Raw genomic sequence first — 57,671 nt, 5'->3', positions numbered from 1 at the left:
TTTCTGCTCAATTATTGTATTAAAACCAGCATCTTTAGCCATAAAATAGTATCCGTCTAAAGAATAATACCAATCTTCATATACCCTTGCCTCTTTTTGGATCATACTTTTTAGTTTTCTTTCGTTTTCTTCTTGCCTAGTTGCGGCTTCAATATCATTTAAAGAAACATTAAGTGGATTATTTCTGAACTTGTCAACCAAATGAATTTTATCGACTTCAGTCTTTTGTTCTTCATTATTCGGATTAGGAGTTGCATTTTCATTTTGGGAGAGTAAATGAAAATTATACCTATTAATTCCAAATAAAGTTTTTGAGGTATGACCGTAATGAAATTTTCTATAAGGGCGCTCCTCATCTGGTTTAAAGATTTTTGGAAAAAACACAGTGGTTTCACATAATCTGTTTCTAAACCTATTGGTTACTTGTATTGTATCAATTGCACTGATATGACTATATTTATTTCCTAAATCGATGACCACTCCGTACTTCTGAGTTGAGGTTTTACCAGCTTTTATGTCCTCTTCTGTTAATCCATCTTTATTAATATTGATCCCATTAATGAAATAGTCAGTGGTTAAAACAACATCATAATCTCCAAATTTACCGGATAAAATATTTTGAGTACACGCTCCTGTAGATCCTGAATAGAATAATCCAACGTTAATTTCTTTACCTATATTAGTATTGATATCTTGATGAAATTTATCCATTTTTTCCTTATTATTCAGGATGATAACCACCTTTCTATTCTGATTGATATATTCAGAAATCTGCTTCATTACTGCATTCTTTCTCTTTTTGTATTCTTTAGTATCCAAATGTGTTAGACGAATAGTTGGAGACTTTGCATACTGCTTTTTAACTACAATCTTTTGAAATAAGTTTTCTATCCCATAGTCTTTCATTATTTTAGGAATTACCAATGTTTCTACATTAGGAGTCCCACTCATGAAAATTATCTTAATTTTTGCATCAGGATTCTTAACAGCAAATTCAATTAAACGATAAATTAAACGAGTAAATGCTTCGGTACGAAAAGAAATTTCACTAGTTATAACTTGAGACTCGTCAACATAAGCATAATCAAATGTTGTAAGTTCTTCGTCAGTAAGATTTGTGGCTTGGTTATAGGTTGTACTCACTAAAAGATCGGAATCAGATGGTAAATCAAACCCAAGTATACTCTTTTCGTATTCTATTGTTTTAGAAGTTTTATTGCTTGACCTAAAAGAAAGGACTGTATCATTGATCCCTGAATTAACATGAATCTGTCTTCTTTTACTTCCATTGTCAAAATCCTCTTTTGCAAACTGATCGTTAATTGATTTGTACGGAGAGAATAATATTGTTCTCTTGTTAATGCCCCATTTTGAATGTGTTGCAATTGTATTTTTACCTGTCGGTTGTGTTCAGTAAGAGTCGTGAATTCTTACCCGGAAAGGTACATACCCTCCAGCTTATGGCTTTCCCATAATGCTCGGACTACATCATAAACTGGTCTAGTTTACCTCCGCTTCCACCCACTTGGGTGTACTCCCGTAATGAATACATCGATTTTTAATCGAGATTCGGGATAGTCTCTGAACTTTCAATCATGCAAATATTATTTTATGTACCAGTTGCGCATCAGTATATGTTGATATATAATAGGATGCGCTAATTGTCAAGTGGTACATCATTTTTACATGAAAACTTAGCTGCTGATTGCCCAATCCTAAACTTTTTCAAACGTTCAAGCTTATCCTCACGGATTACTTTGTAGTATTTAGGCTCTAAGGGGTTTCCAGCAATTCAAAGGTTTTATTACCTAAGGATCCCTCCTTAGGACGGCACAGGAAGTACCGCATTGTGATTTTAAAGAAAAGATCGTTTTATCGGAATATTTTTTTTGATATAAATCCTCCATGACATCTTTATCTAGATATTCATTAGGGCCTAAAACTACATCAGGCTCCGTTTCTTCAAGATCTTTGATTAAAGGGAGTCTTATTTTTTTATCCTCAAGATGCTCTTTAATTTTGTTTAAGAAGTTCGATAAGTCTGCCTTTTCTGAATCTACTTCATTTAAATCTAAATTGTATTTGTAGTTTTCATAGTATTCATTGATTAGCTTGAAATCAGTAACATTTTTTGAGGTAAACGCAAAGTTATCTGATACATAATCCTTTACACTTCCTAATTCAAAAACTAATTTATAGAATGAAGCAGGGGTAAGATCGTTTCTTTTACCTTCATCATAATGAGAATCATCCCTGTTAGCCCATCGATAATCACCATGATTTTCATCTAATTTGTTAGACCCAACAGGAATTAATTTTTTTAACTCCTCTATAGCTATATTACCAAAAACTCCGAAAAGCACCCAGCTTTGCTTATTTAATACCTCATAACTCGTAAAGGTATCCTTTAACCAGTTTTTTACTCTAGCATCTTTTTTAGACAATTCAACTATAAAATCTATGGTCTTTTGAAATTTGTCCAATTCAAAATTAATATCAAAATTTTTAGACTTATTTCTCTGGTATAAATGATAAGCATCTTCTTTGGAAGCGATGCCATTTTCCTGCATGACTTTTTTTACTTCAGCTTCGTCATTTTTAATCTTTTGCTCCAGTTCTTTTCTTTTGTGCTCTTTTTCTTCCTCTACAATTTTTGAATATTCAGAAAATATCTTTGGATCATATTTAAAATTCGTCGCTTTATTAGATATAAAAGGAAGTAACGTTAAACGTTGAGGATCATTAGTAGCAGTATCAATATTATCAGCAATTTCTGGAAATTTATAGGCCAATTCCTTCCGAGCTCCTTCATACCAAGTCTTATGTTTAGCCATCAATTCTTTTCTCTCTTCACTGGCGAAATCATTTATAAAATCGACATTAGAAGTATCTACCTGGCAAAATAATTTAAATCCATTTCCACTTGGTGAAACGAAAGCCATATATGGCTTTACATTTTTGGTTCCTTTCCAAACTTTATTCATCCAATCGATAGTTGTCTTTTCATCTCCAATTTTATCAAAATCAAAAACAAACCTTCCTGTATGTTTGAACTCCATTTTCTCTTTATCTCTCGTGTCGGCATCTAAAGACATCATGACAAAAGGCAAGAAGGATTTTACGATTGTTCCATCACCCCCTGCAGCATCTAATAATTTCTTTATAGTTCCTTTTGGATCTGTCATTTCTTCTATAAGAATTGACTCAGTTATTTCCTCTGCTAAATTATCATCATTTTTACCAAAGGACCTCATGCTGGATTGCCATTTAAAATGAAACCCAAGGTAATCCATAAGGAAATACTTAAGTTTATAACCTAATTCCTTGTGTGATTCTTTAAATTCTTGTTGATGATTGTTAATAAAGTCTGAACAGAAATTTAAAACATTTTTGTTTTTTTCTCTATCTCTTTTCTTGTAATTCTCAGCTAACAGTTCTAGCAGTTTTTGTTCTTTCTGAGGCATTTTTTTATACAGAACTCCTGCCGCTAGGAATTTGTAAATCGATTCGTTAATCGTGTGTGTTGCAAAATAATAGTAGTTCATGCTAATTTAATCTATTTAATGCATTAATAAACTTCTAATGTGTACCAGTTGCGCATTGGTATTTGTTGTTATATAATAGGATGCGCTAATTGTCAAGTGGTACACTCAAAATAGTATACATAAGGTCTTGAGATTTAACTCGCTGTTTGAGTTTTTTTAGATAGAAAAATTTTAATCTGGAGTAAATTTCAAATTCATAAAAGAAGCCCATGAAGTAATACACAAATACAGCAAACCAAGACTCCATCAAAAAAAGCAAGCATCATTTGTTTTGATGATTTAGGCACAGAAAGCAATCTAAAATACTTTTGTTCAAGCTTTTTTGAATCAAATAAACACTTATACTTATAGGGGGTGGTAAACGTGGTAAAGCTGGTAAAACTCAACAATATCAAGGGATACAGCGATTATTTCAGTGGTAAAGAGTTGGTAAACGTGGTAAGCATTTTTTAAGCTGCCTCTTTAGAATTAATCATTAAACACGTGGCTAAGTCGTTATGATACTTTTACACATCCCGAGCAAAGTCGAAGAACAAAAACACATCTCACAACAAATCTATCTGCCTCAGAAATAGAACAATTTTATGGCAACAGAATCAGGAGTCGTTTAAGAGAACCTTTTAATTTAATAGCGTTTCCAAATCATACAAAAGACAAGCGAAAATAAAACGATACTATCAAAAAAAAACAAGCAAAAGTAAAACCTATAAAACTAAAAAAGGCATTCATAAAAAATCACTACCCTTAATTTACTAATTCTGTAAAGCTATTTCAGGACGCCACATAATGAACTTTTATAATATTCCTATATTTCATAATTGAATGTAATAAACTTTTTCTATCCAAAAGTCATGGAATGCCTGCTATTTTTCTTTAATTAGTTCTATTGCTTTTTCTGCTAGTCTTTTGCCTAAAATATCATATCCAATTTTAGTCATGTGAATATCGTTTATTACCTCTTTGCCATTATAATCTGCGCCTGTATTTAAATCTTGTTGTAATTGTTTATGAACTCCAAGCGAACTTTCTTCGTAAAATTCAGAAAATTTCATTCGGGCATCTCTTTCGCCTTGCATCCAAATAAATGTAATGGTTGTAATTTTTTTATCTTTAATTCAATGGTTTACTTTTTTTAAGTAATAGTTGGTATAATTCTCCATTGTTTTTAGTAGAATTTCCTTCTACATCTTTCCAATTTTTATAGCATTGACTAATAGGCTGACTACCTTTTGCCTCTTTCACATCAATAATATGCTGTTTACCAAATTTAGCTTTTACAGGTGGAATAAATGATGTATTTAGATCTAATCTTGCCATATTAGACTGACCAGAAAGTATGAACAAATGTTTTTCTTGTTGTGAGCTGCAAGAAATTGAAAAAAAAGGATAAAATAATTGCACTAAGTTGTTTCATATTTATTTAATTTTTAAAAATAGACAAATCCCAGTGAGGAAACAATTCTAAAAAAGGAATATCGTTTTCAAATTGAACAGGTAACCAAACATAGCGTCCATCAATAGGGTTTTTTGGGCGCCAACGATCTGCTGCAAAAATAAAAGCATCTTTTTTTCCAATAACAGGAATTACATAGGTGCTTTGAGACCAGAATGTAGTTGCCATTTCTTCTTTAGTGCCTCTACAAGGATTTCCTAAAAAAGTCCAATTACCCATTAATTTGTCTGCAATAGCTAATTTCCCCGGATTAGGATTCCAGCCTGTTAAACCAGATGTAAACATAAAATACTTTCCTTTTCGTTTAAAAATAGCGGGCGCTTCATTTCTTTGTCCTGGAAATATCCTTATATAATCATTAGTAAGAGATAAATAATCATCAGTTAATTTAGATATTAATAAGGTTTGGTTTTCTTCGGATGCTGTTATATGATAGGCTGTTTCGTCATCATCAACAAATAAAGTCATGTCTCTAGACATTTGTCCGTTTTCAAAATCACGCTTAAATAATTGACCTAATTTTGCTTGTTCTATGCGTATTTGTTTGGTAAGTTTTTGATTTTCGTTAATTGGTAAAATCGAATCAAAATCTTTTTGTAATAAATTTATTGGTAATTGATTTGCATGAATTCTAAAACTATTTATATATTCGAAGGGACCAGTAATATTATCTGACACTGCAACACCTGTTAAGGCTGCTTTATAAGCTTGATCTTTTAATTCATGATGAAACCACATCACAAATTTATTTGTTTTTTTATTATAAATAACCTTTGGTCGCTCAACTATAGAGCCTATTTGTAATTTAGAAGATGTGTTTTTTATCATCTGTAAAGCAACACCCTCGTTTTTCCAGTTATATAAATCTTTAGAACTGTAGATACGAACACCAACCATAGCCTTGTTGCCTTTTTCGCCAGAAATTTTATGCTCTCCATACCAATAATAGGTTTTATTGTAAATTAAAAAACCACCTCCATGTGCGTTTATGTGAACCTTATTATTGTCTAACCACTTTTCTGCAGTTTTAAATTTAGTATACGGTTTAGTAGTGCTACAATTATAAAAAAGCAAACTAAAAATTAAGAGGAGAATATATTTATACATTTATTATTTTTTAGTAATTATTTTATTCATCTCTTTTTGCAAGCGTGTTTTAATTTTTTGGTATGTTTTAATCTCTGCTAAATTATACCATTCGTAAGTATCAGTTTGATCATTGTATAATTCTTCTTGACCATTGCTATATCTTATGTACCTCCAGTTTTTAGTTCTATAAGAAAAATTCTGCTTTTCTGTCGGAATTTTAATCCCGTAGTTACCTACAACCGTTAAAGCACCATTCGGACCTTTCCATTCAAGCGCTTTGTTTATTAAGAATGGTTTCAAAGAAAATCCGCCTAAATTTCCAGCTTTTTCATTCTTTTTATGATTTCCTTTTAGATCGCATAAATCCACTAATGTTGGATATAGATCAATCAACGAAACAGGCTGCGTAATCTTTGTCCCTGCTTTCGTAGTCTGTGTTTTGATAATCATCGGGATGCGAACGCTTTCTTCCCAAGGAGAGTTTTTAAATAGGTAGTTTTTTTCACCCATTTGCCAGCCATGATCGCTGGTAAATACCACAATAGTATTGTTTTTAAAGGCACTCTTGTTCAATCCGTCCAACAACTCCCCAACTTGAGCGTCCATAAAGGCAATACAGGCCAAATAGGCTTGTAAAAAACTTTTGAGCGCCAATTCCCTGTCTCCATGATAAGAAGCCAATAACGATTTATAATACCGAATGCCTTTATTATTGTCTTGATCATTGGCATCAAAGTTGGTTTTGTAAAAGGTGTCTTCTTCATCATTCGCTAACCACTTATCAAGCTCAATCTCATCCAAAGGAAATAGGTCAAAGTATTTGTCAGGTGCATGCAAAGGAGTGTGTGGTCTTACATACCCTACTCCCATAAAAAAGGGTTGTTGGTTGGGGCGCTTTTCGAGTTCTTTTAATTTTTTCAATGCCCATTGGGTGTGTAATTCGTCTTGCATTAAATCTCTATCAGCATCACTTTCGTATCTCATTGGATCATCAGACCATCCATACACCAAACCTTTGTCACCTCTTTTTCCTGAAGAGGTTCCCACATCTGATAAGCGTCCAAACGAACCATCTACTTGACCGATTTCACTAAAAGGAGCAGGTACAGTTGGCATCGCTTTTTTGGTAGTGCCATCAAAATAAAACGGACCGTAGTTGTTTTTCAACGCCAATCCCCACTCATCCCAATCTTCCTGAATGTTTCCGTGGGTGATTTTTCCGGTTCCTAAAGTAACATAGCCGTTTTCTTTAAAATATCGTACGAGTGTTTTGTTGTGCATCAATACCGGTTGCTTTTTCAAATCCGTCCAACCATAATCCTTGGATACATGCGGATACACGCCAGTAATCATACTATTTCTAGAAGGCGAACACACAGGTACGTTGGTTTGTGCATTTACAAACTGCACTCCTTGGGCTGCAAGGCGATCAATATTGGGTGTTTTTGCCTGCGGATGTCCGCCAAATACTCCCTGATAATCGTTTAAATCATCTACGATAATAAAAAGCACATTGGGTTTTGTGGCATCTTGCGCTAGCCCAATGGTGCTCATAAAATTGACAATAAAAAAGATAACAACAGTGAGTTTAGTCATTTTTAATAGGTGAAATGGTATAACCAAAAGTTCTGTTTACTGCTTTTACTTGATATTCATTATGAGGCATAGCACTCCAACTGTTATCGCCACCAATTCCCATTTGTATGGCATCAATATTAATGTTTACAAAGTCTCTTTTTACGATATCTGTAGTGTGTCGTTGCATTTTTTTCTCACCGGCATCAAAATCGTTATTGTATTGATGATGCGCGCTAAAACTAAAATAGTCTGATGCTGTAATTTGAATGCCATCGCCTTCATCATTGGTAAAAGTCACCCAACGATTTTCGGTTTTATAACCATTTTCTTGTGGCCTGATGTATGGAAAATACAATTCTGTAACACTTGCTTTGTAGTTTCCAACCAAAGCTGCTGTTTTTCGATCTTGGTAGTTCTCAAAAGGACCTCTTCCAAACCATTGAACAGAATCAAATTCATTGTTGATAATGAAATTTGTACCAAATCTTGGCAACATTGGCAATGTTTGATTTTGAGTATCAAGAGTGGTTGTAACCACAATTTGACCACCTTTTGTAAAACGATATTCTACATCAACTGTTGCATTTTTTACAGCTTCCAATTGATATTTTACACTTACAAGTACCTCTTCATTATTGGTTTGATGTGTTACAGAAACCAAGGATTGACTTTCGGTTGCTTTTTTCCATGCACCTAGTTTTTGAGGCATTTTAAATCCAAAATCATTGTCTGTTGAAGCTCGCCAAAAGTTTGGCGTAATTCCCTTAACCAACATATTTCCTTTGCCATAATCAAGTGAAGATAAAATACCTGATTTTTTATCAAAGCTAGCTGTAACTTGTTTGTTAGAAATTGTAAGAATATTCTCGTTTTCAGAGGCAATCACTGCTGATTTTTCTTTTGATATTGGTGTAAAAACACCCTTTTGCAATTCAAATTGTTCGTATGCTACAATATGTCCTTGCGGAACTAATGCCTGTTTTTCCTTGGTTTTTGCATAAATATTCAAATGATAATCACTTGTTTGATTGGTCAATGTAGGTAAAACAATTGCAATTGTTTTGGTTTGATACGATGCTATATCAATAGTATTGATGCTTCCTTTACTGATTTCCAATCCATTTTCTAACAACGTCCAAGAGAAATCAAATTCATTAAGATTCGTAAAATCATGCATGTTTTTAAGCTCGATTTTTCCTTGTTTTACGCCAGCATTTTTAAATTTGATGTTTTGGTATACTTTTTTTGTTTCGAACAAAGCTGGTTTTTCACCTCTATCAGGATTTACAATTCCGTTCAAACAAAAGTTATTATCATTTTGAATATCAAAACCGCCTAAATCTCCACCAAAAGCCCAAAATTCTTGTCCTTTGTCGTTTTTGGTTAAAATTCCTTGATCTACCCAATCCCAAATAAAACCTCCTTGCATGGTTGGATAGGCTTCAATGACATCCCAATAATCTTGAAAATTTCCAAGACTATTTCCCATAGCATGTGCATATTCACATTGAATCAAAGGTCGTTTTCCACCATTTTTTACATACTCAATCATTTTTTCAATTTTCCAATACATAGGTGCTTGAATATCTGTATTTTCATAACCAGTAGCGCCCTCATATTGGGTTGGTCTTGTAGGGTCATTTTTTTTCAACCAATCATAAGTTGTATAAAAATTTCCACCATTACCGGCTTCATTTCCAATCGACCAAGTAACAATACTAGCGTGGTTTTTATCGCGTTCAAACATTCTAATGGTTCTATCTAAATGAGCTGCTTTCCATGAAGGTAAATAGGCAGGATGCACTGATTGAAGTTTTAAATTTTTATCCAAACCTTGATTGGTTGCACCCATACCATGGGATTCGATATTTGCTTCATCCACCACATAAAAACCGTATTTATCAGCCAATCTGTAGAAAAACGGGTTTTTTGGATAATGACTACAACGAATTGCATTGATGTTGTTTTGTTTCATGATTTCCATGTCTTTAATGGTCAAAGCTTCCGAAATTACATGTCCTGTTTTATCATCATGATCATGTAAATTTACACCTTTAATCAAGACAGGTTTACCATTAACTAAGAATTGGGCATTTTTAATTTGGATGTTTCTAAACCCTATTTTTACTGAAGTTGATTCGCCATTTAAAGTCATCAATAATGTGTATAAATTTGGTTTTTCTGCATTCCAAGATTTGATATTAGGAAGTTTTTTTTCGAAAGAAATGGTATTGTTTCCAATGGCTAAATTCACTGTTTTTTCAGTTGAGAAAATTTCAGTTTCGCCATCTAAAATTTTGATACTTGCCGTTTTTTCTGTTTTTGAATTTGAAGTATTCTCTACATCAAGCGTTAAATTGAAAATTCCATCTTTAAAATCATTTTCTAAATCAGCAACTACAGAAAAATCTCTCAATCTAACCTTTTCTGTTGCGTAAACATAGACATCACGTTCTATTCCAGACAATCTCCAAAAATCTTGATCTTCCATATAACTAGCATCTGACCAACGTAAAACTTGCACTGCAATCGAGTTTTTTCCAGGTTTTGCTACTTTGTTAATATTAAATTCAGCAGCTGTTTTACTGCCTTCATTATAGCCTACAAATTCACCATTTACCCAAATATACATAGCACCACTTACTCCTGCAAAATGCAAATACAAGTCTTTTCCATCCCAGTTTGATGGAATTTCGAAATTGCGTTTATAGCTTCCGTTATTGTTCATTTCGTGAGGAATAAAAGGCGGATTTGCAGGGAAAACGTATTTGATATTGGTGTAAATTGGAATTCCATAGCCTTTCATTTCCCAATTGGAAGGCACCTCAATATTGTCCCATTTAGAAGAATCAAAATTCATGGAATGAAAATTGGTTGGACGTGCTTGAACACTATCTGCATAATAAAATTGCCAAGTACCATTCAATGATTTATAAAAAGGAGAATTTTCCCAACTTTCGTTTTGTAAAGCAGCAGTTTCAGTTTCAAATTTGTAAAAAGAAGCTGTTGGTTTTTCTCTGTTAAATTCAAAAATTTCCGGATTTTCCCATTCTGGATTTTCCCATTTGGGATTTTTGAAAACTTTGCTACTGATGGTTGGTTTTTCAATCAGTTTTTTTCCACACGAAAAAATGGTTGATAACATAATTAGGATTACTAAACGATATAATTTCATAATGAAAAAATTGTAATTATTAATTGATAAATTGATTTAATTGCAACCATTTTTCGCAATGACTTGTCCAAAAAGAACTAGTTCCGTCTTTGCCCAATCCAAAACCATGACTTCCTTTTTGATACAAATGCATTTCTGAAATCACGTTGTGTTTTTTGAGACCTAAAAAGTAATTGATGCTGTTTTCTACAGGCACACTTTTATCATCAATGGCATGCACCAAAAATGTTGTTGGGGTTTCAGCATTGATAAGTTTTTCTGTAGAGAATTGCTCAATAAATTCATCAGAAGCAAGTTTTCCCAATAAGTTGTTTCGAGAACCTTTGTGAGTAATGTCATTTGTCATGGAAATTACGGGGTAAATCAACAAAGAAAAATTGGGTTTTGCACTGATACTATCACTATTTTGATACACAACTTCGTTGTATTTTGTAGAAAGTGATGCCGCTAAATGACCTCCTGCAGAATAGCCAAGAATGCCAATTTTAGCTGGATTCAAATTCCATTTGGAAGCATTTCGTCTAATAAATCTTACGGATTCTTGTGCATCTTGCAAAGGCCCAACACTTTTGTTTTCCATGATAACATCACTAGGCAATCTATATTTCAACACAAAAGCAGTGATGCCCAAAGAATTAAACCATTCAGCCGTTTTATAACCTTCTTTGTTGATGGCAAGAAATTGATATCCACCACCAGGACAAATTACAACTGATGTTCGATTTGGGTTTTTAGGAACAAAAACGGTAAGAGTTGGATTGGAAACTTTTCCAACTCTATCCATTTTTTCATCATGAAATTCTTCATAATCAGTAGCCTTTATAGAATTAGGAACTCCTTTTTTCCAAAGTTCAATAACTTCGTTTTGCGCACTCAAATAGGTATTCATAAAAACAACTAGCATAAAAAGGACACCTTTTTTAAATTTATTTTTTGATATCATAGATTATTTATTTTCTGAATTTGTTGCGTCATTCCATTCGTCAGTTCTAAAAGACGATAGTGGTAAAAGGACATTGTCAAAAAGACTTGCCTGTACAAAATTTCGCCAAGCATATCTTACAGCCACTGGATTTGGAACTTTTTCACTAGAAACATGTACAAATTTTCTGTTCACAATTTTTCCCTCTGCAGGATAAAAAACTTTGTCTTCACCAGCAATTTCAAAATCTTTCAAAGAATCAAATGCATACAAACCCAAGTCAATATTTTTAAATGTAAGTTCAATTTGGTTGTTTTTAATTTCCAATGATTTATAGATTGGAGAAAGATATTTTACAGCCTTCATGCCATAGGTTTGGTTGAGTGCGTTCATCAACAATCGGTCTGCCACTTCTTTTTTCTTGGGTGGATGAATGGAAGTTGCATCGCCCAAATCTAATGTAATCGCAATGCCTGAATTGGGAATTAACTCCAAACAGTCCAATTGTGCTTCTCGCATAAAAGCAGAATTTTTCGAAATTTCAAATTGATGGTTTCCTCCATAGTTGAAAGGCGCAATTTGCGTGTAATAAAAAGGAAAATCCCCTTGATTCCATCTTCCTCTCCAATCTTTAACCATAGCAGGAAATAATTTTTTATACTCTTCAGGTTTGCCACGATTATTTTCTCCTTGATACCACAAAACACCTTTTATAGTATAAGAAATAATGGGATGAATCATGGCATTAAACAAGACTGTGGGAATGATATTCGGCTTATTAGAAATGTCCACTTTTTCCAAATCAACCGTTTGAAATTCACTCAAAGCTTCCTTACTCGTCCAAGCTTCTACAGAACTTCCGCCCCAAGACGTGTGAATCAATCCTACAGGAACATCTAAAATTTCTTGCAATTGTTGTCCGAAAAAATACGCAACCGCACTAAAATTGGCAGCTGTTTCAGGGGATACTATTTCCCAACCATTGGTTTTTTTCAATGCATCAAGTGCCTCTTTTGAAGCATTTCTTTCCACCGAAAACAACCGCAAATTAGGATTATTAGCATGCATAATGGCTTGAGCGGCTCCAAAGGTGGGTTGCCCATTAAATCCCTTTAAAGGCATTTCCATATTCGATTGCCCTGAGCACAACCAAACTTCTCCAAATAAAATATTTTTTAAAGTGATGTCAGAAGTTTTACTTTTTAAAGAAATTGTTTGTGGAACTTTAGAATTAGTCGTTGCTACTTCCACTTTCCATGTACCATCGTTATTTGCAATCACATGTATTTCTTCTCTTTTCCAAGAAGTTTTGATGGTTATTTTTTCAGACGGTGCAGCCCAACCCCAAATATTGATGGTGGTGTTTCGTTGCAAAACCATGTTTGATGAGACAATTTCAGGTAATTTTATTTGTGCGTTTACGGAAAATGTAAATAGTAAAATCAGAAGAGAAATTTTAGTTGTAATTTTCATTTTTAATATTTTTTATGGTTTATTATTTTTGGAAAAAAACTCTTGGGTCCACTCGCTTGCAAAACCCCATTGTTTGATAGTTCTCATTCTGAAATATACATCTTTTTCTTTACTAATATTAGGAATATTTAGTACTCCTTTCACTTTTGTAGTTAATTTATTAGTATAAACATTTGGTTCTGTCCCGTATTCAACTTCATATAAATAGTCATAAGGTGAAACACTATAATTTACAAAAACATCGTCTTCAACACGTTTTACATTCCAAATAATTGGAGGTAATTCGTTTTCATTAAATCTAATTATTTTAGTTTCAGAAGTATCACTTTCCCCAACATTGTTTATGGCAAAAAGCTGAAAATTGATAGGTGAATTGTCTTTCAATTTTGCATCTTCAATTTCAATAAAATCATTGATAGTTTTTTCAGAAGTATATATTGAATCTCCTTGTTTATATTTTATAAAATGCTCAGTTGTGCCTTTTTCTTTTTCGAACAATACCCTAAAAGCTTTTCCAGAAGTGTAAATTTTTTCAATTTTAGGTTGATTTGGCTTGTTAAAATAAACAGTTTCTTCCAAAACTTTATACCCTTGAGGATCAACAAAAACCACTTTCAAACCTTTAGAATTTTTATTTGAATCCCATTTTACAGGAATTGTGAACGCCAAATCTCCAGGATGTATGATTTTTATGGTTTTATTTCCTAGCATAACTTCATTAAAATTTTCATCAATCAAACTCCATTCAAGTTTAAAATTGCGCAAAACATTGGCTGGTAAATCTAGTTTATTTCTTGGTTGAACAGCAATGTTGGCTTTTCCGTTAATTTTATCAATGTCAGAAAACTTCAAATTTCTGATGGGCGCAAATTCTTTTTGTAAATCAAAAAAACCTCTTTTTTTATTTCTAAAAGTATTGACAACTCCCCAAGCACGGTTTTGAGAAGGGGGCGTTTTCCAACCTGAAACTCCATGATACGTGCTTCTGTAATCGTTAAATGTCCAAATAGATGCTCCCAAAACATAGTCTTTATCACGCATGCTATTCATCATTTTTTCGATTGGAATGACTCCTAAATTCAGATCTTCATCGTTTAAAACATTTCCAAATTCTGTTGCGAAAATTGGTTTTTTATGCAATTCCCAAGTTTTATTTACGCCATTTCCCCATCCACCATACAAATTAATGGTGGCTAAATCTGAATACACAATTGCATCATCAGGATTTTTATGAGCAGTATGTGAAGGATAAATTGCCAACCTGTTTGGATCCAATTTTTTTGACATTTCAACAGCACTTTTCATGTATTCTTTTACTTTGGGATTGTCAATTTCTTTTCCAATTTCATTACCCAAACTCCAACCAACCACAGATGGATGATTATAATGATATTCCACAATGCGTTGCAACCACTGTTTTGGCATAGGGTGATTTGGATCTACCCAAGCATCTTTTCCCCAAAGACCTACTTCTTCAATCACCAAAATACCTTTTTCATCCAAATAATCAAGATATTCTTTTGGTAAAGTCACGTGACTCAATCTTGACATTGTGGCTCCCAAACTTTTCATCAAATCTACATCTTCTTTGATGCGTTCAAAAGGCAACGTGTTTCCTGTAAAACGATCTTCAGGAACCAAATTAAATCCAACAGGACGAATACTTTCGCCATTTAATTTTAATTGCAAACCTTCGATTTCTAATTTTCTAATTCCAAATCGATCAGAAATGCTGTGAAGCACTTTGGTATTTTCAGAAATAGAAATGGTTGATTCATACAAATTTGGAAAATCAAAATGCCAAAGAGCGACTTGTGATTTTGATAAATTGTGCGTCCATTTCACTTCGTGTTTTAAGGTTTTTGCAGGAATTGTTGCTTCAAGTTGACCTTGTGCAACAATATTGTTTTCTCTTGTAATATTGATGTTGAAACGTATCTTTTTAGGTTCATTACTCACATTACTTGTTACGATTTTCAAGTGAACATTTGCAGTTCCTTTTTTCAAATCAGGAATGGCATCAATGTGTTGAAATTCGATTCTTGTAGTGGGCGTAATTTCAAGCCAAACTGGTCTGCGAATGCCTCCCCAACTCCAAAAAGCACCTTTTCTAAACACATTATTTGCTAAAACCGTAATTCTATTTTCTTGACCAAACTTTACAAAATTTGAAATATCAAAATGAAAAGGCAAATAGCCAAAATGATTTTCTCCTACAAATTTTCCATTTATCCAAACTTTTGAATCATTATAAACCGATTCAAAAACCAAACGAATTTGTTTATTTTCTGTTGATTTCTCCAACGTAAATGTTCTTGAATACCAAGCATCACCTGCATATTCTGCATATTCATTCACCAAATCCCAATTGCCAGGAACCTTCATTGTATCCCAAGAAGCTGTGTTTAAATTTTCGTTTTGCCAACCTGATTTTTCGCCTTGAGAATAAGGGTCAATTTTAAAAGCCCATGAACCGTTTAGAAATTCTTTTGGAGAGTTTTGAGAATATGCTATGTTCATAAAAACTAAAAACAGCATCCCAGTTAAAAAATGAATTTTAGTTGAAAGTTTTCGGAATTTGAAGAATTGATGTAACATAATTTTTGATTTTATCAATATTAAAACAATGAAATTTTAAACACAGAAACTGGAATATTTTGCTTGTTTCGTAAAAACCTGAAAGTTAACGATTTGGTTATAATATTATTATCAAAATTAATTTCATTGATAGCTTGATAATTATTTTCCACCTTTTTCAATAATTTTGCTTTGTCATCCTCAATAAAATAATTGCTTATGACAAATGGAATTGTCTCTTCAGGATGTCCCATCAAAGTGCTTTCAAGTGCATGATCATAATCACAATCAAAAAATAATTTTATTTTTTTAAACGAAATTTCTTCATTCCAAGAAAAATGAATACTAGGATTTTCATCCTCTTTTGACGCAATCCAAACATTGGTTTCGCCATTTGGATTTGGTCTTATTTCGCTGTTTGTTATATTTTCAGATTCAAAAACTGACAAAGATGGGCTTACTGAAAAAGCCAAATTTTTACCATTGGGTCTTCTTTCTGGAGTCCAAAACTCAAAACTATCAATTGCCACATCTTTTGGCGGTTCTTGTTTTCCATAATTTGAAACAGCTTTGTTAATTCGGTTTTGAACGGTCATAATTGCTGAACAACGTTCATTTGATAAACGAACTTTGATTGCTTCATTTTTCATCAAACAAACAAAAGCATATTGTTTTTGTTCTAAAATTGCTTCGGTGTTGAAGGTGATTTGATTCAACCCTTTGTTGAGGTGAAATTTTTCAAGATGCAATGTTTTTTCAGGAGTAAAATTTCGGTTTTCAGCAGCTATTCTGAACTGAACTTCAAGAATTGTATCTTCAAGAGCTTCTAATTCAAAATTAAAAGAATAGGATGTATTTGCTTCTAAAGGAAGTAATTGTGCTGTGCTAAACGTTAATATTTGCCAAGCATCACTATTGTTAAATCCGTTAAAAATCAAGTTTGACGAAGCTGAAATGGTTGCATTTTTAACTTTGTCAGAAGCATCAATCAAATTAATTCTAGGAATACTTTGTCCTTTTCTGTTCAACTCTAATTGCAACAATTTGATGTTTTCATTTGTTGAAACATCACGAGGTTTCCAATTATTTTTAAAACAAAGTGCAGCAGCTTCTCCAACAGCTTGTGCACCTAATGCACAAGTAAGCATCACTCTTGTTGAGCCAAAAGCCACGTGTGAAGCACTAATAATACGCCCTGCTAAAAATAGATTTTTGATGTCTTTTGAATAAAAACATCTGTAAGGAATTTGATATACACCTTTAGAATGCCATTGTGTGCAAGAACTATGCTTGCTATAAATACCATCTGCAGGATGCAAATCCATTGCCCAACCACCATGAGCAATGGCGTCATCATAATCACGTTGTTCTACAATATCTTTTTGAGAAAGCATGAAATCTCCTTCAAAACGACGACTTTCACGCTTTCCAGGAATCGTACCAACCCATTCTAAGGTTAAGTTTTTAGCTTCTGGATATTTTCCACTATTTTTAATGTAATCCCAAATTCCGTAAACAACTTTCCAGAGTTCGAATTTTATGTTTTCAGAATCGTGAATCGTATCTAATCTTCCACCATATTCAACCCACCACAATCTGCAACCATGATCACCCAATTGATAATTTTTGATTCTTGGCAATTCTTCAGCATTTTTTATAGCAAAAGAAGGGGCTGTGTAAGAAATTGGTTGATTCATTTCTTTGGTATAGAAATACAAAGAATGTCCTAAAAGATTTCCATAATCTTCAATATTAGGTGCAAAACCTTCGTCAAATTCGTTGCCTTCTTCAGCTCCCATTCTAAAAGAAGCACCTGCCATAAACCCAACAATTCCATCACCTGAAGCATCACAAAAAAGTGGCGCTTCAACGCTATAAGTTGTACTATTTTGACTACAAAAACCAACAATTCCTTTTATTTCAGCATCATTTTTTTTTGAAATTTCGTAAACAGCCGTGTTTAAAAGTAGAATTATGTTTTTCTCCTCATAAACCTTTTCCAATAAAACAGTATCAAAAATCAAAGGATTTCCTTCTTTGTTTCTTTTTAAATTATCTAATAATATTTCATTAATCAATCCACCTTCACGACTCCATCTGTTGTTGTTTCCCATGTGCGAAGTTGCTCCCAAACTCCAAAGTCTCACTTCGCTTGAAGCATTTCCTCCTAAAACAGGACGATCTTGCACCAAAACCACTTTGAGTCCAGAACGAGCTGCTGAAATAGCTGCACAAACACCAGATAAACCACCACCAACAATTACAAAATCAGACTGAATATCAATACGTTTGATGGTTCTTTGTTCTTTTACAAAATACTCTTGAATCATTTTTATACTTTTTTAAATTTTACGAATGGATGAATAAATAATGCAATTCCAATAATGACAGTACCAATTGAAATAATCAGACCTTTTGAACTTTCTGAGATGATTCCTAAACCAGCAATTAATGCACCTACTGCTATCAAAGTATTTCCTAAAACTTTCATGCCAAATACGTTTTGAGCAACATCTGATGTAGCAGAAAGATCTGGAGTTTCGTGATTTTTATAATTGATAAAATCTTGACTGAAATTGATTCCTTTGAATTTTGCATACAAATCGTACAAAGCCAAAAGAATAAATGGAGATAAGGTACCTAAAAGCATTTCATCTGCTCTTGAAAGTGTTGCAAAAAATTTGAATCCGATATTGATTGTCAAACTAATGATTGTAATAATCAAGATAGATTTCCCTGAATGTCTTTTTGAAAACAAGGCCCAAATTGGCGGACCATACAATGAACAACCTGTGACAGCTCCAATACTTAAAACTACGTTGACAATTCCTCCTACAGAAGGAACTAATAATGCAACAATGATAGTTCCAATACCAAATAATACTGTTGACAGTTTTGCTACATTCATGATTTCTTTCAAACTTGCTTTGGGTTTAAAAACCAAGTATAAATCATTTGTAATTACAGAAGCAGCTAAATTTAATGTAGTGTTTACGGAACTTGCAGTTGCAAAGACCATTCCACCTAACATCAATCCTAACATTCCTATTGGTAAAACTTGTTTACAAATAAGCATGTATGCGCCTTCACTTTCTAATCCTGATAAATCAGGATTGATAATTTTATAAATCATGGGTGGCAACATCCAAATAAATGGACTTACAAGATAAATCCACCCAAAAGTTAAGCCAACTTTCTTTGCATCTTTTGCGTTTTTTACACTTGTGTAACGTTGAACGTATGCCCAATTTCCTCCAATAAAAATCACATTATAGATTGCGAAAGCAAGTATAAACCACCAACTGTATTCTTCACTTGTGGCTTTCCAAGCATCAGCAGGAAGTGAAGTTAAAAAACCATCAATACCACCAACTTGTTCTAAAGCTAAAAACACGACTAATAAAACTGCTGCAGTAAGAATCACAAATTGCAAAACATCTGTAACAATTACAGCCCAAAGTCCACCAACAACAGTATATAAAAGAATTAATAATCCAATGATAACAACACAAGCGTTGATTGACCAACCTGTAGAAACGTTTACAATTTTTGCTACAGGATATAAAAATGCGCCTGTATATGCCAATGAAAGTAATAAAATAATGTAGGTATAAAACTTTTGCACTTTATCGCCCAAACGTTTTCTTACAAATTCTGCTGCTGTTAATACGTTGGTTTTTCGCCATTGGGGAGCAATGACAAATGCAACTATGAAACCACCAAAACACATTGCTAATTGAATAGTAATTGCAACCCAACCTAATTCATAAGCGATTGAACCCCAAACAACAAAAGTCCCCGCTGAAAAAAAACTCATATAAAGCGAAAGTCCGTTTATAGACCAAGGAACTGCGCCACCAGCTGCAAAATAGCTTTTCATATCTGAGCCACTTTTTCTAAAAGACAATCCTGCAATAACAATGAGCAGTGAGAATATTAAAATTACAATATAATCGGTTGTTGACATAAATTTTAATTTTGGTTAATTTAGTGAGTACTATTTTTTTAAATCCTATTTATACACTGATTCTGCAAGTGTAATTTCTAGTATTGTTGTTGCTGGATTTAATCCATAATCCACGCCACTAATTGTGATGGTTTTGTTTTTGTTTTTAATCCATTTCAGTTCTTTTCCATCAAAAAGATTGATTACTTTACTTACTTTCTTAGTTCCTAGAGATTGTGTTGTAAAAGAGTTTGTTTTAAAATCGCGATAATCTTTATAAATATGACAGTAAATTTTATTTTCTTTAAAAGTGAATCCATATTCGCCAAAAAGTGGTTGCCAAGGGCCACCTTTTGTCCCATAAACTGCGTTTCCAACTTTTGATAACCAATCACCTGTTTGAAGCAATACTTCTTGTTGATTTTGAGGAATCACACCTTCTCTATCTGGAGCTACATTCAACAATAAATTGATGTTTCTCACCACACAATTTGATAAATAAACAGCAACTTCTTCAAAAGAAAAAACGTCTCTATTAGGCCTGTAACCCCAACCACCTTTTTGCAAACTCACGCATTTTTCGCCATAATGCTCAAAGCGAATATCGCCTGAAGTAGCACTCACACCCTCTTCAGCATGTACATCTCCAATCCAACCAAAACGTTCATTGACAATCATTTCTGGTTGGTATTTGCGAACCAATCCCATAATTCCTAAAGGATTTCCTGTTTCATCTTTGGTGATATATTTTTCATTTACGGGCCATTCGTTTTTTGGGTTTTGATACCTACCTGAATCCCAAAAAGTGCGTTCCAATTCAGGATTGAAAGATTGCCCTAGCCAACCTCCGTCCCAAAACATATAATCTATTTTACCATACTCTTTTAAAATTGTGGTAACTTGTTCGTACACTTCTTCTTTCATATCACGCGCATCTTCTTTGTGCCAAGCAGCGGTTTTATAACCCCAAACATTGGGTTTTACATCTTTTCCAGTGACATCATAATAACCAGGATAACGCCAACTCATAGGCGAATAATACATCCCTAAATGAAGTCCAGAAGCTCTTGCAGCAGCTACATATTCCTTGATAAAATCTCTTCCTAAATCTTTTTTGCTAGACCAACTGAAAGGATATTTGCTGTCAAAAAGCGCATATCCATCATGATGCCTTGTAGTTAAAGCGATGTATTTCATGCCTGCTTTTTTGGCTAACTCAGTCCATTTTGATGCATCAAATTTGGCAGCAGTAAAACCCGTTTCAGGATTTTTGGCTCTTCGTTGGTAATATTCAAATCCCCAAGCTTCTTGATGTCTTACCCATTCAGCGCCTTCATCCATGGCTGCATAAACACCCCAATGAATAAACATGCCAAACTTGTCATTAAGAAACCATTCCATTTTTTCGTTGGGCAATTGCGCCACTCCATTTTCTTCTTTGATGATTCTTTTCGGAATTTTCACAAACTCTTGAATCGTTGGTTTTGGCGCTTCACCTAAAAAAGTTAAGGTAATTTGATCTGCAAATCCAAATCCATTTCCTGAAATATGACTTAATGAAACCAATAATTTATTGGTGCTGAAAGCTGTTTGAAATTCGATGCTTACTTTGGTATACTCAGTCAAGGCACTAGAAACCGATTTTGCAACACCACCAAAATCACTGACCATTAATTGTACTTCTTCTGCGCCTGAAGTTGTTTTTACATAAGCTGAAATTCGATATAAACTATTGGATTTTACCTTGGCTTCTTGAATGCAAAAGGCTCTTTCTGGTCCTATTTTAACGGCATATTTTCCTAAAAAAGACTCATTAGTGATAAGAGCACCTTTGGTTTTCCAATGTTTCCATCCTTCTAAATTGCCAGTTTCAAAATCTGCATTGATGATGAGGTTGGTTTCCTCTTTTTCAATGGTTGAATTTTGTGCATACACTGAGATTTGACACATTAAAAAATACAACGTAAAAAAATACATTTTAGATGATTGTTTAAAAATACGGATAAACCAATACGTTCTGTTCACAATGAATGTTTTTATTTTGTTTGGATTTTTATAGTTTGCCCTTGTAATCCTGCTGAATTCGCTTCAATAATAATTTCACCTTTTTCACCTTTTTTACTTTTAATGACTAATAGACAAAGTCCGTTAAATGCTTTTCGATAGTTTGCCTGAAAAGGTTCTGTGGAGGTTGCATCACCATTTCCAACAGCAGCAATGGTTGCTGGTCCTGTGATTTTAAAATTCACTAAATTATTTGCTAAAGGATGAAAATTCCCTTTTTCATCTTCGATTTTAACCGTTATAAAAGACAAATCTTCGCCATCTGTATTGATTTCATTTCTATCTGCATCCATTGAAATTTGAGCGGGTTTTGATGCTGTTTTGATTATTTTTCGGGCAACTTCTTTTCCTTGGTTGTAGCCAACAATTTCAATTTCTCCAGCTTCAAAAGGCACATTCCAACTCAATCTGTATGGAGAATCAAAATACTTTTCTTTTTTATTCCATCCAAAAAAATCAACGGGAATTCGGGTTTTGTCAACCCCTTTTTTCTTTTTTCCTAGCGATTTTCCGTTTACAAACAATTCTGCTTCTTCAGCATTGGTATAGCAAAACACAGGAATTTCTTTAATGCCAGAATTTTCCCAGTTCCAATGTGGCAAAATATGAATCATGGGTTTTTGTGTCCATTGACTTTGATATAAATAAAAACGATCTTTGGGGAATCCTGCCAAATCAACCGCTCCAAAATAAGAACTTCTTGAGGGCCAATCTTCTAACCAATTACCATGTGTTAAATTGTCTTTTCCTCCATAAGGTGTGGGTTCGCCCAAATAATCAAACCCTGTCCAAATAAATTCTCCAATTACATTCGGATTTTTGTCTTGCGCTTCAAATTCAATATCAGGTGGATATGCCCAAGGAGGACTGTTAAAATCGTAACTATTTACCTGTAATGAAGGGTGTTTATCGTATTTTTTTAATGGCAAATGATATACGCCTCTTGACGAAACTGTAGAAGCAGTTTCAGAACCATATACAATTATATTTGGGTTTTCTTTCATCACTTTTGCGTACATGCTTGGTTTGTAATTGGCTCCTACAATATCCAAAGGAGTTCCCAAACCATTTGTCAGCGCTTGTGTAAGTTGATTAAAACCAGCAGTTGCAGGTCTTGTTGAATCTTCTTCGTGGCAAATGGCAACCAATTTTTTCGATATCAAATGACCCTCTTTTGATTTTTGCTCACCCACTTCATTTCCAATACTCCACATGATCACAGAGGGATGATTTCGATCACGTTTGATCATATCTCGCAAATCGGTTTCATACCATTCATCCCAATATTTATTGTAATCATTTTCGGTTTTGGGAATTTTCCATCCATCAAATGCTTCAACTTGCAATAAAATTCCCATTTTATCACACAATTCCAATTGTTCTGGCGAAGGTGGATTGTGCGAAGTTCGAATGGCATTAATGCCCATTTCTTTCATGATTTGCAACTGTCTTTCTGTGGCTCTGTAATTTACAGCAGTTCCTAAAGGCCCTAAATCATGATGCAAACAAACTCCTTTTATTTTTTCTTTTCTTCCGTTTAAAAAGAAACCTTTGCGTGAAAATGAAATGGTTCTGATGCCAAAAGACGAGGTATATTGATCAATTTCTTGATCTTTTTCTAAGATTTTTGAAACCACTTTGTAAATATGAGGTGTTTCAAAATCCCATTTTTTAGGATTTGAAATCACACTTTTTTGGTTGATTTTAATACTCTTTGATTTTTTAAAATCAATTTTAGAGGATAGTATGGCAACTTGATTTCCGATTTCATCAAAAATAGTGGTTTCTAAAATCAAATTTTCAGAGGTATTTTTAGCTGAATTTTCAACAGTCGTTTCAATAGCGATAGTTGCTTTGTCATCAGAAATTGTGGGAGTTGTAATTTGAGTTCCCCAATGTTTTATGTGCAGTGGATTTTTAGTTTCTATCCAAACATTTCTATAAATTCCTGCTCCTGCATACCATCTTGATGACAAAACTTCAGGATTTACTTGTACTGCAATCACATTTTTCTTTTCAAAATCAATGTAAGGAGTAATGTCAATTTCAAACCCAATATATCCAAAAGGTCTATGATATACTTTTTTTCCATTGATAAAAATGGTTGAATTATTCATAATACCGTCAAATTCCAGCTTAATGATTTGTCCTTTTTTCGAAGCATCAATGGTAAAATGTTTGCGATACCAAGCCATTCCAAAAACAGGCAATCCTCCTGTTCTTAAATTGTATTCAGGTTTAAAAGGGCCTTCAATCGCCCAATCATGAGGCACTGACAATTTGCGCCAAGAGGCATCATCAAAATTAGTTTCAAAAGCAGTTAACGTATCTGTTTTGTGAAAAAGCCAATCTTCATTAAAAGAAACACGTTCTCTTGATTGCCCAAAAACACTGAAAAAATTCAATATTAAAATGCAAATGAATGATTGGAATATAAAGCGTTTATGTTTCATTTTTTCTCAAAATTAATCAACAGTAATATTACTTCCCCACCAATCTTTGTTGGGTGAAAAATTAGGCTGAAACATTTTAATTCTGTCATTTTCTAAATTTTTCAATCGAACTGTACGTGTATATTCTTCATATTTTTTGCGTTTTTCAGCATCAAATTTGGGGTCTATTTCTGGGTATTTTGCATTTACGGATGTCAACCAATTTTTTAATTGGTGGTATAAGTTTTTACTAATCTCTAGAAATTTAGCAGCTACATTTTTTTGCTCAAAAGGATCCGTTTCTAAATCATACAGTTCATTAGAATTGTCTTCATAATAATGAATCAATTTCCATTTTCCTTTTCTAATAATTGAAGAAGGATCACCACCTTGATTGCCATAATGTGGATAATGCCAATACAAAGGTCTTTCTGCTAAAGTTGCATTATTTTCAATAATTGGACGCAAACTCACCCCATCTTTGTGTTGATTTGGCAACAACTTACCATTGGCAAAATCTAATAAAGTCGGATAAAAATCAGCACCAGTAACAGGATACTCCTTTTCCTTTTTTGTTGCTGACAACCAAGGAATGTATATCAAATAAGGCTCTCTAATGCCTCCTTCATATTGATAGCCTTTGCCACCTTTAAAAGGCAAACTTGCTGTTGAAAAACTATCACCAGAAGAAACACCTCCATTATCGGAAGTAAAAACCACAATGGTGTTTTTGTCCAACCCATTTTCTTTCAAAGCTTTCATAACGATACCCACAGCATCATCCATACTTTCTACCAAACCTGCATAAATAGGATTGTCTTGCGTTACACGAATGGGCAAATTCTTTTCCATTGCAAAACCAGTCTCTTTGATTCCTTGCTTTTCAGCTTTGTTTCGGTATTTTTCCCATTTTTTTGGAGAGGTTTGAATTGGGCCATGAACCGCATAAAAAGATAAGAATGCGAAAAAAGGCGCGGAATCGTTTTTTTTCATAAAGTTGGCAGTTTCATTGGCCAATCTTGTGGTTAAGTTTTCGCCATCAGGACCATCTTTCATTTTTGGATTGTTGAATGGTGCAAAATAACCTCCTTTAGGACTGCCACTATCATAGCCACCAATATTAATGTCAAAACCATGGTCTTCAGGATAGGATCCTTCATCACCCAAATGCCATTTTCCGGCAAAAAAGGTGTTGTAACCATTGGCTTTTAAGGCTTCAGCAAGGGTAATATCTTCATTTGGTAAAGCCTCTACATAAGTAGCTGGCAATAGTTTGTCATGCCTGTTCTTAGAACGCCAATCTTCTCCAGTTTTTGCGCCAATCCAATCTGTAATTCCATGTCTGGCTGAAAATTTTCCTGTCATGATAGTAGCTCTTGACGGACTACAAACTCTACTACCAGCATAACCTTGGGTAAACACAAAACTTTGGTTGGCAAGAGAATCAATATGTGGAGTTTCGTGAAAAGTACTTCCAGTAAAACTCAAATCGTTGATCCCTAAATCATCTACCAAAATAAATAGAACATTTGGTTTTTGTGGAATGTTTACTGTTTTAGTAGTTGTTTTTTGCTCGGTATTTTTACAGGAGAAAAATACGATTAACATCAGTAAAAAGAGTTTATAATTCATTTTTTTAAAAATTAAAATAAGCTGATTTACTTCGTGCATTTTCTAAAATTTTAGTTAATTCTATTCGTTTTTCTTTAAATTCATCAGCAAGGTTTTTTGTTTCACTCGGATCTAATTTCAAGTTGAATAAATAATAAACACTTTCTTTTTTTACATGGTGTTTTACCAATTTCCAATCACCTTTTCTGATGGCTTGTCGTCCACCAAGTTCGTGAAATTCCCAATACAAATAGTTATGTTGTTTTTGTTGAATAGGCTTACCAAGTAAGGTTGGTAAAAATGAAATTCCATCTACATCATTTTTTGTTTCCTTAGAAACAATCTCAGAAAAAGTGGGGAAAACATCCCAAAAAGCTGAAATGTGATCTGTGGTGGTTCCTTCTGCAATGGCACCTTTCCATTTTGCAATCATTGGCACTCGAATTCCGCCTTCAAATAAGTCTCTTTTATAGCCTTTTAAGTTTCCATTACTATTAAAATAATTTGGGTCAGCTCCTCCTTCTTGATGTGGACCATTATCTGAAGTAAAAATAAAAATGGTGTTTTTTTCTAGCCCTAAGTCTTTAATTTTTTGAACAATTTCACCTACTTGATCATCCAAAAGAGTTATCATAGCTACAAATGCGGCATGAGCATATTGTTGTGATTCGTAATTTCCATCTCTATACTTTTCACCTTCATCCAAGCCTTTGTAGGCTTTTTCGGGTTCGAATTTTCCAATAAATTTTTCTAGATATTCTTTTGGTGCGGCTAATTCTGCATGCGGAATCACACTTGGATAGTATAAAAAGAAGGGTTTATTTTTGTTTTCATCTATAAAAGAAAGTGCTTTTTGATGGATTAAATTTGGGGCATATTGCTCCTTTTTTTTGCCTGAATTGCCTTCTAAAATAACTTTTTTATCATTTTCCCATAAATGATACGGATAATAATGATGTCCTAAACGTTGGCAATTATAACCATAAAAAGTATCAAAACCTTGGTTGATTGGGTCACCTTCAGATCCTGGAAAACCCAAGCCCCATTTACCAAAAGCTCCAGTGGCATAACCTTCTTCTTTTAAAAGTTCAGCAATTGTAAAAGTTTCATCTGGAATAGGAAATTGTCCTTCTGGTCGTACTTCTTTATTTCCTCTAATAAATGTGTGGCCTGTATGCAAACCAGTAAACAATGATGAGCGTGAAGGCGCACAAACTGATGAGCCAGAATAATGTTGGGTAAAAATCATTCCTTCTTTGGCAAGTTGATCAATATTGGGAGTTTTAAATCTGTTTTGACCAAAACAACTCAAATCACCATAACCCAAATCATCTGCTAAAATATAGATGATGTTTGGTTTTGAACTTGATGTTTTTGGTGCTTTGAAAAATGTATCTTTACTATCTGAAAAAGAAGTAAGAATTAAAAAAAGAGCGGAAAAAAATAGTAAAAAAGATTTTTTTTGTTGAAAAATGAAGATCCTAAAATCCTTTTTTTTTTCTTTCGATTGTGTCGATTCCATTTGCTATATTTAAATGATCTTTTTAATTGAAATGATTTTCATTTTAAAAACGTTATCCTTCAAATATACTTAAATATACTGGTCGACTTGTGGGACAAATGTGCTGTTTTATGGGTGCTATCTAGTCAATTTGTTTTTTTAATCGTTCAGTTACAAATACAATTAGTTTATTTGTTTAATTTAATTACTTTTATCTGTAAAATCCTTTTTTAATGATTATTCGTTTTTTTAGTGTATTTGTTTTTTTCCTTTCAATTAACTTGAATTCTCAAACTAGTGATGAGAATTATGTAATTGATTTTATCACTACAAAATCGGGATTATCTCATAACTATGTTTCATCATTAGTGAGTGATGATTTGAATATGAAATGGATTGGAACCGAAAACGGAATTACCAAATTTAATGGCTATGATTATGATTATATAAAACCTAATGATAAATACAAAGGTCTTTTAAACGAAAATATAGAAGTACTTTTTATTGATAAAGATGCTAATTTATGGATTGGAACTAAAAGTGGGGGGCTTTCCCATTTGGATATCAAAAAAAATAAAATTACCGATTATAATTATTTAATAGATAATGCGAACGAAGGTGATTTAAGAATTACAGCATTGTCTCAAGATGCCAATGGAAATATTTGGATTGGAACCTGGAAAAACGGAGTTTTTGTAATTGATGTTGAAAATGATGTTTTAATTGATCATTTTAACTATTACCAACCTGTTTATAGTATTACTAAAGATTTTAAAAACAACATGTGGTTTTGCAATGGGGTAAGGTTGCATATGTTTGATAGTCAAACTCAAAAAATTGCTAGTTTTCCTTTTAAATTTTCAATAACTAATATTTTATCAGATCCCAGTAGAAATAAAATTTGGATAGCTTCGGCAGGTGATGATACCAATTTATATAGTTATGACTATCTATCAAAAAAAATTGATTCTATAGAAACGGATGTTTCTAGCGGTTTTTCTAAAACTTTATCTTTAGATAAAGACAATAGAATTTGGATTGGAACTTGGCGAAAAGGAGTCTACAGAAGTAATTTGGACGTAAGTAAATTTCATAAAATAGAATTAGTTCCTGATGATTCTAAAAGGTTGAAAGGAAATTATACCACAATTTTAAGCATTCACAATGATAAAAATAATGTTACTTGGGTTTCTACAGCAGGTGGTGGAGTTGTAAAAATATTAAAAGGGAATGGGTTTAAAAATATTGATCAAAAAATTAGTAAAACCGATTTTAAAGAGTATTTAAACTGTACAAGTATTTATAAAAGCGATCAAAAAATATTTTTAGGAACACTTTTAAAAGGAGTTTATTTTGGGGATGATTTTTCAAATTTAAAGCATCTAAAAGATCTGGGAGATGTAAAAATAAACGCCTTGTATCAGTATGAAAACTCAATATATATAGGTACTTCAGAGGGTTTTGCAATCTTTAATTTGATAACCGAAAAAATTACTTTTTCTACTTCAAAAATTAAAAAAGTGACCTCTTTTTTAGTGGATGGCAACCAATTATTTATTGGAACTCAACAAAATGGGCTTGCAATTACCACTTTAAACGCTGTTGAAAACATTGACGACTATATTTTTTATGATGAAAGCCTTAAAAAAAATAAACTCGAAAGTAATCGAGTAACGACCATTGTAAAAGATAGTTCCAATGATATTTGGGTGAGCACTTATAACGGAATCCATTTATATGATAGAGAAAGTAAAGAATTTATTCACCAACGAAAATTTTTGAAAGAAAAACTGCCTTCAGTAATTATTAATTCTATGGCAATTAGAGATGGTAAAATATGGTTGGCAACTCCAAACGGATTGATAAAATTGAACAACAGGAGGGATGACATTAAAATAGATGAAATTCTTACAAAAAATGACGGATTAAATAGTGATTTTATCTGTTCAGTAACTTTTGATAATCAATCTAATTTATGGTTTAGTACGCATACTGAGATCGTAAAATACGACTATATTAAAAGAGCGATCTTAAGTTACGGAGATATTAATGGTGTAAAATCAACTTCATTTAACAATAATAGTTTTTACAATTTTAAAGGAGAAACTATTTTTTTTGGAGGAATAGATAATGTTACCTTTTTTAATCCGCAAGAAATTAAAGATTATGAAATTATACCTGAATTGATTTTTACCAATTTAAGAGTCAATAATCAAATAATTCGTTACCAAGAAGGAGATGCAATGCTTTCAAAAAACTTTAATTATGCAGATGCCATTAATTTAACATACGAGCAAAATTTCTTCTCAACACGATTTGTTGTGAATGATTTTTTAGGAAATTTAAATTTAAAATATCGTTATAAATTAGAAGGGTATCAAGAGCAATGGATTGATTTGCAAAACCGAAATGAAATTAATTTTGCAGGCTTATCCGCAGGTAATTATAAACTAGCAGTTAGCTCATCAAGAGACAATCAAAACTGGAGTAAACCAAAATATTTAACCATCAAGTTGTTTGGTTCTCCTTGGAAAAGCGCTTGGGCCATTAGTATTTATATTCTTATAATTACACTTATAATTGTGTATCTAGTTAGGTTAAATAATGCTAGAATCAAGTTTAAAAACGACTTTGAAATTGCGAAAATTGATAAGGAAAAAGAAGTTGAGTTAACAGAGGCAAAATTGATGTTTTTTACCAATATTTCACATGAATTTAGAACGCCCTTAACACTGATTGTAACCCCTTTAAAAGAATTGTTAGATAGTAATGATTTGCCTTCAAAAGTTTATAAAAGTTTAAATTATATAGATAAAAATACCAACAGATTACTAAACCTTATCAATCAATTATTAGATTTTAGAAAAGCAGATCATGGATTGTTGTCTTTAGATGTTTCCCATGGAAATTTTGTGCGTTTTTCAAACGAAGTTTTCTTGTATTTCAAACAATCAGCCAAATCAAAAAATATTCGTTATGATTTTAAAGCAAGCAAAGAAGTAATTCAGTTTCCTTTTGATCGAAATAAAATGGAAATTGTGTTATGTAATATCATTTCAAATGCACTAAAATATACAGATCAAGGCAATCGAATTCGTATTAAAGTTGATAGTGATGAAGAGTTTTGTATCATCAGTGTAAAAGACACAGGAATTGGAATGAAAGAAGCTGATTTAGACAAAATTTTCGATCGCTTTTTCCAGATAAAATCAGCAAACACTGCAAAAATGATTGGAAGTGGTATTGGATTGTCATTTTCAAAAAAGATAGTGGAATTGCATTTTGGAAGCATTTCAGTAACAAGCAAACTTAATGAAGGAACAGAATTTATTATAAAATTAGCTATGAATCCTAATTTGTACGAAGATTATATCAATCAAAACTTTATAACGACTGACAATATTAGTGGGTATACAAAAAGCACTACTTCCGAAGATTTTGATATCAATACATTAAAAATTGAACCCAAGAAGAATACCGTTCTTATTATTGATGATAACCCTGAAATTTTAAGTTATTTAAAAGATATTTTTTCTGAAGATTATAACGTAATTGAAGCAGAGGATGGTAATCTTGGTTTTAAAAAAGCGTCTGAAGAAATTCCTGATTTGATTATTAGTGATGTAATGATGCCTGAAAAAGACGGAATTACGATGTGTAAAGAATTAAAATCTCAAATAATAACTTCTCACATACCAATTATATTATTAACAGCACGAACTTCAACCGTTTTTGAAATAGAAGGATTAAAAACAGGTGCTAACGATTATGTAACAAAACCATTTGATGCAAAAGTAATCAAAGCAAGAGTGGAAAGTTTGTTGGATAATAGAGATAAATTAAGAGCGTTTTTGGTAAACAAAGTTCGTTTTGAACCAACAACTTCAGAAGTTGAATTGGATACTGGTACCGAAAATAAATTTATTACAAAAGCCATTCTTTTGGTAGAAAAAAATATTGATAATCATGAATTCGGGATTGATAATATGGTAGATGAATTAAACATGAGTAGATCTAGTTTATTTCGTAAAATTAAATCATTAACTGGTTTGTCCCTATCTGCCTTTATTCGATCTATTCGTTTAAAAAGAGCAGCACATTTAATTCTTACCTCTGAGTTAAATTTAAGTCAAATTTCATATGAAGTAGGCTTTAACGATTACAAGTATTTTAAAACTTCGTTTAAAAAACAATTTAAGTGTTTGCCCTCTAAATATGCAGAATTATATAAAACAGACGGATAAAACTCTACCTTAGGCTTATTTATCCCCATCATTTGGTCAATTTAACCTAGTTGAAAAGTAATTAGTTTTCGAAATTTGTTTAAATCAAATTTACACTTATCACTAATTCAAAATTTCAAGTATGAAAGTATTAATTTTAAATTTTCTCTTACTTCTAAGCCTTGGAAGTATTGCGCAAAATACAATCAAAGGGACAGTATCCGACCCAAATGGAAATTTGTTACCAGGAGCTTCTTTGACTGTAAAAGGCTCTACTAGAGGAATAACAACCGATTTTGATGGGGCTTTTACCTTGGTTGCTTCTGTAGGAGAAACCATAGAGGTTTCTTATCTAGGTTATGAATCACTGTCTTTTAAAGTAGATTCAAAAAAAACCTATGCTATTGTGCTTCAAGAAAGCGCGAATCAATTAGACGAAATTGTTGTGGTTGGTTATGGTACTCAAAAAAAGGTAAACCTAACAGGGTCAGTGCAAACTGTTACTTTTAAAGATGAAGTAAACCAACCAGTTACCAATTCTGGTCAACTAATGTATGGGCGTTTTTCTGGAGTTCAATTATCTCAAACATCTGGAAGTCCAGGTGCTGATGGTTCTTCAATTCAAATTAGAGGTATAGGTACTTTTGGTAGTACAACCCCTTTAATAGTCATAGATAATATTCAATACGAAGGTTTAGGAGCTTTTAATGCACTAGCACCCTCTGATATTGAAAGTATAAGTGTTTTAAAAGACGCGTCATCGTTAGCAATTTATGGTGCAAGAGCTGCAAATGGAGTCGTTTTGGTAACGACAAGAAAAGGTAAAGCAGATAAGTTCGAAGTAAGTTTTAACAGTTTTTACGGTATTCAACAAGCTACTATAAAACCAGAATTTTTAGGTTCTTTAGATTATGCAAACTTAATGAATGAAAAATTCAGAAATCAAAATGGGGTCAATTTTGATCCAAGATACACCCCTGCTCAAATTGATGCAATTGCAACAGGTTCTTTACCAGATCAATTTGCAAATACAAATTGGGCAAATGAGGTGTTAACGTTAGCACCACTTCAAAACCACAACCTTTCTATTTCTGGCGGAAATAATAAAACAACTTATAGATTGTCTCTTGGGTTTTTAAACCAAGAAGCAATTGTACGCAGTAAATTTAGTACTGAACGTTACAACATGAGTTTAAATATTAATTCTGATGCAAAAGATTGGTTAAAAATAAGTAGTGTTACCAATGCTTTTTGGCGAATAAACAAAGGGCCAGCAGGAGGTCAAGATGCTTTTGATGGCGATAATGGAATTATATATTCATTTCAAAGAGCAGCTCCAACCATTCCATTATTTTATTCAAATGGGCAATATGGTTTTGTAGATGGGGCTTACCTTAATACAAATGCATCATTAGGTACACAAAACCCCTTAAGAAGAGGGTATTTTGGAAACTATGAAAGCAATCAGGTGAATATAAGTACACGCCTTGGTCTGACTTTTAAAATTACAGACAACGTTACTTTCGAAACCAGTGGAAGTGCCAATTTAGTGTATACAGATGAATCTAATTTTAGCCCAAGAAACACACAAAAAGATTGGGATGGAAATATTATCATTCAAAATGATTTGAATTCTTTATCAAATTCGTCCAATTTTTCTCGAACATTATTAAATGAAAACATTATTCGATTCAGTAAAACTTTCAATCAAGTGCATCAATTCGATGCCTTAGTTGGACATTCTATTTATTATTTTAAAACAGATGGTTTTAATGGTAGTTTAAGTGGTTTCCCTACAGATAATATTGAAGAGTTTAGTGGAGGAGGAATCGTTGAACCGTCAGTTGGTGGTGGAGCAGCAGAAGATGTAAAACAATCCTTTTTTGGAAGATTAAAATACAATTATGATGAAAAATATTTAGCAGAGATCAATTTTAGATACGATGCTTCAGGTAGCGCTTTTGGTCCAGACAACTTATATGGTGCTTTCCCATCTGCTTCTTTAGGATGGAAAATTTCTAAAGAAAACTTTATGAAAGATGTAGAAGTCATCAATGATTTAAAATTGAGAGTGAGTTATGGGTTGGTAGGAAATGATAAAGGTGCAGGAAGATATGTTTATGAACAAACGTATAATCCAGGATTGGATTACGTTTTAGGAAATGACGTAATTGTAGGTGGAGTTGCTATTACTTCTTTAGCAAATCCTTTTATTAGATGGGAACAATCAGAACTGTTAGATTTTGGTATTGATTTCGGAATGTTAAGAAACAAACTTCAAATTGAAGTAGGATATTTTAGAAAAAATAGTACCGATATTTTGTATGCAAATTTCCCTGTGCCTGCAACAGTCGGTGTAACCAATATTGGAGCTAAAAACTCAGCATCTATGGTTAGTGAAGGTATTGAGTTTAATGGAAGTTATAGAGGAAATATTGGCGGACTAAAATACAATGTTGGAGGTAACTTTACCACATTTTTTAGAAACGAAGTTACAAGTTTAGGTGAAGGTGGAGAAGAAACAATTACGGCTTCAAATATTTTAAGAATTGGTGAGCCATTTAGAGCCTATTTCGGATATCAAGCAATCGGGATTTTTCAAAGTATCAACGAAATTGCCAATGCACCAACACAATTTGGAAATACGGCAACAGGACCTGGAGATATCAGATATGCTGATGCAAATGGAGATGGAGTGGTAAACCAAGATGATCGTGTGGTAATTGGAAATCCAAATCCAGATTTATTATACAACTTCAATGCTTCTTTTGAATACAATAATTTCGATTTTAACTTTTTATTTCAAGGAGTTTATGGAGTAGATAGATTAATTCAAGGAAATGGTAATTTACCAATGGTAGACGATCGCAGTAATGTTTTAACGTATTGGTTAAACAGATGGACACCTCAAAATCCAAGCACCAGTTTACCAAGAGTTGGTGGCCAAAACAACCAAATTGTTTCAGATTTTTATGTCCAAGACGCTTCATACTTGCGTCTTAAAAACTTAGAAATAGGCTACTCATTACCTAGTGATGTATTAAAGAAAATGAATCTAAGCAAATTAAGATTATTTGTAGGCGCACAAAACCTTTTAACATTTACAGGTCTTGAAAACTTCGATCCAGAGAGAGGTTCTGGAACTCAAAGTAACAGAGCTGCACCTTTATACAGAACAATCACTTTAGGAATCAATTTAAAATTATAACAAGATGAAAAAAATAATAATAGTAATTCTTATTTCTTTAGGATTTGTGAATTGTAGTGACGATTACGTGTCTCGAAATTCATTAACACAAATTGCAGAAGGAAATTTCTGGCAAAGTGAATCTGATGCATTTTTAGCCTTAAATGGTGTTTATGCAGCATTGCAAGCTAAATCAATGTATGGTGGTCATTTAAATGGCTTTATGGGAATCCCAGGTTTTGATGGTTTTAGTGACAATTGTTATAATAACTTTAAATGGGAAGGTCCAGGAATTTTTATGGAAGGTGTTGCAAACTCTGCATCAGGGCCAATAGAAAATATCTGGAATGATCATTACAGAGGAATTGCCAGAGTAAATGATGTGATTAGAAATGTAAAAAACATTTCAATAGACTTAGTTCCTCAAGACACTAAAGACGCCTTGTTAGGACAAGCGTATTTTTTAAGAGCCTTGTTTTATTTTAATTTGGCTGTTTACTTTGAAGAGGTTCCTTTAATTACAGAACCTCAAACATTAGATGAAGCATTTGTTCCTAAAAACACCTATGCCGAAATTAATGCTCAAATTTTAGAAGATTTAAAATTTGCTTCTGAAAAATTACCTGTAAGTCATCCAAGTAATTTATACGGTTATGCAACAAAAGGAGCGGCTTTAGGCTTATTTGCAAGAGTACAATTGTATAATAAAGAATATACAGGTCCTTTTGGTGTTGCAGAATTAACAAATCAAATCATGGGCTTAGGCTACGCTTTGCACCCAAATTACGCTGAATTATTTACAGAGGCAGGTGAAACTTCATCAGAAGTAGTTTTTGCAGTTCGTTTTTTAAGAGGTGATAATACCTCAAGTGGTGAAACTTTTTCAGCAACGTTCTTAGGTTTTCCAAAAGGAGATATGAGACCTATGCCTAATTTAGTCAACGATTATTTATGTATAGACGGTTTATCAATTACAACATCACCTCTATATGACGCAAATAACAAAGGAAATAATAGAGATCCAAGAGCAAATGCAAGTGTGTATTTTAGAGGAGACCAATACATGGATAGCCCTGTAAGAAATTTCCCTGGAGCAGCAGCTGCGCCATTTGGTCAAAGAAAATATATCAGACGTGGTCCTGATGCATTAGGAAATGCAGTTTTTGGTGAAGGCTCTCAAGATTTTCACGTGATAAGATATGCAGATGTTTTACTAATGAGAGCTGAAGCGTTGGTCGAAACTGGTGATGTTCCAGGAGCTAGAGATCTAATAAATCAATTAAGAGCTAGAGTAGGGATGCCAAATGTGCAATCTGCGAACCAAAATCAAATGCGAATAATCGTAAGACAAGAAAGACGTGTAGAATTGGCTTTTGAAGGTCTTCGTTTTATGGATATAAAAAGGTGGAATGAAGTTCAAGATGCATTTCGTAGAGCAGAATCCGATCAGTATCCTGGCTATAATCCGAGTTATCAAGGAAGAAGATCAGAAGTATTTCCAATTCCACAAAGTGAAGTGGATGTAAATCCTAAATTAATTCAAAATCCAGTTTGGCAATAAAATAATTTAAAAAATAAATAAACATGAAGAAACATTTAATAAAAATACTGCTACTTGTTCTTGTTTTTACAAGTTGTGAACCGAATAAAATTGGTGATTTTGATGAATCCAAAGTACCTGGCTATGTTATAGATGATGCCATAAATAAAAAAGGAGTGGCATTTACAAGTAGATCTTTAGATTGGTCTCACAAAACAAGTGCTTTAGGGGCACATTGGATGTATAGCTGGGGTAATGAATTGAGAGAAGAAATACCAGAAAATGTAGAATTTGTTCCAATGTTTTGGGGTAAAGGTTCTGTAAACGATGCAAATATTAACAGAGTAAAACAATTGGTTGCGGAGGGTAAAGTAAAATATATTTTAGGATTTAATGAACCTGATGGTGCTGCTCAAGCAAACATGACTGTAGATGAGGCAATCGCATTGTGGCCAAGATTAGAAGAAATTGGTGTGCCAATTGGATCGCCAGCTACTGTAAGTCCAAACAATGCTTGGATGATTGAGTTTATGCAAAAAGTAGAAGCAAATAATTTACGAGTTGACTTTGTTGCTGTGCATCATTATGGTGGGCCAAATGTAATGGCAATGGTTAATAAATTAAAAGAAACCTATGCTGCTTATAAAAGACCTATTTGGATTACTGAATTTGCAGTAGCGGATTGGGGTGCAGCTTCACCTGCTGCCAACAGATATACTGTTGCTGAAGTAATTGAGTATATGAACCAAGGCTTAAAGGCTTTAGATGAAATTGAATGGGTAGAAAGGTATGCGTGGTTTAGTGGTACACAAGCACCATTATTTACTTCTGCGTTGTTTGATGATGATGCTGTAATTACAGAAGCTGGTCAGGTGTATGCTGGTCACACACCAAACCCAACAATTGGTCCAGGTAAAGACACTTCATTTACACCAACAGTAGATCCTGATGAGCTAGTTGTAAACGGTGGTTTCGAAACTGGAATGGTAGCTCCTTGGGGTGGCTTTAAAAATGGTGTTTCTACTAATGATCCTAGAACTGGAGGCTTTTGTGGTCAATTACAAAATCATGATGCATCACTGTTTACTGTTGTTGATGTAATTCCAGGAAAAACATATCTTATCAAGTATAGCGCACGTTGGGCATCTGTCCCTACAAATACTTTTTCTCCAGGATTACGTATTGAAGGAGTTGGAGGTGCACCTGGATTGATTAAGCAATTAGAGCCTCTTGAGCAAACGGATCAATGGACAGATTATTCTAATGAAGTAGTAATTCCTGATGGAGTTACTAAAATGAGATTCGTTTTCTTTAAAGGACAAGTAAATCCGCAATATCCACCTGCTTTTATAGATGACATTTCTGTAAAAGAAAAATAACAATATGAAAAATAGTGTTCAGTTTTGAAAACCTCAAAGCTGAACATTTTAATCACTAATTCTTAAAATATAATCATTATGAAAAAAATTACATTAGCACTATCATTACTAATTTCAACAATCGGTTTTTCGCAAAACCTACTCCAAAATGGAGATCTTGAAGCACCATTGGCAACAGGAAAGATTACTGCAGCAACATCTCCTTGGTCTTCAAGTATAACAGGAACAAGTTCTCAGTCATCAGTGAATAGTAATTCTGCTGTTGCACATGCTGGAGATCAATTTTTAAACATGCCAAACGATTTCACCAGTTTACGTCAAACTTTTACTGCGGAAGTAGGGAAAGAATATACTGTAAAATTTTGGGCTCAATACATCTCTGGTCAAGGACAGCCTGCAGCTACAGACGGAATTTATATTTCTATTAGAGACGTAGCAGGTGCAAATGGTAATGGAACACAATTCGACCCATTAATCAGTTATTATATAGATCCTTCTACTGCAGATGCAAACTGGAATGAATTTACTTTTACCTTTACAGCTACTCAAACAGATTTGTTGTTCTTTATAAGTAAACAAGCGCGTCTTTCTGGAAATCCTAATAACGCTGCTAGAATGGATGATTTTAGCATTACAGCTAATTCAACTGCCTCTGTAAAAGATTTAAACCAATTTAATTTTAGTGCGTACCCAAATCCTGCTTCTAATAATTTGAATTTATCAGCATCAAAGAATATTGGCAACGTTATAATTTTCAACGTATTAGGTCAAAAAGTGATGACTTTAAATCCAAATAAAAATGCTACATCAATCAATGTTTCAAATTTAAATAGTGGTGTTTACATTGTAAAAGCTACTATCGAAGGAATCATAGGTTCTTACAAGTTTGTAAAACAATAGTTTTAATTTTTTGTTGAAGAGGATTCCGTGAAGGAATTCTCTTCAACTTTTTTTCAAGAATATGTCAAAAATACCAACACTTGCCACCTACTTATTTCTTACTTGTTTTGTTGTATATTCTTGTACTAAAAACAAACAAGCTGCAGCAAAAGTTGCAACCAATGAAACTATAAATGAAACGATAAATCCAAAACAACCAAATATTATCACCATTATTATTGATGATGCAGGTTATGCTGATTTTGGTTTTATGGGAAGCGACGATTTAGACACACCCAATATTGACGAACTTGCCAAAAGTGGAGTTATTTTTACTGATGCTCATGTTAGTGCTACTGTTTGCGCGCCATCAAGAGCAGGTTTAATTACTGGAAAATATCAACAAAGATTTGGCTTTGAAGCCAATGGAACTGGTTATGGAACTACAGGTGATATTGGTTTGTCTGATGATGTTAAAACCATGGCCGATGTTTTTAAAGCCAATAATTACAAAACCGTTGCTATTGGCAAATGGCATTTAGGTGCTACAGAATCTGACATCCCAAATAACAGAGGTTTTGATGATTTTTACGGATTTTTAGGTGGAGGAAGATCGTATTTTCCAATCAAAAATCCATCCAAAGAATTAATGTTGCAACACAATGGAACAAGAGTAAAGTTTGACGGATATTTAACAGATGTTATGGGTGATTATTCTGTAAAATATATTGAAGAACACAAAGACACACCTTTTTTTATGTATTTGGCTTACAACGCTGTGCATACGCCTATGCATGCTAAAAAAGAGCATTTAGAAAAATATAAAAATCACTCTAGAAAAGAATTGGCTGCCATGACTTGGTCTTTAGACGAAAACATTGGCAAGCTTTTAAAAAAATTACAAGGATTAAATATTCTTGACAATACCATCATTTATTTTTTAAGTGATAATGGCGGTGCAGCAAACAATTCGTCTACAAATGGAAAATTAAAAGGCTGGAAAGGAAATGAATTTGAAGGAGGTCATCGTGTGCCTTTTGTAATCAGCTGGCAAAATCGCATCAAACCAAATCAAACTTTTAATGGATTATCGTCATCCTTAGATATTTTTTCAACTTCTTTAGCAGCAGCAAATATTGTTTCTGATAAAAACTTACAATTGGATGGCGTCAATTTATTGCCTTTTTTAACAGGTGAAAAAACAGGAAATCCTCATAGCGAATTGTATTGGCGTAAGTTAGAAGAGGCAGGAATGCGCTACAACAACTTAAAATTAATTCGGTTAGAAAATTATGGAGAAGTATTGTATGATGTGTCATCAGATATTTCAGAAACAAATAATTTGTCTAAAACCGATCAAGAATCACTACAATTACTGAATAAAAAATTAACGAACTGGGAAACAAAGCTAATGCCTCCACTTTGGTCAGAAGAGCAAGAATGGATGGATGTTACCTTTCATATTCACCAACAATTAATGCAAAATAAAAAGGCATTGTATACGAAGCCAGAAAAAAACATGAAAATTTCTAAAACCAACCCATGAGAAAAGTCATTTTACTAGTAAGTCTTTCAATCTTAATAATTTCTTGCAAAACCCAACCAAAAGAAACAGTTGCTGCCAAAACAACTACAGAAATCACCAAACCAAACATCGTTATTTTTTATGTTGATGACTTGGGTTATGGTGATTTGGAAAGTTATGGTGCTAAAGGAGTGAAAACGCCTAATGTTGATAAACTTTCACAAAACGGAATTCGATATACAGATGCACACAGCTCTGCTGCTACCTGTACACCTTCTCGTTATTCATTACTTACAGGTCAATATGCGTTTAGAAACAATGCCGCTATTTTACCAGGTGATGCCCCTTTGTTAATTGATCCAAGCACACCAACCTTGCCAGCTATGTTAAAAAAAGCAGGGTATACAACTGCTGTTGTTGGAAAATGGCATTTGGGTTTGGGTGATGGAAATACAGATTGGAACAAAGAAGTAAAACCAGGTCCGTTAGAAATTGGTTTTGATTATAGCTTTTTATTACCAGCCACTGGTGATCGAGTGCCAACTGCGTATTTAGAAAATTACAACATTGTAAATTTAGATCCGAATGATCCTATCAAAATTGATTATGCAACGCCTTTTGAAGGTGTAAAAACAGGAATTACCAATCCTGAGTTATTGAGACAAGTTGCTGATAAGCAACACAGCCAGGCTATTGTAAACGGTGTTAGTAGAATTGGGTATCAAACAGGAGGCGCTTCTGCCATGTGGAAAGACGAAGATTTTCCATTTGTTTTTACTGAAAAGGCCACCAATTTTATCGAAAAAAATAAAGAAAATCCGTTCTTTTTATTCTTTTCATTTCATGATATTCATGTACCAAGATTGCCTAACGAACAATTTCAAGGAAAATCGAGCATGGGACCTAGAGGAGATGCGATTGTTCAAATGGATTGGATGACTGGGCAAATCATCAACAAATTAGAAGCTTTAGGGTTGGATAAAAACACCTTGGTGATTTTTACGAGTGATAACGGCCCTGTGTTGAATGACGGTTACGAAGATGATGCTGTCGAAAAATTAGGTACTCATAAACCAGGAGGCCCATACAGAGGAGGGAAATACAGTGCTTTTGAAGCAGGAACTAGAGTACCCATGATTTCGTATTGGCCAGGAACCATCAAAGCAGGTGAAAGCAAAGCATTGTTTTCTCAAATTGATTATTTTGCTTCTTTGGCAAATTTATTGAACATTACCTTGCCAGAAAACGAGGCAATCGATAGCAAAAATCAAAAAGAGGCATTGTTGCATGCCAATGCAGCAGGCAGAAAAATTATGTTAGAAGAATCATTTGTGCTTTCAATTAGAAATGGAAACTATAAATACATTGCACCACCTACTACAAAGAACTTCCCTAATTGGTTGAAGAGTAAAAAAATAGAAGGAGGTATTTCGTTGAATCCGCAATTGTTTGATTTATCAAAAGATGCTGGTGAACAAACCAATATTGCTCCAGAAAATACAGCGTTGGTTGCTAAAATGCAAGCGCAAATTGATAGTATTGTTGCCATCTCTAACAAATAACAGAGTTTCATTATTTATTTGAAGAGCAGTCGTTATGACTGCTTTTTTTTGGACTTAATTATAGTATTTGGTAATTAATAGGAGGTTTCATTTAAAAAAAATGCTTGTACTTTGAAAGATTACTCTTGCACTTTAAATGAAAACCATTGCACTTTGAATGAAAACCAATGTATTTTGAATGATAATGCTTGTATTTAAAATGATGTGTCTTTCACATTGAATTGGTGTGCTTGCACTTTAAACTATTACGCTAGCATTTTGAATTTTTTTAATGAATAAGAGTTAAAGTGGTTTTCTTTGTTGAGGTTCCTTTTTCCTGGGAATGATATCGTAGGGTGTTTTCTTTGTAGGAATAGCAGAGCTTAGTATTTAAGAGGTTCTTTCTTTGGTGGACAGCAAAAAAAAAGCGACAAATTCAGTGAATTTGTCGCTTTATAAATAGGAGTATAAAATTCTTTTTATTCTAAGATGATTTTTTTAGTAATGCTAACATCTTCATGTTGCAATTTCACAAAATAAACGCCTTTAGCTAATTTTGGTAAGTCAATTTCACTTATTGTTTTTGCTTGAAAATTTGTTTTGAGAACTTGTTTTCCTAAAACACTAAACAATGTAACGTTCGCATTCCCTTCTGTTAAACCAACAATTCGTAAGGTTGCATTTGATGTTTTGTAGATACTGATGTGTTGTAAATTAACATCCTCAGTACTTAAAACGCCACTGCTTTTAGTGTGTAAAAAGAAACGACCACTAGTATCAAAATTTTCTGTAAAAGTTACTTTATAATTGGCGTTCGCTTCGTTTAAACGAGTTACGCTGTTGGTAAAGCGGTCTTCTAAATACACAAAAATACCTTCGGGAAAATTTGCGGCCTCTAAAGAAAATATTAGTTCTTTACCTGCTTTTGCTTTGATGCCAATAGGCACTACCATATTTTCAAAACCAGCATTTGGTAAGGCTTGTTTCATAAACGGAATTCCTTCGTTTTGCGAGATTAAATGCGTGTAAATTTTAAAATCAGAAGCGACACCATCAAACAAACCAATGTCAAAACGCGGATCTAATCCAGTAGTTTTTCCATCTATATAATTGATTTTCGTTTGTTTGTTGTTTGTTCCATCAGTAAAATTCAATACAATTTGTGGAGATGGTACACTTTCTGATTTGTAGAATACTTGATTTCTTTGATGACTTAACATGGCAGCCGTTATTGAAACTGAAGTGTTTGCAACATTCGAATTTACAAAAAAGGCTTGTCCAGGATGGATAAAACCATCAGTCAAAGCATCATAGTTTTCAGTATCAGCATTCCAAACAAAAACAGCTTCATAAGCATCCTTTAAAGGTGTTGTGTTGGTGGTTAAAAACTGATTTACATCCAAATAAGATGTAGCAGTGTTTCCAATTAAATTCCAATGCGTGGCTGCTCCTTGAGAGATGTTTATTGTTCTTGGATAAGATGCCAAATTTCCATTGAAAATAAATATTCCCTTGCTTAGTTTTTTCATAGTATATCCTTGTCCATTATTAAAATTGCTGTTAGCATCAGTACTTTTAAAATAAGTCCAAGGACCTGTAGCAGTATCTGGACCTGGTCCATCATCATCAGTATCTGCAACTCCATTTTGATACGAACCAATAGCAATATGATTATTGCCTCCAGTGGCAATTCCTGCTGCTGCTACCCAATTTTGATTCATCACTTGAGTTGCTAATGGTGAACTTACTAAATGCCAATTTTCATCATTGAGTTCAGCAAAGTAAGTTGTGCCACCAGTAACGCCTCCATTTGTAGTTCCAGAGGTTATAAAAGAAGCACTTGAATCAATCACTAATTGACTTACCGTTAAATCCCCAGAAACAGTAGGGTAGTTTGTTAAATCCCTTGGAATAAAAACTACATCTGTAGTTAAAGGGACTGCATTTTCTGTCCAATTTCCTGAAGTATTCCAATCATTATTGATGGCACCACTCCAAGTTTTATTTGGGTTTAAATGAACCCTAACATTGTTAATTCGGAGTGGATTATTCCCTGATGCTTTGTTAAAAAAGACTCGTGCTTTAAAAACATTTGTTGGTGCTGTAAAATTGAATGTTGCAGTATACCAAACACCAGGAATTGTGCTCAATGTTACTGAGCCAATACTATTAGTTCCGGTTAAATCTTTATAAACACGTGCAATTTGATTATACGTTCCTGCACCAGAAACCCATTTATAGTCAAAACTTACAGTGTAACTTACATTTGGAGCAACTTCTAAAATTTGGTATAAACTTCCTGCACCTTCATTGATTTGAGCCACGTTTTCAAAACGATAATTTGTTGTTAGATTTGTAGCTCCGTCATTATCCATCAAAACTTGATTGTTTGCTCCTAACCAAGCTCTTAGATCACCAGTATCAAAATTTCCATTGGTTAAAATGGTGTGATTCAAGGTTGGATTTTTACTATAATTAACATCAATATTATTATTCGCTGTTATGGTGTTTTCAGAAATAGAAGGGGTAGAAACTTGATTTTTATAAAATGTACCCACATTTGTTACGTTGTTACTGGTATCATAAAAATCAGCAACATCCGAACTTGGTTCAAACCACGCATATCTTTCCACATAATCTAAGGTTTCTAAATACGGTAATGCCAATTGCATAAATGCCAGATTGATAGCGTTACTTCTGTTAGGATTGGCATTGAATTCGGTAATCCAGATGGGTTTTCCAAAACGATTATAGACACTTGTTAAATACGTTTTAAAACGATCAAATACTTGTTGAGCAGTAGGATTTGTATTTACAGCAGGGTTATTCCCCCAATCATACCAATGAACTGCAATAACATCAATTCGGATGTCTTGTGCAGTGGCTTTGTCATAAAAGTTTTGTAACCAACCAGTAGGAGCTTCTTCTCTTCCTGCAGGAGATACCAATCGCAAACCCGTTTTCATCAAATTTCGATAATAACCAACAGCCACATCTTCATCACACAAGTTTCTAAATTGTCCTGATTGTGCACCACAATCATCAGGTTCGTTAAAACCCATGACATGTGTTGTCTTGTATTTTTGTTTGTAAAGTGTAATATCTGCATCATCATCCGCACCTCCTGCACCCCAGGCCATTGGAGGATTTTCAACTTCTATGGTTGATAAACCGTCATTCGACCATCTATAGAACCAAGTATTGTCAAGTCCAGATATCAAAGTATTACTTCCAATTCCTTTTTTGCTGACCCAATTCCAAGGAATAATTCTTACAAAAGAAACCTTGTCTTTAAGGTTTGTTGGCAATTCGTTTACGATTAAATCCTTTTCAGATGCAATGTAATTTTTGCTTTTTCCTATTCCTGCTTCATCATCTGCAATGGTCATCATAAAGCCTTTTCTCAGCAAGAATGATGAGGTTTTGTTGTTCATATTCGTGATGCCATTACCACTATGAATGACATCAATAGCAAGAGAAACTGATGTTCCGCCCAGATTTACCTGATTGTATAAGGTTGCTGGACTTGTACTTGCCAAATTACTTCTGATGACAGTTCCACCAAAATAATAATTGTCTAAACGAATATTTGAGGGGTAAGAAGCTGCAATTGAATTTATTTTAAATTGACCAAGGTGCGTACTTTGTACAACAGAGGGTGCTATCAATTTGGTACGAACCCAGCCAATTCCTGAATTTAAGTTGATTGTTGCAGGTGCTTTAAAAGCCGTAGCAATCTCTAAATTTAAATACCCATTTTCATTGATATTTATGGTTCCTCCTCTAATAGCATTGGCTGCTATAGTCGCATTTGTAATGCTTAGAGAACCTGTAGTGCCCAAATTGATCTCACTAGTACCAGTAATTGTTGAGGTAACATTTGAAACAATCATTACTCGATTAATAGCAGTTCCTCCATTGATTGGATTTCCAGTAGGAGCAAGACCAGTATTGCTATCAACCCAGTTGGCTTCGTTGAAAAAATTATTGTCATTTGCAGCGCCACTCCAAGTATAGGTTTGGCTAAAAATAGTTGCTGAAAATGTAATGATAAAGAAAAGAGTAAAATGAAATTTCATAGGATGTTTTTTAATAATTTTAATGTCATATCGAGCATAGCCGAGACCTAATTTAAAAGTTACTGATACTATTTACCTCTCGACTGCGCTCGAGGTGACAATTGTTTGGGTTTTATTTATTTCAGTCAATTATTTCTAAAACGTAGCAATTAAAGCAACCCCAAACTAATTATCAAACAAAAAAACCACAGCAAAATCACTGTGGTTTTTAAATGAATCATTTTTGTAAACCTAAAACCCAGATCCAGGTGCTTCAGGGCTGGCTGCTTGCGCTTTTTGTGGATTTAAAATAAGGTAAGTACCCAAGGCTGTTAATGCTGCATATTTACCATAATTTCCTATTTTTTTGATAGCCTCTTTACGAGTGATTTCGTCATTATTTTGAGATTGATTTTTCATGATATCTTGTCGTTTATGGTGGGTGCTTATTCTAAAATTATTTTTTTGTTCATTTTTCCGTTTTCACTTTGCAATTGAACAATGTACATGCCTGTTGCTAATTTTGGCAATGCAATGTCATTTGCTCCTTTTGATTGGAAAGTTGTGTTTAGTACTTGTTTTCCTAACACATTGAAAACTTTAATATTAGCAGTTCCTTTTGTTAAACCAACCACTCGTAATGTTTCATTCGATATTTTGTAGATACTTACATTTTGTAAAGCAATACCATCAGTACTTAGCACAGCACTCGTTTTTGTATGCAAAAAGAAACGACCATTACCATCAACAGCATCCTCTAACGTTATTTTGTAAGTAGCATTTGCTTCGTCTAAACGAGTGATTGTATTGCTTTGTCTGTCTTCTAAAAACACTTTAATTCCTTCAGGTAAATTCATAGCCTCCGCAGAAAAAGTAATTTCTTGACCAGCTGCTGCTTTGATGCCTACAGGGATTACTAAAGATTCTACATTTTCATCTGATAAAGTTTGAATCGCTAATTTTTTTGCCTCATTTGATAATTGAGAGGTATATAAACTAAAGTTTGAAGCAACACCTGTAAACATAGAAGCGTCATAACCATTGTCAAAATCATTGGTTCCTTCAGCTCTATAGAATAACTCAGTTTTTGAAACTTTATCACCACTATCAATCCTTAGCTCAACTCTTTTGTTTGATGTTTTCAAGAAAGTATCTGAACCTGTTTTATGAGTACCACTTGCCTGATAAAAAGTAATATTTGTATCGCTCGCAGCGCTTACAAAAAAAGCTTGTCCTGGCGCTATTTCATCTGTTCCATGATTCGAAGATGTTTTAGCTAAATAACTATTAGTAGATTGATCCCAAATCCAAATCGTTTCTTCTGTTAATCTTCCATTTGCTACTGTGTTATTGAAATTTGCATTCGCATCTGGAGTAAAAAATGTGGAAACTAACAAATACGTTGGGTATGGGTTACCAATTAAATTAAACTTATTTGCATTTGCTGCTGAAACAGTAGCAGGTTTTTGTCCTGTTGGAAAACCACCTGTAAATGATATTGTTCCGGTTGTAGGCCTTATAAATCCATATCCTTTTGAAGAATCAAAAGTGCCAGCATCACCAGCTTGAACATAAACCCACTGACCTGTATCCGGATCTGCTGCACCATTTTGGTAGGTTGAAATACCTCTATTATTTGCATCAATTCCACCAGAAGCTATATCATTTTCTGAAATCCACGTATCATTGTATGTAGCTCCAGTAACTGGAGGCGAAACTAAATGCCATTTGCCAGCAGTTAACGTTCTTTTATAAGTAACATCACCTGTTAGAGTTGCTCCTGTAGCAACTAAAGATGCACCACCGTCTAAAATAATATTATTAAAAACATTTAAAGAATTACCGCTACTTACTGTAAGTGAGCTAGTGCCATCTACAGATATATTACCTGCAGTAACTGCAGATGCAATCGTAATATTTTTTCCAGCAGGAATAACAATATCACTATCAGTAGGAGTTGCACCTGAATCCCAGTTCGTTGATGTTTCAAAAACCCCATCTGTACCATTAAATGTATCTACCCTTCTTATAGACACATTATCTAACCAGACTGCATTATTTGTTGAAGTTGGAGACACACTGTTTCTAGCGTCTTTAGTTATTTGAAATTTAAAATCAGTTCCAGTTGTAGCTGTTGCTGTAAAAGTAAAAGTAGTATATGTCCACTCACCTCTTCCTGCAGTTAACGTTGCATTAGCTATAGCTGCATTGTCAGTATTATTTCTTACGGAAGCATAGGCAGGAGTTGTAGAAGTTGCAAGATTGAATCTCCAATAAAAACTTACTTGATAAAGGACATCTTGTACAGGTGTAATGTTTTGAAAAATAGTAATAGCTTCATTTCCTAAATTACCTCTAGCTGCACCTTTGTATGGATTGGTTGCACTTGTAGAAAATGTTGCGCCCGTTTTGGACCAAGATGGTGGAGGTGTGCCAGTATTTTCAAAATCCCCATTCGTTATCAAATTCTGCCCAACCATAAAAGAAGGCAAAACCATTAAAATTATTAAAAGTGTAATTTTTTTCATTGTTGAAAAGTTTTTAGTTAATACTTTTCAAAATTCATCAATTATAAAGTGGTGAAGTGGTAATGATTAGGTCAAAAAATGGGGTAAATACGTTATTTTATGATTTTTTTTATGAAAAAACGGTCATTTGTAGCGATTTTTAAAAGATAGACTCCTTTCGGAAAGTTTTTGAAATCTAGGCTTACTTTTGAGTTGGTTGTTTTTTGTGCTGCTACTTTTTTACCAGTGATATCAAACAAAATTGCATGGTACTCATTTTCAGGAAGAAAAACATGCAATTGGTCATTTACAGGATTTGGAAACACCTTAAAGTCATTTTTTTTTACATCAAAGGTTGATAAGGTTTGCGAAGGTTTGTACACACGAACATATTCCACCAACGCATCAGAAAGTAAACCATTTGGTTGACTTTGAAAATCGCCATCACCAAAACTAGCACCTACAGAAAGCCACAACCATTCTTTTACTTTAGGCACCAAATCATGCCCAAGTCCGGGTTTTGTGGTAAAAGGTAACGGATTGTTGGATTGTGAAGAGGTCATTTTTACGCCATCATAATAAATATCCATAGAGTTTGCTGTCCAAAGCAATCCAAAAGTATGGAACTGTTCATTGTGAATGTTTGGCACATTAAACGGAATGGTGTGGTTTTTTTTATCAGCTCCATAACCATCATAATGTACTACAGCTTTGGTGGTGTTGGATGTCCAAGCAGATTCAAAAATATCTACTTCTGCACCATCAGCAGCAGAATTATCTACATTGTTTTGATTTTCGCCTTGCAACCAAAAAGCAGTATGATTGCCTTTGGCGGTTTTAGCAATTTTAATTCTTGCTTCTAAATAGCCATATTGCACTTCATACAATCCACGAGATTCAACTGAGCCACAACGCATGGTGGTATTGTTAATTTTTGTTGCGCGCAGAACGAGTTGACCATCGTTGTTTAAAAAGGCATTGTCTGCAATCCATCTCCAATCAGTTACGCCCAAATTTTCTCTTGGCGCTCTTGTTTTTGTGCTTTCTGATTTGTACCATTTAGTCAAATCTAGGTTTGAACCATTAAATTCGTCACTAAACTCCAACACCCAATTTCCAGGAACTCCATTGGGTTGTGCATTGATAGGAGTCGTAGTATCCACAAAATTAGAATGAAAATTTTCATCCACAATAGTAACATTATCCATTCGTAAAGGTCTGTTGTTAGCTGCTTTGAAAAAAAGAATGCGGGCTTCTAAAATATCTTGAGGAGCAGTAAAGCTAATAGTTGCAGTATGCCAAACATCAGGAGTTGTGTTTAAGGTAACCTCTGTAAGGTCATCACCTCCAGTTGAACCCGTTTTTATGCGTACTGTCATATTGTAATTTCCTGCGCCAGAAACCCATCTATAATCAAAAGCTACGTTGTAAGTTTTACCAGAAATCATTGAAAACACCTGAAATAAAGAACCATCACCATTGTTTACATTCCCAACGTTTGAATTCGCGATGTCATCAAACAACACTTGATTGTTATAGCCACTCCAATTGTTTTTTCCGTCTTCAAAATTTCCGTTAGAAATTAAGTTTTGAGAGAAAAGAGCTTGTGCAAAAAATGTGATAGTAATAATAAGTATTGTTTTCATATTTTCTTTTGCGGGTTTCTGTTGTTTAAAAGTTTCTATTGTTACATTGATAAATTGCTACATTAATTCATTAACTCAATAGCACCCAAATCAGGAAGTCCTTTGATGTCATTTCCTAAAATGTCTTTTTTTAAATTTAACCCATAAATGATTCCAATTGAATCGTTTGCCAATTTTGGGATTTGAACCCCTTTGTTTTGAATCAATTCTTTGTTTCTTGGTGTGAAATTTTCAGGATCAAATCCGTTTTTATTGATAAAATTAGCATCTCCAAAAATTGGATTTTCGTCTTGTAATGTTGATTCTTTTGGCCAAGACGTATTGCTTAAAAATAAATTGTTCTTGAAAAAAACATCTGTTACTTCCCAATTCCCCTCTTTTTCGGGGTTGTATTGGTCGCCTTTTACCATTTTCGAGTTTCCTTCGATATGAAAAATATTGTTGGCAATGAGCACCCCTTTTGAAATTCGGTCAATGGCAATTTTTGCATCCAATTCACTTTTAACATACATTGTATTGTTGTAAAAATAACTGTTTACAGGACCAATTCTTTTTTTTCCACTATAGCCACTCAGCCAAAATAATTTTCCTTCTTGGAACGCTCCATTCACATCTTTTACTCTGTAACCGTCATTTACACTGATGTTGTAACGATATGAACAATTGTGGTTATTGCCAAGAATTTCTGCAAAACCACCAGCATTGTTTGCGCTAAAATTGTATTGCAACACAATGTTTTTACAATTATAATCAATGTGAGCACCTGCAGAATCTCCAGGGCCATTTGCATTGGTAAATCTATTTTTTTCGATGAGAACGTTTTCTGAACCCCATGTCCATAAACCACTTCCACGTCCCCATTTTCTGGAATCGTTTGTGCTTCCAGATTTGTTGACGTTGTTGTTGAAAATATGACCATTTTTCACTCCTGACATTTGAATACCAGGACCACCCGTTTCAAAGACTTGGTTATTAGAAATTTCGAAATCTAGAATGCCATGATTTTCGCCTCTCGCTGTTAATTTGATGCCAGTGTGCGAAACATTTTGCACCAAACTTTGCGTTACTTTTATGTTTTTAAGAATAGCCTTTGCATCCGAAGTAATAAAACGAATTCCCCAACCATAATTTTGAGTTCCATTGGCAGATTTTGTTTCTTTTGCTGATCTTGAATGCGCTTTTTGTTCAAAAAAAATGTCTTTCACTACTAGGTTTGATAAATAAATATGTTCGTATTGTTTAGGTTGTGAGGCTGTTACTAAAACGCCACATCTCATTTGGTTTTTTTGAATTTGGAGGGTGTTTTTTGATGGATTTGCTGAAACCTCTAAGTGAGAAATTACGATAAAATTCGAATTTTCAACCAAAATTGCATTCAATGCATCTTGAGTTTTGATGATTGCTTTGTCATTTTTAAAGCTTGTTCCATAAACCGAAACTACAATGGGTTGTTTTTTAGTTCCGCTAATTTCTTTCAATTCTAAACCATCTGAAAAAGTTTCATTTACAGCCAACAATAACGAATCACCCGGGTTCAATTTTAATGTTTTAATTTTTGACAAAGACTTAAATGGCGCTGAAATAGAAGTGCCAGTATTTTCATCATTCCCTAATGTTGGATTAAAATAGTAATTAGTGCTTTTTGAGCTTTGAAACGAACAAAGGAAAGCAAGAAACAGCAAGCCAACTAATTTAGAATAGCTTTTCATTTTAGTATTTTTCAACATTTTTGTATCTGTCAGGATGTTTGGTATTGTAGTCTTTATCCTCTAGCAAACCATCAAAAATAGGTGCTATATTTTTTGCGTTCCAAGCTTTATAAAGCTCTCGTAATTTTATAGATAAAATGCTGTCTTTTAGCATTTTTTTCTCTGAAATATCACTTTTTAAATTGTATAATCCTGTTTTGCCAATAACGTTTTTATGGAGTTTTAGATCTCCTTTAATGAGAGCAAATGAATTTTTATCATACATTCTCCAAAATAATTCTTCGTGTGGAGCTTCTTTATTTTCTTTGGTTAAAAAAGGAATTAAGTTTTTTCCATCGATGTCGTTTTTAGGACTCACTTTTGCTTGAGCAACTACTGTTGCAAAAATATCAAGTGCAATAATTGGGTGTTCGTATTTTTGATTTGCAGGCACAGTGCCTTTCCATTGCATTGCAAACGGAACTCTAATTCCGCCTTCAAACAAAGCGCCTTTTCCTCCTCTTAAAACCCCATTATAAGCGCCTTTTGATTCCACTCCTCCATTATCTGATAAGAAAAAAACGATGGTGTTTTCTTCAATTCCAAGTTCTTTTAGCTTGTCAAGTAATAATCCTACACCATCATCAACAGCACTAACCATTGCACTGTAGGTTCTTCTGTTTTTATTTTCTATGTGTTTGTATCGTGATAAATATTTTTCAGTTGCTTGCAAAGGAGCATGTGGTGCGTTGTAAGCCAAATACAAAAAGAAAGGTTTGTCAACATTTTTTTCAACAAAATTGACAGCCTCTCTTGAAAAAGCATCAGTTAAGTATTCTTTTTCTTCAATACGCGTATCGTTTCTTAAAAGTTTTGTGTTGTAAGCATCAAATTGCGAGGTAACTTCGGATAAATCATTCAATACTAATTGCTCTGGAAAATATTTGTGTCCGCCAGATAAAAATCCGAAGAATTCGTCAAAACCTCTTTTTAAAGGTCTATAGATTGCGTTGGCTCCCAAATGCCATTTGCCAATTGCCATGTTTGTATATCCTCCTTTTTTTAATGCTTCAGCCAATGTTTCCTCCTCTAGAGGCAATCCAATTGTTGCATCTTTTGGCGCGAAAAGGGGGTTTCTGCTGTAGCCAAATCTATCTTGATATCTACCAGTAATCAAGCCAGCTCTGCTTGGGCCACAAACTGCATAACTTGAATAACCATTCGTAAAAACAACTCCATTTGAGGCAATCTTATCTATATTGGGTGTCAAAAGTTGTTTGTTTCCATTGAAACCTACATCACCATAACCTTGATCATCTGTTAAAATAATAATGATATTTGGTTTTTTGGTTCCCTGTGCATATTGTGTTAAAACAATTAGAAAAAAGGACACTAAAATGGTTATATTTTTTATTTTCATTCGGTTTTATTTATTGCTCACAATTTCAAATTAATTTTATATGAGAAGGGGTAATTAAAGACCAAATAATGGGTATTCATGGTTTTTCTTGTATTTTCAAGAATTTACCCCTAAAGAAAGGTCAATTTTACCCTAATAAATTATAAAAACTATCTATAAATTTATTTTTTTAATAATTAATCTAACAAATTATGCAATTTATAACATTTATAGGATTTACAGCTTTAGTGGCAATCATCTCTTATTTGGCTACAAGATCTACTGACGAAAACTCAAAAGACGGTTATTTTTTAGGAGGCAGAAGTTTAACAGGAATTGTAATTGCAGGTTCTTTGCTACTTACCAATTTATCTACAGAACAAATTGTAGGTTTAAGTGGACAAGCTTATGAACAAGGAATTTTAGTTATGGCTTGGGAAACTTTAGCTGCAATTACCATGGTTATAATTGCTGCTTTTTTATTGCCAAGGTATTTAAAAGGAGGGATTGCTACGATTCCTCAATTTTTACAACACAGATATGATAAAACTACCAAGGCAATTGTGTCTGGTTTGTTTTTATCTGGTTATGTAACTATATTTTTACCTGTGGTTTTATATACAGGTGCATCTGCCATAAATACCATGTTTGATGTTCCTACTACTTTCGGAATTTCAGAAAATGCCGCACTTTGGGTAACCATTTTTGGAATAGGTGTTATTGGTTCTATTTATGCTGTTTTCGGAGGTTTAAAAGCGGTTGCTGTATCCGATACTATTAATGCAGTGGGTTTAATTATTGGGGGTTTAATGATTCCTTATTTTGGTTTGTGTTACATAGGTGATGGATCTATGTTATCAGGAATGGATATTTTAATGAGTTCGCATCCAGAAAAGTTTGATTCTACAGGCTCAGAAAATTCTTACGTACCACTTTCTACTTTATTTACTGGTATGTTGTTGGTAAATCTTTTTTATTGGGGAACGAATCAAGCCATAATTCAAAGAGCATTGGGTGCTAAAAACTTAGTTGAAGGCCAGAAAGGATTGGTCTATGGAGCTTTTTTAAAAATACTGGGCCCTTTAATTTTAGTATTACCAGGTATTATTGCGTTTCATATTTTCGAAGGAAACTTAGCAAAACCAGATTTAGCTTATGCATCTTTAGTATCTGAAGTATTGCCAAAACCTTTGGTTGGTTTTTTTGCGGCTGTTTTATTTGGTGCTATTTTAAGTTCCTTTAATTCAGCATTAAACAGTTGTGTAACTTTATTTGGTATTGATATTTATCAAGAATACTTTAAAAAAGAAGCATCAGAAAAAGAAGTTGTAAAAGCAGGGAAAACGTTTGGCGTATTTTTAGCAATATTATCCATGTTAGTGGCTCCTTTTATTGCAAATGCGGGTAGTGTTTTTGAGTATTTACAAGAAATTAACGGAACATACTCTATACCAATTTTAACAATTGTGGTTGTAGGGTATACTACCAAATTTGTACCTGCACTTGCAGCAAAAGTAGGTTTAATATCGGGTGTTATTTTATATAGTATTAGTCAATTTATAATAAAACCTAATTATAATGTATTAGAGATGGTTGATGGTATAGAAGTGGTTACAGGAAATACATATCCTCACTTTTTACACATTATGGCTATTTTATTTGTCTTAAATATAATAATTATGTTAGTTATTGGTAAAGTATATCCAAGAAAAGTAGCTTATGTGCAGCACAATTCGCACGAAGTAGATATTACACCTTGGAAATATTTAAAACCAGTAGGAGGTTTTATTTGTTTAATTGTAATTGTTATTTATGTTTATTTTGCAAAATAATTAAGCAAACTCAATTGCTAAAAATCTGATTGTAAAATAATTAGTTTTATTTATTTTACAATCAGCTTTTTCACGATTAACTCTTGACCAATTTTAGCAGTTACTATTTTTAGTCCTTTACCAAAGTTATTGGCTTTAAATTTAATATTATTATCTGTAAATTTTTTCTGAAATAACAACTTGCCTGTGATATCAAAAACAGAAAGTTCTAGAGAAGAGTTAAATGATATTTCTTTATTTTTTAGGATTAATTGTACATCATCATTTTCTGAAACGATGGTTTTTTCTAAATAAGCTTCTGTTCTGTTTATAGGAAAATCTGTATCTAAATTTAAAGAAGCTTTATCAACATGAACTACTTCAATTTTATCAATAATGCTTTGTTGAAATGAAATAGTATTAACTCCCGAATTTAGTTCTTTTACAAAGTGAAAGCTAGTTGGATTTCCTGATTGATAACAATACCCATCTGAATATGGCAGAACTATCGTTTCACTTTCAGCCCCATTAACAGATACTTTTAAATTTGATAAATTTGGATTTAAATAATAGACTTTTATTAAATAAGTGTTTTTTTCTGAAATATCTATATTATTAAAAGTAAGCGAGCTCCCAGATAAAGATATATTTACAGCTTTTCCACCTGAAGCATTCTCGCAATTTACTTCAGAACCTGATCCATCAATTACTGCATCTTCAGCTTCAAAAGAAGTTACAGTTGGTGTTGTAGATTCTCCTTCGCCATTATAGGCGCCAATATTGGTTGATGCTAACAAATTAACAGGATTTCCAAAAATATCTTTTGCTGCTTTGGAAGTAATGTCTTTAAAAACACCCTGACCAGCAAGTGGAAAAATGGGTTCTGTGAATGTAAATGCATCTCCTTTGGCTGGACTAAAGGATAATAATTTGTAACCAGAAAAATGCTTTGTACCTTCTGCAGTAAATCTTGGGTTTACTTCCCTTCTTGTAGCATCAAGATTTTTAAAACTATTTATGATGTTTCCACCAAACATTATGTTCTTTTTAAAATTGGGTGCATCAACATCAAAATAATATGATTTTAAACCCAATTTTGCTGAAGGCTCTAAATAAATAATATTGTTAAAAAAATGAATGTCTTTTGCTTCCAATTCTATCCTAGAGTTTCCTAGTGTGTTTTGATAATCTTTACCTTGATAAACGCTGTTATTGTAGATAAATACTTGCTCGCTTTTTTTTGGATTAAACGCATAGTCATTTACCCAAAATAAAATATTTTTTCCACCTTTATCATCTGTACCTTCGTTTACACTTATATTATATCTCCAAATAATATTAATATTTTGACCTAAAGTTTCGCAAAATCCACCAGCAGAATCTTCTAAATAATTATACTGAAATAATATGTTTGTGTTTCCATAATCTACATGCATCCCAGAAGAATCTCCACTACCTCTTGCATGTTGGGAGGTGTTATATTGTGCCACTACATCATCCGATCCAAAAACCCACATTCCACTGCCTCTTGCAGTCATTCTTTCATCAGAATTTGAACCTGTAAAACGCATTAAGTTATTTTCATAAAGCACTCTTTTTGATGCTGAAATAATAGTTCCAGATCCTCCAATATCAATAAAAGTGTTATTTCTAATTATAGCATCCGAAACATATCTTCTTAACCAAACACCTGTTCTTTCTATATCTGTAAAATGACAATTTTCTATGATAACATCATTTACAAAAGCATCCCAGAAGTAAATTCCAGTTGTTCTAATATCATTAAATGCTGTATTATTGCTGCTAATAGAATAAATGTTCTTGAAAACCAAATTCGAAAAACGAAAATATTTAAATAGGTTTCTATCTTCAAAATTACCCGAACTAGGTAAAGTTAAAAAACTTCTAAAGTAAATGCCAAAAGACTTATCATCATCAGAACCTGATTCTGAATCGAAACGTTCATTTTCTATCTGTAAATTATGAAACTCTAAATATTCCTTTCCTTGAATTCTAATTGTTGCAAGTGGATCTGGTATGCCATCATCTCCATTACTACCTCTTAAAATAGGTAATTGACCTTCACCATAACTGTTAAAAACAATCGGAGAATTTTCACTTCCAGAGTTATTTACAATGATGCCTCCATTAAAAATATCTCCTCTTTTAAATAAAACGACATCTCCTGCAACAAGAGTTAAAGAGTTTAATTTTAAAATTGTTTTAAATGGGGATGATTCTTGATTTCCCAAGTTTGAGTCATTTCCTGAAGAACTGCTAAAATAATAGGTGTTTTGAGATTGAATTGTTATTATGAAAAATAATAAAGAAATAGTAAAAATAAATTTAGACATAGCGAAAATTTTAATAACTGTAAAATTACATTCAAGGGTATTATAATTTCAGGTGTTTTCAGCCAAAAAAGGGGTATTTATAGGTATTTAATTAGAATTTACTCACTTTTTAATTTTAGTATTTTTCATTTCTTAAAAAAATGATTCACTAGAGATAAAAGAAAAAAAAGGATAAGTTTAAGGATTGCTACATGCACTCTTTATGAAAGGTGACGTTTTCTTAAATTCCTTGCTTTTTTTGCAGGAACCATTTCTATTTTAATATGGTATCTGTCATAAATTACTCATTTTTTTTAGAGCTAAGAAAAACCATAAAAACCTTAGATATAAACAATATTATGGCAAAATTTAGCAAGAAAAAATTTTTAGAAAACCACAGTTCGTTTCCAGTTTTTCATAGAAAATTATTAAAGCAAGGTGACGTAGAATGGTCACTTTTAGTTAAACACCCACAAGATTATTATTCAGCAAACTCAGGTTCAGTTTCAGGTTTTATCTACTACAATGACACAATTAAATTCGCAAAAAAGCACCACCTAGAAATTCTACAAATCCTAGATGAGTTCGA

At 33.3% G+C, this 57,671-nt stretch carries 32 protein-coding genes (1 of these 32 running past the window's edge); 9 read left to right on the top strand and 23 right to left on the bottom strand.

The genetic code is table 11. The features are described from left to right. The 16 genes from WAO74_RS03200 to WAO74_RS03125 all read right to left on the bottom strand — a co-directional run. On the bottom strand, positions 1-1,143 hold the 5' end (the start) of the coding sequence (locus tag WAO74_RS03200) for a hypothetical protein (protein WP_422159634.1). The gene continues 1,800 nt to the left of window position 1, outside the view; the window shows 1,143 of its 2,943 coding nt (coding positions 1-1,143); it begins with the start codon at positions 1,141-1,143; its stop codon lies off the left edge, out of view. Between the two features lie 665 nt (positions 1,144-1,808). Beyond that, complete coding sequence (locus WAO74_RS03195; RefSeq protein ID WP_422159632.1) at positions 1,809-3,464, bottom strand: BT4734/BF3469 family protein; 1,656 nt, start codon at positions 3,462-3,464, stop codon at positions 1,809-1,811. Between the two features lie 944 nt (positions 3,465-4,408). Then, entirely contained in the window at positions 4,409-4,597 is a 189-nt protein-coding gene (locus WAO74_RS03190; RefSeq protein ID WP_422159630.1) for a hypothetical protein, read from the bottom strand. A 58-nt stretch (positions 4,598-4,655) separates the two neighbouring features. Continuing rightward, a complete protein-coding gene (locus WAO74_RS03185; protein WP_422159628.1) occupies positions 4,656-4,862 on the bottom strand; it encodes a hypothetical protein in 207 nt (68 codons plus the stop codon). 103 nt (positions 4,863-4,965) lie between these two features. Next, entirely contained in the window at positions 4,966-6,105 is a 1,140-nt protein-coding gene (locus tag WAO74_RS03180; protein WP_422159627.1) for a glycoside hydrolase family 43 protein, read from the bottom strand. 3 nt (positions 6,106-6,108) lie between these two features. Then, positions 6,109-7,683 carry a sulfatase gene (locus WAO74_RS03175; RefSeq protein WP_422159625.1) on the bottom strand — a complete coding sequence of 525 codons (1,575 nt, stop codon included), beginning with the start codon at positions 7,681-7,683 and terminating at the stop codon, positions 6,109-6,111. Next, entirely contained in the window at positions 7,676-10,840 is a 3,165-nt protein-coding gene (locus WAO74_RS03170; protein WP_422159623.1) for a glycoside hydrolase family 2 TIM barrel-domain containing protein, read from the bottom strand. Before WAO74_RS03170 ends, WAO74_RS03175 begins: the two co-directional genes overlap by 8 nt. Positions 10,841-10,859: 19 nt before the next feature. Further along, positions 10,860-11,783, bottom strand: coding sequence for an alpha/beta hydrolase (locus WAO74_RS03165; RefSeq protein ID WP_422159621.1), 924 nt, complete (start codon positions 11,781-11,783; stop codon positions 10,860-10,862). A gap of 3 nt (positions 11,784-11,786) precedes the next feature. Further along, positions 11,787-13,235 (bottom strand): sialate O-acetylesterase, encoded by a 1,449-nt coding sequence (locus WAO74_RS03160; RefSeq protein ID WP_422159620.1) that lies wholly within the window; start codon positions 13,233-13,235, stop codon positions 11,787-11,789. A gap of 12 nt (positions 13,236-13,247) precedes the next feature. Then, a complete protein-coding gene (locus tag WAO74_RS03155; RefSeq protein WP_422159618.1) occupies positions 13,248-15,755 on the bottom strand; it encodes a glycoside hydrolase family 2 protein in 2,508 nt (835 codons plus the stop codon). 98 nt (positions 15,756-15,853) lie between these two features. Beyond that, complete coding sequence (locus WAO74_RS03150) at positions 15,854-18,142, bottom strand: FAD-dependent oxidoreductase (RefSeq protein ID WP_422159616.1); 2,289 nt, start codon at positions 18,140-18,142, stop codon at positions 15,854-15,856. 2 nt (positions 18,143-18,144) lie between these two features. Continuing rightward, complete coding sequence (locus tag WAO74_RS03145) at positions 18,145-19,779, bottom strand: sodium:solute symporter family protein (protein WP_422159614.1); 1,635 nt, start codon at positions 19,777-19,779, stop codon at positions 18,145-18,147. A 45-nt stretch (positions 19,780-19,824) separates the two neighbouring features. Further along, complete coding sequence (locus tag WAO74_RS03140; RefSeq protein WP_422159612.1) at positions 19,825-21,735, bottom strand: alpha-L-fucosidase; 1,911 nt, start codon at positions 21,733-21,735, stop codon at positions 19,825-19,827. A 59-nt stretch (positions 21,736-21,794) separates the two neighbouring features. Then, complete coding sequence (gene galB, locus WAO74_RS03135) at positions 21,795-24,227, bottom strand: beta-galactosidase GalB (RefSeq protein ID WP_422159610.1); 2,433 nt, start codon at positions 24,225-24,227, stop codon at positions 21,795-21,797. Between the two features lie 60 nt (positions 24,228-24,287). Further along, positions 24,288-25,886: a sulfatase gene (locus WAO74_RS03130; RefSeq protein WP_422159608.1), complete on the bottom strand. Its 1,599-nt coding sequence runs from the start codon at positions 25,884-25,886 to the stop codon at positions 24,288-24,290. A 4-nt stretch (positions 25,887-25,890) separates the two neighbouring features. Then, positions 25,891-27,387, bottom strand: a complete 1,497-nt coding sequence (locus tag WAO74_RS03125; RefSeq protein WP_422159606.1) for an arylsulfatase — start codon at positions 27,385-27,387, stop codon at positions 25,891-25,893. A 260-nt stretch (positions 27,388-27,647) separates the two neighbouring features. Between WAO74_RS03125 and WAO74_RS03120 the strand changes: the two genes are divergently transcribed. The 7 genes from WAO74_RS03120 to WAO74_RS03090 all read left to right on the top strand — a co-directional run bounded on the left by WAO74_RS03120 (position 27,648) and on the right by WAO74_RS03090 (position 41,661). Then, positions 27,648-31,610 carry a two-component regulator propeller domain-containing protein gene (locus tag WAO74_RS03120; RefSeq protein WP_422159604.1) on the top strand — a complete coding sequence of 1,321 codons (3,963 nt, stop codon included), beginning with the start codon at positions 27,648-27,650 and terminating at the stop codon, positions 31,608-31,610. 121 nt (positions 31,611-31,731) lie between these two features. After that, positions 31,732-34,797: a SusC/RagA family TonB-linked outer membrane protein gene (locus WAO74_RS03115; RefSeq protein ID WP_422159602.1), complete on the top strand. Its 3,066-nt coding sequence runs from the start codon at positions 31,732-31,734 to the stop codon at positions 34,795-34,797. 4 nt (positions 34,798-34,801) lie between these two features. Then, positions 34,802-36,337, top strand: a complete 1,536-nt coding sequence (locus tag WAO74_RS03110) for a RagB/SusD family nutrient uptake outer membrane protein (RefSeq protein ID WP_422159600.1) — start codon at positions 34,802-34,804, stop codon at positions 36,335-36,337. A 23-nt stretch (positions 36,338-36,360) separates the two neighbouring features. Beyond that, positions 36,361-37,695: a glycosyl hydrolase gene (locus tag WAO74_RS03105; RefSeq protein WP_422159599.1), complete on the top strand. Its 1,335-nt coding sequence runs from the start codon at positions 36,361-36,363 to the stop codon at positions 37,693-37,695. 78 nt (positions 37,696-37,773) lie between these two features. Further along, the gene (locus tag WAO74_RS03100; RefSeq protein WP_422159597.1) at positions 37,774-38,595 is read left to right on the top strand and encodes a T9SS type A sorting domain-containing protein; all 822 of its coding nucleotides are present in this window, start codon (positions 37,774-37,776) and stop codon (positions 38,593-38,595) included. A gap of 61 nt (positions 38,596-38,656) precedes the next feature. After that, positions 38,657-40,120: a sulfatase-like hydrolase/transferase gene (locus WAO74_RS03095; RefSeq protein ID WP_422159596.1), complete on the top strand. Its 1,464-nt coding sequence runs from the start codon at positions 38,657-38,659 to the stop codon at positions 40,118-40,120. Then, positions 40,117-41,661, top strand: coding sequence for a sulfatase family protein (locus WAO74_RS03090; protein WP_422159595.1), 1,545 nt, complete (start codon positions 40,117-40,119; stop codon positions 41,659-41,661). The genes WAO74_RS03095 and WAO74_RS03090 overlap by 4 nt, the downstream gene beginning before the upstream one ends. Before the next feature lie 458 nt (positions 41,662-42,119). Here WAO74_RS03090 and WAO74_RS03085 read toward each other — a convergent pair whose 3' ends face one another. The 6 genes from WAO74_RS03085 to WAO74_RS03060 all read right to left on the bottom strand — a co-directional run bounded on the left by WAO74_RS03085 (position 42,120) and on the right by WAO74_RS03060 (position 52,959). After that, positions 42,120-45,719 carry a glycosyl hydrolase gene (locus tag WAO74_RS03085; protein WP_422159593.1) on the bottom strand — a complete coding sequence of 1,200 codons (3,600 nt, stop codon included), beginning with the start codon at positions 45,717-45,719 and terminating at the stop codon, positions 42,120-42,122. Between the two features lie 231 nt (positions 45,720-45,950). After that, on the bottom strand, positions 45,951-46,118 hold the full coding sequence (locus WAO74_RS03080; protein ID WP_422159591.1) for a hypothetical protein: 168 nt from the start codon (positions 46,116-46,118) through the stop codon (positions 45,951-45,953). Positions 46,119-46,144: 26 nt separating this feature from the next. Then, positions 46,145-48,226: a T9SS type A sorting domain-containing protein gene (locus tag WAO74_RS03075; RefSeq protein ID WP_422159590.1), complete on the bottom strand. Its 2,082-nt coding sequence runs from the start codon at positions 48,224-48,226 to the stop codon at positions 46,145-46,147. A 92-nt stretch (positions 48,227-48,318) separates the two neighbouring features. Then, entirely contained in the window at positions 48,319-49,851 is a 1,533-nt protein-coding gene (locus WAO74_RS03070; protein WP_422159588.1) for a family 16 glycosylhydrolase, read from the bottom strand. A gap of 62 nt (positions 49,852-49,913) precedes the next feature. Further along, positions 49,914-51,560, bottom strand: coding sequence for a right-handed parallel beta-helix repeat-containing protein (locus tag WAO74_RS03065; protein ID WP_422159587.1), 1,647 nt, complete (start codon positions 51,558-51,560; stop codon positions 49,914-49,916). Position 51,561: 1 nt separating this feature from the next. Then, a complete protein-coding gene (locus WAO74_RS03060; RefSeq protein WP_422159586.1) occupies positions 51,562-52,959 on the bottom strand; it encodes a sulfatase-like hydrolase/transferase in 1,398 nt (465 codons plus the stop codon). Between the two features lie 191 nt (positions 52,960-53,150). Between WAO74_RS03060 and WAO74_RS03055 the strand changes: the two genes are divergently transcribed. Further along, positions 53,151-54,770, top strand: coding sequence for a solute:sodium symporter family transporter (locus WAO74_RS03055; RefSeq protein ID WP_422159584.1), 1,620 nt, complete (start codon positions 53,151-53,153; stop codon positions 54,768-54,770). Between the two features lie 50 nt (positions 54,771-54,820). Here WAO74_RS03055 and WAO74_RS03050 read toward each other — a convergent pair whose 3' ends face one another. Beyond that, positions 54,821-57,103 (bottom strand): hypothetical protein, encoded by a 2,283-nt coding sequence (locus tag WAO74_RS03050; protein ID WP_422159582.1) that lies wholly within the window; start codon positions 57,101-57,103, stop codon positions 54,821-54,823. Between the two features lie 338 nt (positions 57,104-57,441). Between WAO74_RS03050 and WAO74_RS03045 the strand changes: the two genes are divergently transcribed. Beyond that, a partial coding sequence (locus WAO74_RS03045) for a DUF7222 domain-containing protein (RefSeq protein WP_422159581.1) occupies positions 57,442-57,671 on the top strand: 230 nt, incomplete at its 3' end.

This window comes from Polaribacter sp., from assembly GCF_049276715.1.
Taxonomy (GTDB): Bacteria; Bacteroidota; Bacteroidia; order Flavobacteriales; family Flavobacteriaceae; genus Polaribacter.
This window is presented reverse-complemented; position numbering and strand designations above follow the sequence as displayed.

Excerpts from the sequence above, each read along its gene's own strand:
- WAO74_RS03195 (WP_422159632.1), bottom strand. The coding sequence starts at position 3,464 with ATGCCTCAGAAAGAACAAAAACTGCTAGAACTGTTAGCTGAGAATTAC.
- WAO74_RS03190 (WP_422159630.1), bottom strand. The coding sequence starts at position 4,597 with ATGAAATTTTCTGAATTTTACGAAGAAAGTTCGCTTGGAGTTCATAAA.
- WAO74_RS03185 (WP_422159628.1), bottom strand. The coding sequence starts at position 4,862 with ATGGCAAGATTAGATCTAAATACATCATTTATTCCACCTGTAAAAGCT.
- WAO74_RS03180 (WP_422159627.1), bottom strand. The coding sequence starts at position 6,105 with ATGTATAAATATATTCTCCTCTTAATTTTTAGTTTGCTTTTTTATAAT.
- WAO74_RS03175 (WP_422159625.1), bottom strand. The coding sequence starts at position 7,683 with ATGACTAAACTCACTGTTGTTATCTTTTTTATTGTCAATTTTATGAGC.
- WAO74_RS03170 (WP_422159623.1), bottom strand. The coding sequence starts at position 10,840 with ATGAAATTATATCGTTTAGTAATCCTAATTATGTTATCAACCATTTTT.
- WAO74_RS03165 (WP_422159621.1), bottom strand. The coding sequence starts at position 11,783 with ATGATATCAAAAAATAAATTTAAAAAAGGTGTCCTTTTTATGCTAGTT.
- WAO74_RS03160 (WP_422159620.1), bottom strand. The coding sequence starts at position 13,235 with ATGAAAATTACAACTAAAATTTCTCTTCTGATTTTACTATTTACATTT.
- WAO74_RS03155 (WP_422159618.1), bottom strand. The coding sequence starts at position 15,755 with ATGAACATAGCATATTCTCAAAACTCTCCAAAAGAATTTCTAAACGGT.
- WAO74_RS03150 (WP_422159616.1), bottom strand. The coding sequence starts at position 18,142 with ATGATTCAAGAGTATTTTGTAAAAGAACAAAGAACCATCAAACGTATT.
- WAO74_RS03145 (WP_422159614.1), bottom strand. The coding sequence starts at position 19,779 with ATGTCAACAACCGATTATATTGTAATTTTAATATTCTCACTGCTCATT.
- WAO74_RS03140 (WP_422159612.1), bottom strand. The coding sequence starts at position 21,735 with ATGTATTTTTTTACGTTGTATTTTTTAATGTGTCAAATCTCAGTGTAT.
- WAO74_RS03130 (WP_422159608.1), bottom strand. The coding sequence starts at position 25,886 with ATGAATTATAAACTCTTTTTACTGATGTTAATCGTATTTTTCTCCTGT.
- WAO74_RS03125 (WP_422159606.1), bottom strand. The coding sequence starts at position 27,387 with ATGGAATCGACACAATCGAAAGAAAAAAAAAAGGATTTTAGGATCTTC.
- WAO74_RS03115 (WP_422159602.1), top strand. The coding sequence starts at position 31,732 with ATGAAAGTATTAATTTTAAATTTTCTCTTACTTCTAAGCCTTGGAAGT.
- WAO74_RS03110 (WP_422159600.1), top strand. The coding sequence starts at position 34,802 with ATGAAAAAAATAATAATAGTAATTCTTATTTCTTTAGGATTTGTGAAT.
- WAO74_RS03105 (WP_422159599.1), top strand. The coding sequence starts at position 36,361 with ATGAAGAAACATTTAATAAAAATACTGCTACTTGTTCTTGTTTTTACA.
- WAO74_RS03100 (WP_422159597.1), top strand. The coding sequence starts at position 37,774 with ATGAAAAAAATTACATTAGCACTATCATTACTAATTTCAACAATCGGT.
- WAO74_RS03095 (WP_422159596.1), top strand. The coding sequence starts at position 38,657 with ATGTCAAAAATACCAACACTTGCCACCTACTTATTTCTTACTTGTTTT.
- WAO74_RS03090 (WP_422159595.1), top strand. The coding sequence starts at position 40,117 with ATGAGAAAAGTCATTTTACTAGTAAGTCTTTCAATCTTAATAATTTCT.
- WAO74_RS03085 (WP_422159593.1), bottom strand. The coding sequence starts at position 45,719 with ATGAAATTTCATTTTACTCTTTTCTTTATCATTACATTTTCAGCAACT.
- WAO74_RS03080 (WP_422159591.1), bottom strand. The coding sequence starts at position 46,118 with ATGAAAAATCAATCTCAAAATAATGACGAAATCACTCGTAAAGAGGCT.
- WAO74_RS03075 (WP_422159590.1), bottom strand. The coding sequence starts at position 48,226 with ATGAAAAAAATTACACTTTTAATAATTTTAATGGTTTTGCCTTCTTTT.
- WAO74_RS03070 (WP_422159588.1), bottom strand. The coding sequence starts at position 49,851 with ATGAAAACAATACTTATTATTACTATCACATTTTTTGCACAAGCTCTT.
- WAO74_RS03065 (WP_422159587.1), bottom strand. The coding sequence starts at position 51,560 with ATGAAAAGCTATTCTAAATTAGTTGGCTTGCTGTTTCTTGCTTTCCTT.
- WAO74_RS03060 (WP_422159586.1), bottom strand. The coding sequence starts at position 52,959 with ATGAAAATAAAAAATATAACCATTTTAGTGTCCTTTTTTCTAATTGTT.
- WAO74_RS03055 (WP_422159584.1), top strand. The coding sequence starts at position 53,151 with ATGCAATTTATAACATTTATAGGATTTACAGCTTTAGTGGCAATCATC.
- WAO74_RS03050 (WP_422159582.1), bottom strand. The coding sequence starts at position 57,103 with ATGTCTAAATTTATTTTTACTATTTCTTTATTATTTTTCATAATAACA.